The following is a 44580-nucleotide window of genomic DNA, read 5'->3' on the forward strand; positions in this document are numbered from 1 at the left end:
ACTCATCCAGGTGCTAGGCATCTGCGTGAAGCTGAAGGCCACCAAGGCCGATTTCGACGCCACGGTGGCGGTGCATCCGAGTGCGGCCGAGGAACTCGTGACGATGCGCACGCCGACCGCGCGCTACGTGCGCGAAGCCGCGGAATAGTTTGACCAGGCGTCGTCGTTGCGATCGTGGGATGGGTAGAGCGTCTTCGCGAAACCCATCGCTTTGACCGAAGAGATTGATGGGTTTCGCTGCGCTCTACAAATCCCACGATCTGCGTTATTTCTCCATCTGAATCCATTCGGCAGCGCCGCGCCACAATGTGTCGCGGTGTTCCGGCCGGAAGAATCCGAAATGCCCAATCTTCTTCGAGCCGGCCTCGATGGGGCGGATACTGTCGATCTCGGGCTTGATCGAGGTGAAGCCGGCACAGAGCATTTCCACGGCGGCGCGTGTTGCCCATGGATCGTCCGAGAAGCTCAATGCCCGCATCTCGCCGCGGTAACGCGGAAAATTCACCAGTGCCCTGAGCTTGCGGTCGTCAAAGAAGTAGTGATCGCTGGTCACCCAGCCCGCCCATTCCAGAAATACGTCTTTCGGCAGATCGTAGCCGAGGCCTATCCTGCCGGGCGCATAGCCGATGAAGCGCGCTAGAGGCGCGCCGACGAATCTCATCAGCGCATATATGCGATAGCCCTCGGGCGGCGTCATCAGCCGCCAGGTGCCTGCCTGCGCGGCGATGAGCAGGGCGCGCGAGACTTCCGAATTGTTCGGGATCAGGCCGAGCGCCTGACCGCCGAAAGAATGACCGACAAAGGCGAGCCGCATCGCCTTGTAGCGTTCGCGCATCCAGTTCACCGCGGCGGTGACGTCGCGCGCGGCCCAGTCGGTCATGGATGCCTTGAAGCCGACCAGCGCGTTCGACCGGCCGGACAGGGGACCGACCTTGGGCCGCGAATCTCCGGTGCCGCGATAGTCGTAGGTCAGCACCGTGCAGCCGCGGCTGGCGAGATAGCTGGCAAAGCCTCGGTAGATTTTCCGTGGGACGGCAGTGGCGGAATTGATCAGAACGGCGTGGGTGCGGGCGCCACGGGGCAGGTATAGCGTTGCGCCCAGCGAATAGCCGTCGGTCGCCTGGAACGTGATGTCATCGGCAAATGCGTCGTCCAGTGCAGCCTCCGGCACCGCAGTTTCTCCCATGGTGTCCCATATGTTCCTTACCCGAGCCTAGCAAATGCGAATTCGGCTTTGGCTGCAAGGGCTTGGGGCGCAATGTGGATTTCGAACTGGCGATCCCCATCTGTGCTGTGTATAACGCGGCCTCCGCAGCCATAAAGCGCGGTTTTCAGGAGTGATTTTCATGTCCGAGCGGTGGACGCCCGATAGCTGGCGCGGCAAGCCCGTGCTGCAAATGCCGGAATACCCGGATCAGAAGGCCCTTGGCGATGTCGAGGCGCAGCTTGCTACGTTTCCGCCGCTGGTTTTTGCAGGTGAAGCCCGCAATCTGAAGAAGCAGCTCGCCCGCGTGGCCGCTGGCGAAGCCTTCCTGTTGCAGGGCGGCGATTGCGCCGAGAGCTTTGCCGAGCACGGCGCCAACAATATTCGCGATTTCTTCCGCGCCTTCCTGCAGATGTCGGTGGTGCTGACCTATGCCGGCGCGCTGCCCGTGGTGAAGATCGGCCGTATCGCCGGTCAGTTCGCCAAGCCGCGTTCCTCGCCGATGGAGAAGCTCAACGGCGTCGAACTGCCGAGCTATCGCGGCGATATCATCAATGACATCGCCTTCACGGCGGAATCGCGCGTGCCTGATCCGCAGCGCCAGCTGATGGCCTATCGCCAGTCGGCGGCGACGCTGAACCTGCTGCGCGCTTTCGCGACCGGCGGCTTCGCCAATCTCGGCAGCGTGCATCAGTGGATGCTCGGCTTCCTGAAGGATTCGCAGCAGTCGCGCCGTTACAAGGAACTGGCAGATCGTATCTCGGACGCGCTGAACTTCATGCGCGCCTGCGGCCTCAATCTGGAAAGCCACCCGGAACTGCGCTCGACGGATTTCTACACCAGCCATGAGGCGCTGTTGCTCGGCTACGAGCAGGCCTTCACGCGCGTCGATTCCACGACCGGCGACTGGTACGCGACCTCAGGCCACATGATCTGGATCGGCGACCGCACGCGGCAGCTCGATCACGCCCATGTGGAATACTTCCGCGGCATCAAGAATCCGATCGGCCTGAAGTGCGGCCCGTCGCTGAAGCCGGACGAACTGATCAAGCTGATCGACGTGCTCAATCCCGACAACGAGCCCGGCCGGCTGACGCTGATCAACCGCTTCGGCGCCGACAAGGTCGGGGATCATCTGCCGGCGCTGATCCGCGCGGTGAAGAAGGAAGGGCGCTCGGTCGTGTGGTCGTGCGATCCCATGCACGGCAATACCATCACGTCGAACTCGGGCTACAAGACCCGTCCGTTCGACCGCATCCTGTCCGAGGTCAAGTCGTTCTTCCAGGTTCATGCCGCCGAAGGCACTCATGCCGGTGGCGTGCATCTGGAGATGACCGGCCAGAACGTGACGGAATGTACCGGTGGCGCGCGCGCCATTTCGGACGAGGACCTCAATGACCGTTACCACACGGTCTGTGATCCCCGCCTGAATGCCGAGCAGTCCATCGACATGGCGTTCCTGATCGCCGAACTGCTGAAGACGTCACGCGTCGACAGGGCGGAGCCGCTGCCGGTGGCATCGGGTCTCTAGGCTTGTCGCGCCTCTGGCGGGCCTGCATCAACACCTGGAATGGCCTGACCTTCGCGACGCGATCGGAGCAGGCCATTCGCGAGGAGCTGTTTGCACTGCTCCTCGCGGTGCCGCTGTCATTCCTCATCGGCACCACTGCCGCGCGCCGGCTCGAGCTGGTGGCGGTGGTTTTGCTGTTGCTCACCGTCGAACTCCTCAACACCGCGATCGAGAAGCTTGCCGACCGGCTCACCACCGACCACGATCCGCAGATCGGGCGTGTGAAGGACATGGGCTCGGCGGCCGTCGGCGTCGCACTGGTGATCGCTGGCATGACCTGGCTGTTCGCGCTCGGTGAGCGCATAGGGCTCCTTTAAACACGCAGTTGCGAAGGGTGGGCCGGTAGGCTTGGATGTTTCCATGACAGAATCTGCCCGCTTCACCATCACGCTCGCTCAGCTCAATCCCATCGTCGGCGACATCGCCGGCAATGCCGCAAAGGCGCGTGCCGCAAGGGCACAGGCCAAAGCCGACGGCGCGACGCTGATCGTGTTTCCTGAATTGTTCATCGCCGGTTATCCGCCGGAAGATCTGGTGCTGAAGCCGGCCTTCCAGGCGGCCTGCCGGGCGGCCATCGAAGAGCTTGCGCGCGAGACCGCGGATGGCGGTCCGGCTGTGTTGATCGGTTCGCCCTGGGTCGATGGCGACAAGCTCTACAATGCCTGTGCGCTGCTCGACGATGGCCGCATCAGTGCCATCCGCTTCAAGGTCAACCTGCCGAATTACGGCGTGTTCGACGAGAAGCGCGTCTTCGCGCGCGGTCCGGTGTCGGGCCCGATCACCATCCGCGGTCTGCGCGTCGGCGTGCCGATCTGCGAAGACACCTGGATGGAGGAATCCGCCGACTACGAGAACGTGGTCGAGTGTCTTGCGGAGACCGGCGCCGAAATCCTGATCGTGCCGAACGGCTCGCCTTACGCCCGCGACAAGAACGACCTGCGTTTGTCGGTGCAGGTGGCACGCGTGACCGAGAGCGGGTTGCCGCTGGTCTATCTCAATCAGGTCGGCGGTCAGGACGAACTCGTGTTCGACGGTTCGTCCTTCGTACTCAACGCCGACCATTCGCTCGGCGCGCAATTGCCGGCCTTTGCCGAGAGCATCACCACGCTGACCTTCGAAAAGAGCGACGGTCACTGGCGCTGCAATGGACCGATTGCGCCGGTGCCGGAAGGCGACGAGGGTGACTACGCGGCCTGCGTGCTCGGCCTGCGCGACTACGTCAACAAGAACGGTTTCCCCGGTGTGCTCATGGGCATCTCCGGTGGCATCGACTCGGCGCTGTGCGCGGCTATCGCCGTCGACGCGCTCGGCGCCGACCGCGTGCGCGGCGTGATGCTGCCGTTCCGCTACACCGCGCAGGTGTCGCTCGACGATGCTGACAAGCTCGCGAAGGCGCTCGGCTTCCGCTACGAGATCCTGCCCATTGCGGACGCCGTCAACGGCTTCGAGAAAATCCTTGCTGACACCTTCAAGGGCCTCGAGCGCGACATCGCCGAAGAGAATTTGCAGGCGCGCACCCGCGGCACGCTGTTGATGGCGATATCCAACAAGACCGGCGCCATGGTCGTGACCACCGGCAACAAGTCGGAAATGTCGGTCGGCTATGCCACGCTCTATGGCGACATGAATGGCGGCTTCAATCCGATCAAGGATCTCTACAAGACCCAGGTGTTCCGTATCTCGACCTTGCGCAATTCATGGAAGCCCGAAGGCGCGCTCGGTCCTGATGGCGAAGTGATCCCCAACAACATCATTATCCGTCCGCCCACGGCCGAACTGCGCGAAAACCAGACGGACCAGGACTCGCTGCCGCCCTACGATATTCTCGATGGTATTCTCGAACGCCTCGTCGAACGCGAAGAGCCGCTGTCGGAGATCGTCGCGGCCGGCTACGAGAAGGACGTCGTGACGCGGATCGATCGGTTGCTCAACATCGCCGAATACAAGCGTCGGCAGGCCGCGCCGGGCGTGAAAGTGACGCGCAAGAATTTTGGTCGGGATCGCCGCTATCCGATCACCAACAAGTTTCGCGACCTGGCCAATCCATTGCCGAAACCGGACGAAGATCTTGTGACGCGCGCCGGCAAGGGCTCCGCGGAAGCGTTCGACGGGTAGGACGTGCGCCGCCTAGCGCGGCGCGTTGTTCGGCAGGAATTGCGGGCCGACCGTGCGGATCTGGCCAGGAGTGGACGGCGTCGCAGGCTGCGCGGGTGCTGTTGTTGCGGCAGGGGCATCGGTCGTCGCGCCCTTCTTCAAGGCGGCGGGGGTGCCCTTGGTCTGCGGTTGCGACATCCGTTTGGCACGTTCCTCGGTGACGACGATGTCGCCATTCTCCGCGGCCGATTTGTCGTCGACATTCTTCAACGCGTCCGACCAGGTCTGGCCCTGCGCCTTGCAGGAGCACGACGGGTTGAACTCGGTGCGATACTTGAACGCATTCGGTGACGACGAGTAAGGCTGGCCCGAGATCGACACCGCAGAGTTCATGTCTTCGCCGGGATTGCGATAGGTGAACAGGTTGGCGTCGGAGGCCGGGCAGAGATTCTTGCAGGTCCGCTCGTCATCGCCGAAGCGCGCAGGGATCGTCGCGAACGAAATCGGGAAATAGAAGCCGTCGCAGGTGCGCACGCAGACGGTACGATAGGTGCCCGACGGCACGGGCGTCATATTTCCGTCCAGCGGCGGCGCGCCGGGGCTCGGCTCGTTATTGCCGAACAGATTGCTCAGGAAACCGCCGGGACCGGAATTCTGTGGCGCCGCGCGCTGCGCAGCAGCGGCGTATTGCGGGCCGCAATTGTTCTGGGCGAGGGCCAGCAGCACTGAGCGGCGCTGGGTATCGCGATCCGAACTGCCGGGCGTGCCGACGCGCAGGCGTTCGAGGCTCGTGGTGATCTGATCCAGATTGCCGCGCATCTGCTGGATCTGGGTGTTGACCGGGCCGCACTGTGCCGACTGCCCATTGAACAGCGAGAAGAAGCCGGAACTGTCGCAGCCCATCCGCTTGGCCTGCGCCGAGACGCGATCGAGCTCGCTTTGCTGCTTGGACGCGGCGTCCTCATAGCGGCGGAGCTGTTCGGCGCGCGCGGGATCGAGGCCGTTGCCGCGATCGATGGTCGAAAGCTGCGCTTCGAGGCGCCCGCACATCGGATTTGCAGAACCCTGCTGTTGCGCCTGACCCGGCGGATAGACCTGCTGCGCGGGATAGCTGGAGGGCCCATTCTGTGCCGATGCAGGAGTGCCCAGCGACAGCGCACCAATCAGTGCGGCACCAACGAAAACCCAGCGAGAGAGGGAAGCAGTCACAGTGTCAGACATATCCGGCCAATGCGCGAGTCAGAAGCGAGCGAGACAGAAACAAGCGAGGTGGATGCGCGCTTCGATGCCGCGGCCAGCCTCTCGCCGACGTTGCCAGACGCGCGCGATGAAAATGCGGCGGCGAACGCGGCTTTCCATAGCCGCTTCTCGCGGCAGGGTCACGTCGTTTCCGGGGCCTCACTGTGGCCGCAGGCGCGATGCAAGAAGGTCGCAAGCCGCGGCATGTCAGCGCTGGCAGGTAATCGCGACGAATTCGTCGCATTTGCCGTGATGGCAGGCGCTGCCTGATGTCGGGACCGAGCCGGTCACTTCATCGGGATCGACACGGCGATAGGCGACGGCCTGGTCGAAGGCGCGCGATTTGCAATAAGACGCTGCGGCATGCGCGCCGCACTTCTCGCCACGGGCGAGGCACTGATCGATGCCGTAACCGTCAGACTGGTTGGCGATGATGAAGACGCGGGAATCGGCAAACGCCGAGGAAGCAGCCAGAACGAAGACCGCCGTCAGAACGACTGAAATGGATTTCATAACTCACCGAATGAATGAGGAAATTCGCCCTCATTCGATATGCCCCAAAGATTAACAATCATTAACCATGGGCGGCGTAGCCGTGGATTAAGGCCGAAATCAGCCCATTACGGCATTGTTCCGCGCCCTTGACGGGCCACCGGGGGGTGCCCCATGGTGCCCCGATGAACGGTTCTCTCGCCATTTGTGGCATTTGCCGCGAGATTAAGAGCTAGCGATTCGCTGGCTGAGGCCGTCTTTTCTCACGTGAGATAATCGGACGCCCGGCCGCTAGGGACGGACATCCATGGAACTGCGCCTTTACGATACTCTGACCCGCGAAAAGCGCGTCTTCACGCCGATCGATGCCGACAACGTCCGGATGTATGTCTGCGGGCCGACGGTCTACGACTTCGCCCATATCGGCAATGCGCGTCCGGTCATTGTGTTCGACGTGCTGTTCCGGCTGCTGCGGCACGTCTACGGCGCCGACAAGGTCACCTATGTCCGCAACATCACCGACGTCGACGACAAGATCAACGACCGCGCGTTGCGCGACTTTCCGGGCCTGCCGCTGAACGAGGCCATTCGCCGCGTCACTGAGACCACGTTCAATCAGTTCGAGACTGACGTTCATGCGCTGGGCTGCCTGCCGCCGACCCATCAGCCGCGGGCGACGGACTTCGTGCTTCCGCGGTCCGACGGCAAGACCGACATGGTGACGCTGATCAAGGAATTGATCGCGCGCGGCCACGCCTATGAGGCTGCGGGCGAAGTGCTGTTCGACACCCAGTCGATGGCCGACTATGGCGCGCTCTCCGGCCGCAAGCTGGAAGATCAGCAGGCCGGTGCGCGCGTTGCCGTCGATGCGCACAAGAAGCATCCGACCGACTTCGTGTTGTGGAAGCAGTCATCCGCGGAAGAGCCCGGCTGGGAAAGCCCGTGGGGCCGGGGCCGTCCGGGCTGGCACATCGAGTGCTCGGCGATGGCGGAGGCCTATCTCGGCACGATCTTCGACATTCATGGCGGCGGCCTCGATCTGATCTTCCCGCATCATGAAAACGAGATCGCCCAGTCACGCTGCGCGCACGGTACGCATGCGATGGCGAATTACTGGATGCATAACGGCTTCCTGCAGGTCGAAGGCGAGAAGATGTCGAAGAGCCTCGGCAACTTCTTTACCATCCGGGAATTGCTGAACGACTGGCCGGGCGAAGTGCTGCGCCTGAACATGCTGAAGACACACTATCGCTCGCCGATCGACTGGACCGTGAAGGGTCTGGAAGAAAGCGCCAAGACGCTCGATGACTGGTATTGGGTCGCGGCGGATGCAGCAGGTGGCAACGTCTCCGACAAGGTGATGGAGCCGCTGTTCGACGATCTGAACACGTCGCTGGCGGTTGCGGCGTTGCACGGTCTTCGCAACAGTGCGGCAGCAGGCCATGACGGCGATCGCAGCCAATTTGCAGCGTCGTTGCGTGCGCTCGGTTTCCTGTCGGAAACGGCTGCTGCATGGAATGGACGCAAACAACAGGCCAGCGGGATCGACGCAGCAAAGGTCGATGGTTTGATTGCGGATCGTACGGCCGCGCGAGCCCGCAAGGACTTCAAGGAGTCCGATCGTATCCGCGACGAACTTGCCGCCATGGGCGTCGTCATCAAGGACTCGAAGGAAGGCACCACCTGGGAGATCGCGCGATGAGCCGACCCGACACACCGTTTCCAAAACACTGGAAATATTACATTGCCCTCAAGTGGGCATTGATCGTCGGCGCGATCGCGCTGGCACTGAAGCTGGTGGATTTCTGGTGAGCGCCATGGGTGAAGCAAAACCGGCATTGCGGCCGTTCCTGCCGGATGACACCGCGATTGCGGCGGCGATCTATGTGGCCAGCATCGAGGAATTGACGGGCGACGACTACAGCGAAGCGCAGCAGGAAGCCTGGGCTGCCACGGCCGACGATGAAGTGGCGTTCGGCAAGCGGCTGGCGTTGCAACTCACGCTGATCGCGACACTGGACGGCGTGCCGGTCGGCTTTGCATCGCTGAAAGGCGCCAACCACATCGATTTGCTTTACGTGCATCCCAATGCCACCCTGCAGGGTGTGGCATCGCTGCTGATCGATGCGATCGAGAGGCTGGCAGGTGCACGCGGCGCCAAGCTGCTGACCGTCGATGCCAGCGACACCGCCGAGCCGTTCTTCAGGAAACGCGGATATATCCCCACACAACGCAACAGCGTGCCGCTGAATGACGAGTGGCTTGCCAACACCACGATGCAGAAAACGCTGGGCGAAACTGGGGCGTCCTAACTCAAATGAGACGGCGGGGGAGGAAGACCGATGATCGATCACATCTCCATCGCGGTCAGCAATCTCGAACGTGCCGTGCCATTCTACGAGCGCAGTTTCGCGCCGCTTGGTATGTCCCGACTGGTCACACGTCCGGCAATGGTCGGGTTCGGCAAGACCTATCCGGAAATCTGGCTCAATCTGCGTGCAGGCATGGCGCTTCTGCCCCTTGATAGCGGTGTGCATCTTTGCCTGCGCGCGAGGACGATGGATGAAGTGGATGCGTTTTATGCGGCAGCCATGGCCGCTGGCGGCGTCTCGGAAAGTGCGCCCTCGCTGCGGCCGCATGATCGCGTGCGCTACTACGCAACTTTCATCGCCGATGCCGATGGCAATCGCATCGAGGTGGTGACATTCCCGAAGGACGATATTGCGCCGTAGTTTTGCTCCGCAAACCCGCTTTCGAGAAAAGCGAGTCCGGGAACCTCATCATGTTTTCCGCCTTGCACAGGACCGGCCAAAACATCGGCCAAAATCTACCCGGAAAACAAATTTATACTGTAAGATCAATTGATTAAGGTGTCGAAAGAGCGGTCGGTAATCCAACCTCAAGATCGGCCAAGAAATCGGCCAATATTAATGATAATTTCGTATTTTGTATGAAATATCAATATCTTGCGATATCGTATGATCGGCCAAAATGACAGAAGAAACCCCACAGCGCATTGAGCCTGCGAGGCTGGAAGAGACATCCGAGGCCATCGCGGACGTGATCGCCGATCTGTCTGTTGCCTCCACGAAACTCGGTGTCGGGTTGCATCCGCGCACGGCTGCTAACCTCGCCGACCTCGTGCGGCTGATGAACACCTACTACAGCAACCTGATTGAAGGCCATAACACGCGCCCGAGAGATATTGCCCGTGCGCTGGAAGGCAAGCTCGACCAGGACGAGGGCCGCAGGAACCTTCAGCTCGAGGCTGCCGCGCATGTGCGCTTGCAAGCCGAGATCGACCGTCTTGCCTCTGACGGCAAACTCGGCGAGCCGGCCTCAATCGAATTCATCAAATGGCTCCACCTCGAATTCTATCGCCACGCGCCGGAAGATATGTTGCGCATCAGCGGCAAGGATTCCGAATTCATCATGGTGCCGGGTGCGTGGCGCTCGAAGCCGGAGCACGACGTGGCAGTTGGACGGCATGTCCCGCCATCAAGCGCGCGCGTCGATGACTTCATGAAATATTTCGAGCAGCGTTATGCGTTCAAATCTTTGAAGACTGCGGGCCGCATCATGGCGATTGCCGCCGCCCATCATCGCTTCAACTACATCCATCCTTTTCCGGATGGTAACGGTCGCGTCAGCCGCCTGATGAGTCATGCTATGGCGCAGCTTTCCGGAATAGGATCGCATGGCCTTTGGTCAATCTCACGCGGTCTTGCCCGCGGTCTGAAGACGCCAAGCGAGTACAAGCGAATGATGGATTTGGCGGACACGCCGCGTCAGGGCGATCTCGACGGACGCGGCAATCTCTCGCTCAAAGCGCTCAGCGAATTTATCCTGTGGTTCCTGCAAGTCTGTCTCGATCAGGTGAAGTTCATGGACAGCCTGTTCGAGCTCGATAGTTTGGGCCAGCGTTTGCGTACCTATGTCGAGCGCAGCAGCACACTGAAGCCAGAGGCCATACGCCTTCTGGAGGAAGCGCTCATTCGTGGACAGTTTGAACGTGGTGATATTTCTCGTATCACGGGACTTCGGGATCGCACGGCGCGACGGGTATTGGCCGATGTCATCGCCGACGGCCTGCTCGCATCGGAGACGCCAAAAGGTGCGGTCTCGTTGCGCTTCCCGGTCGAGGCGCTCGACGTGCTGTTTCCGAGGTTATTTCCAGAGACGTAAAAGAGAGCAGGCGCCCGCGCAAGCCGAGGCAAGGTTTGCATTCCGTGTGGCGCGACAGAGCGTCCAACAAATTCGTTGCAACATTGCGTCCAACAAAAATGAATCTCTCATCGGTGCTGCCCAAACGAGCTTGGCAGCGACTCGTGGAGTTCACATTAGAAATCAGTCTGTCTGATTAGTTCGTATTGAAGCCGAGGCTCCGAAAGGTCATTCAAGCCTGGTGAGAGGGAGCCGGTGAGCGAAACGCTGGCTCCTCCTCATCTGAGGCGTTATTGGCGCTCGGCTTCGACCCCTTCCCCGCAAGCGGAGAGAGGTTAGTCAGAGCCGTGTCGCGACGTCCGGAGCCAGCTTCCTGGCTTCGTCGGAGGCCAGCGCCGCAGCGGTGCGGAGCCGGGGCAGGATGTCTTCCGCGCGGTCGGCCGTCAGCACGTTTAGCGGCAGTGTCGGCCGGATGAAGGCTGTCGAGCGCATGTGTTTGAGCAGTTCGAGCAGCGGCTCCCAGAAGTTATCGATATTGGCCATCAGGATCGGCTTGCTGTGGCGCCCGAGCTGCTGCCAGGTGAGCTGTTCGACCAGCTCTTCCAGCGTGCCGATGCCGCCGGGGAGGGCGACGAAGGCGTCGGAGCGCTCGAACATCAGCCGTTTGCGCTCATGCATGTCATGGGTGATGATCAGCTCCTGGGCGCCCGTCATCGCGTTTTCGCGCTTGGTCAGGAACTCCGGGATGATGCCGGTAACCCGGCCCCCATTGTCCAGTACGGACTTGGCTACCGCACCCATCAGTCCGATGGAGCCGCCGCCATAGACCAGACCGATGCCTTGCTCGGCCATGATCTTGCCGAGCGCAACTGCTGATTCGACGAAACTGGGATTGGTACCGGGGCCGGAGCCGCAATAGACGCAGATCGTTTTAATTGTGCTCATAGAATCCATGTGGCACTGCGGGATAACAGCGTCAAGACACGGAATGAACGCGATACGGGAAATTCCTGCCCGGGACACCTCTGCGCAGGAAAAGAATGCTCCGTGAGGGTGCGACGTTCCGACAAAGCGCCTATATGCATTCAAATGAAATCGACCTCCATTTTGAGCCGGCCCCGGGCCGCCGCTCCGTTCGTTCCAGGCGCCGTGCATGTCTGATTCCGATCCCGCGCTGAACGGCGAGACAACTCCTAACCCGGCCTATATCGAACGCGGCACGCTGTTCGGGACGCTCGCGCATTTGTGGCCCTATATCTGGCCGGGCGACCGCGACGACCTGAAGATGCGCGTCGTCTGGTCGATGCTGCTGCTGCTGGTCGCCAAGGCGGCCACACTGACGGTGCCGTTCACCTTCAAATGGGCGATCGATGCGCTGACCGGCGCTGATACGGCTCCCGTCCAGTCCTCGAACTGGACGCTGTGGCTGATCGCATCGCCGGTCGCCATGACCGTCAGCTACGGTGCCACCCGCGTACTGATGGCGATCTTTACGCAATGGCGCGACGGCATCTTCGCCAAGGTAGCGATGCATGCGGTGCGCAAGCTCGCCTATCTTACTTTCGTCCATATGCATGAACTGTCGCTGCGCTTTCATCTGGAGCGCAAGACCGGCGGTCTGACCCGCGTGCTCGAACGCGGCCGCGCAGGCATCGAAGTCATCGTGCGCATGGTCATCCTGCAACTGGTGCCGACCATCATCGAATTGTTGCTGGTGATGGGCGTGCTGCTCTGGCAGTTCGACTGGCGCTATGTGCTGGTGGTGGCGATCACCGTGGTCGTCTACATGTACTACACGTATCTGGCGACCGAGTGGCGCATCGCCATCCGCCGCAACATGAACGAGTCCGATACCGAGGCGAATACCAAGGCGATCGACTCGCTGCTGAACTATGAAACGGTCAAATATTTCAGCGCCGAAACGCGTGAGGCTGAACGTTACGACAAGACGGTCGAACGCTTCGAGCGCGCCAGCGTCAAGACCTATACCTCGCTGGCCGTCCTCAATACCGGGCAGGCGATCATCTTCACGCTCGGTCTGACATCGACGATGTTGATGTGCGCGGTTGGCGTCCGCAACGGCACCCACACGGTGGGCGATTTCGTCATGATCAACGCCATGATGATCCAGCTCTACCAGCCGCTGAATTTCATGGGCATGGTGTATCGCGAGATCAAGCAGGCGATCATCGACATCGAGAAAATGTTCGGTGTCCTGAACCGCAATCCGGAAGTGAAGGATATTCCAGGCGCTCCGCCGCTGCTCGTGACATCGGGTGCGGTGCGTTTCGACGACGTGCGCTTCGCCTACGATCCGGAGCGGCCGATCCTGAAGGGGCTCTCCTTTGAGGTGCCGGCCGGCAAGACGGTCGCCATCGTTGGTCCGTCGGGGGCCGGCAAGTCGACGATCTCGCGGCTGCTGTTCCGGCTGTACGATGTATCGGGCGGTACGATCTCCATCGATGGCCAGAACATTCGCAATGTCACGCAGGCCTCGTTGCGCCAGTCGATCGGCATGGTCCCGCAGGACACCGTGCTGTTCAACGACACCATCCGTTACAACATCCGCTATGGCCGCTGGGACGCAACTGACGCGGAGGTCGAGGAAGCTGCCCGCATGGCGCAGATCGACCCGTTCATCCGGATGTCGCCGAAGGGCTACGAGACCGAAGTGGGCGAGCGCGGCCTGAAACTTTCCGGCGGTGAAAAGCAGCGTGTGGCCATTGCGCGCACAGTGCTGAAGGGCCCGCCGATCCTGTTGTTGGACGAAGCGACGTCGGCGCTCGACAGCCACACCGAACAGGAGATCCAGGACGCGCTGGAAAAGGTCTCGCAGGGGCGCACCTCGCTGGTGATTGCGCATCGGCTGTCCACCATCGTCGGTGCCGACGAGATCATCGTGCTCGATCAGGGGCGCATCGCCGAGCGGGGCACCCATGGCCAGCTGCTGGCTGCGGGCGGTCTTTATGCCAGCATGTGGAACCGGCAGCGCGAGGCCCAGGAGGCCCGCGAACGGCTCGCCCAGATCGATGACGATGCCGCTGCCCCCAATCGCGCCCCGCCCGTTGTGGACGACGATCGCCTGATGACGCCTGACGCGGCGGAATAATCTCTGCTAAAGCAGGGCCAGATTCTGCCCAAACCCAGGTTTCAAGCACCCATGTCCATCGCAAATTCCATCCGTGGCCAGATCCCGCCGATCCACAAGGAAGGCTATCCGTTCATTGGCGCCTTTGCGCTGGCGAGCCTGGTGCTGTTCTGGATCTGGACGCCGCTGGGCTGGATCGGCACGGTCCTGACGGTCTGGTGCGCATTGTTCTTCCGCGATCCGGTGCGCGTGACCCCGACCCGCGAGGGCGTCGTGGTGTCGCCCGCCGACGGGAAGGTGTCGATGGTGCAGCCGGTCCTGCCGCCGGCCGAACTCGGCCTCGGCGACCAGCCGCTGCTGCGCATTTCGGTGTTCATGAGCGTCTTCAACGTCCATGTGAACCGCAGCCCGGTGGCTGGCCGGATCGAGCGCATCGCCTATCGGCCGGGCAAGTTCATCAATGCCGAGCTGGACAAGGCCAGCGAGGACAACGAGCGCAATTCGCTGGTCATTTCGACCCCGGGTGGCCGGATCGGCGTGGTACAGATCGCCGGCCTCGTGGCGCGCCGGATCGTGTCCTTCGTGCGCGAGGGCCAGACCCTGAGCGCCGGGGAGCGCTTCGGCCTGATCCGTTTCGGTTCCCGGCTGGATATCTACCTGCCGGAGGGCAGCAAGGCGCTGGTGGCCGTGGGACAGACCGCGATTGCCGGCGAAACCGTGCTGGCCGATTTCCGGATCGGTGACGGCGGCCGGACTTACCGCGTCGATTAAGCCGGGTTGGTAGACCCAGGGGTAATTAACCCCGTTGTCGTGCCGTTTTGGGCTGCAGGACGCCACAATGGCGGAGCAGGGTGGGGTTTGCTAAGGTCGACCCATGCATATGCCAGACGATAGCCCATCGCCAGAGACGCGCCGCCGCCGGTTCCGGACCATTCCGATCCGGATGCTGGTGCCGAACATGATCACGCTGCTGGCGATTTGCGCCGGCCTGACGGCGATCCGCCTGTCCACCGAAGGACGGATGGAACTCGCGGTTGCGGCCATCGTGTTCGCCGCCGTACTCGACGGCGTCGACGGTCGTGTTGCCCGCATGATCAAGGGGCAGTCGAAATTCGGCGCTGAACTCGACAGTCTGGCTGACTTCGTCAATTTCGGTGTGGCGCCGGGCCTTATCCTGTACTTCTGGCAGCTCCACGATCTCAGCAATGCCGGCTGGATCGCCGCGATGGTGTTCGCCATCGCCGGCAGCCTGCGGCTCGCGCGCTTCAATGCCACCATGGATGATCCAGACAAGCCGGCCTTCGCGGCCAACTTTTTCACGGGCATGCCGGCGCCGCTGGGCGCGCTGACCGTGATGCTGCCGATCTATCTGGGCTTCCTGGGCATGCCGATGCCGCCGGCCATCCTGACGACCCTCTACACGCTGCTGGTCGGCTTCCTCATGGTGTCGCGGTTGCCGGTGTTCTCCGGCAAGGCGGTCAATATGCGGGTGCCGCGCGAGATGGTGCTGCCGGTGTTCGTCGGCGTCGTGCTCTTCATTGCACTGTTGATTGGCTACCCCTGGCACATCCTGTCGGCACTCTCGATCATGTATCTGCTGAGTCTGCCGCTGGGCTGGAAGTCGTATCGCGATCAGGAACGCGCGCTTACCGCGCAGTCGGTGGTGCCGGTCGATGCGGCGGCGCCCGATGCATCGGCGCCCTATACGCCGGGTGCACCAGAGATCGCACCGGACGATCGGCCCGCCCGCCTGAACTGATTGTTCATCTCGCGAACAATTCGCGCGGTTGTTGTCCGGAAGGAGAGCAGCCGTATTTCGTTTTGGGCGTGCAGCGAACTCGGCTATATCCGGAGTCACTCAGCTACGACGACGTCCCGCGAAGACGGGATGCGATAATCACACACAGGAGAAACGCCGTGACGAATTCCGCGACCGGTCCGCTGCCCGCATCCGTTCTGGAAGCACTGGGCCGCTATGACACGCCGACCATCTGCAATGCGATGGAGATCGTAGCACCCGAGCGCCGGCTGATCGGCTACACCACGCGTCCGCTGGTTTGTCCGTTTCCCAATCTCCCGCCCATCGTCGGCTATGCGCGCACCGCGACCATTCGCGCAACCATGGCCTCCGGCCTTCCTGCCGCCGAACAGAAGGCGCGGCGGCTCGCTTACTACGAATATGTCGGTACGGGCATCGGTCCGCGCATCAGCGTGATCCAGGATATCGACGGGCCCAATGTGGGCTATGGTGCGTTCTGGGGCGAGGTGAACAGCGCCGTGCACAAGGCGCTTGGTTGCCTCGGTGTTGTCACCGACGGTTCGATCCGCGACATCCCGCAATGGGCGCCGGACTTCCAGGCCCTCGCCGGCACCATCGGCCCGTCGCATGCCTATGTGCATGTGAGCGAGTTCGGTCAGGAAATACGCGTGGCTGGCATGAGTGTCCGTTCGGACGATCTGATCCATGCCGATCAGCACGGAGCGGTCGTGATCCCGCTCGATGTCGCCGCGAAACTTCCGGAGGCAGCCGAGCTGTGCGGACGCCGCGAGACACCCATTCTCGATATCGCGCGCAGCCCGTCATTCACGCTCGAGAAGCTGAAAGAGGCGATGGCGCGCTCGTCGGAAATACACTGAAATGCAGGGCTATTAAGACTAATAATAAAGGTTAGATGCCGACCATACCGAACCAGCTCCGGTTGCTTGCGCGGCCGGAGGGCTTCGGGCTAATTGCCGGTTCCGCCGTTAAAACGGACATTGGAGACGGTATTGCCTCAGACCAAGGATATGAAGAAAGCTTGGAATGAGCGCGCAAATCGTGACCCGTTCTTTTACGTCGAGACCGAGCTGTGGGATCACGATCCCGAAAAATTCTTCGCACTCGGTCGCGACCGCGCGACGCTGCTGATTGATCCCGTTCTCGCAAAATATACCGTTGATCCCGCCGGCAAGACGGCGGTCGATATCGGCTGCGGCGTCGGGCGTTTCACGCAGGCGCTCGGGCGGCGTTTCACCAGGGCTGTCGGTATCGACGTGTCCGACGTCATGGTTGAGAAGGCGAAGGCGGCGGCCGCAGCGTTCACCAATCTCGACTTCGTCGCAGGCGATGGCGTCGTGTTTCCCCTGGTATCCGAGACCGCGGACTTCGTATGGTCATATGAGGTCTTTCAGCACATGCCATCGCATGATGTCGTGAAGGCCAATCTGGTCGAGGTTGCCCGCATCCTGCGTCCATCGGGGCTCGGACTCATTCACTTCCGAACGGCGCATGAGTATCCGACGATCCTCTGGCATATCGCCAAGTTCGTCCCGACGCCTGTCATCCAGAGGATCAAGGCGCTGCTCGGCAGGGATCCGTTGACGGCGGATACGTCGTGGCGCGGTGCAAAGCCCTTGCCGAAGAACACGATCGCAGACTTCTGCGTGGCCGCCGGCCTCAAGCCGATCGAGTTTCTCGATGACCCGACCCACGCGCCGGAATCACGTACCTTCGTGGTCGTCCGGCGCGCTGTCTGACGCCGCACAATCGTCCCAATCTGTCTACTGAACGAACTCGCCGTATCCGTCCCAGGGATGCGCGCGCCATTAATCTATCATTAACAGGCGGTGAAGCGGTAACGCGTCCTTAATCGCGATATCGCTAAGGTAGCTTTGCGCGGCCTGATTTCGAGGCGCGCCGCCGTCCAGGACGGGCGTTGCTCGATACGCGTAGCGTCGGAGTTGATATGGATATCACAACACTCGTCGGTCTCGTCGCTGGCATCATCGTGCTGTGTACCCTGGTCCTCATGGGCGGCGATTTCCGGATGTTCTACGACGTCCACGCCGTCATCATCATTTTCGGTGGCTCGTTCGCCGCGACATTGATCCGTTTCCCGCTCTCGGCCATCATTCATGGTCTGCCGCTCGGCGCCAAATATGCATTCACGCTGAGCCGTCTCACCGCGCGCGATCTTGTCGACGAACTCGCCCGCATCGCTGAAATCGCCAGAAAGCAGGGGCCGGTCGGACTTGAAAAGGTCGAGACCGACGAACCGTTTCTCGCCAAAGGCATCCGCTTCGTCGCTGACGGTTACGACATCGAATTCATCCGCGACAATCTCGAGCGCGACCGCGACAACTTCCTTATGCATCTCGATGAAGGCTCGAAGATTTACCGCGCGATCGGCGACTGTGCGCCGGCCTTCGGCATGATCGGTACACTCCTGGGCATGGTGCAGATGTTCTCGAATATGTCCGATCCGTCCAAGCTGGGTCCCTTCATGGCGGTCGCGCTGCTCGCCACGCTGTATGGCGCGCTGGTTGCAAACCTCATCTGTTTGCCAATCGCCGACAAGCTGCACGTCAAAGTGCTCGATGAGGAAACCAACCGCACGCTTATCATCGACGGCATTCTCATGATCCGTGACTCGAAGAGCCCGGCGCTGGTCCGTGAAATGCTGCTCGCCTATCTGCCCGAAAAGCATCGCCATGAAGAGGGGGAGCCGGTCCCCGCATAAGACGCAGGGGCGGGCCCGGAGCAACCACCGATGGCGAAGAAAAAACGCGGAGCAGCACACGGCGGCCATGGCTGGTTCGTGACCTTCGCCGATCTCATGGCGCTGCTGCTCAGTTACTTCGTCATGCTCGTGGCGTTCTCCAGCCCGGATGGCGCCAAGCTCAAGGTCGTCGCCGGCTCGGTCCGCGAAGCGTTCGGCGTGCAGTCGGACTCACGCTATTCCGGTGTGATCGAATCCGATGGCCTGCCGACGCGCGGTCTGACGAAGAACAAGGACCACGTATCTCCGGAAGATGCGTCGAACGTCACCAGTCCGAGTGAGAAGGGCGGTCGCCCGGCCGGCGCCAAGCTGAAGATGGATCGCGAATTCGCGCTCGCTTCAGCCTCGTTACGGCAGGCGTTGCAGGACATGCCGGAGATCAACGAGATCTCCAAGAACATCATGTTCGAGGAAACCAAGCAGGGCCTCAATCTGGAGATCATCGACCAGAACGGCCGCTCGATGTTTGCGGATGGATCCAAGGTTCCCTATGAGCGCACACGTCAGTTGCTGCAGAAGCTTGCCGGACCGCTGAAGGCGACGCCGCTGCGTGTGGCCATCGTCGGTCACACCGCGGCAGGCTTCGTGCCTGCGCGCAGTGAATATGATGCATTCGATCTGTCGGCCGATCGCGCCAATGTCGTTCGGCAGATTCTGGAAAGGGAGGGCTTGCCGCCGTCCCATATCTTCTCGGTATCGGGCAAGGCAGACAGCCAGCCATTGTTCCCCGATGATCCGACCATGGCCGCCAACCGGCGGGTGACCATTACGCTGATGCGGGAAGACCCGCCTCTGCCGCCAAACCTCAAGCCGTAGAACAGTCAATTCCTTTTTTTGCTGCTCCACCTCCATTTTGCCGCGTCCGGCATAAGCGACGGGCGGCAGGATAGGCTAGTGTCCCGGTTGACTGGCATTGCCCGGCACGCCATAGCCGGGTCTGGATTGTCCAGAGGCGTTACGAGCAGAATGGCCGTTACGGAAACAACAGGTGAGGGAACGATCGAAGTTCCGGTTCATACCGGCTTCTGGTCGCTCACGGTCGGCAGTATCGGCGTCGTGTTCGGCGACATCGGAACGTCGCCGCTCTACGCGTTCCGCGAGGCGGTACACGGCGCGACGCATGGCGCCCCGGTTACGCCCGTCATCGTGCTCGGCGTGCTCTCGCTGATCCTGTGGGCGCTGTTCATCGTCGTGACGGCCAAATACGTGCTGTTCCTGCTGCGCGCCGACAACAATGGCGAGGGTGGAACACTGTCGCTCATGGCGCTTGGCCAGCGCGCTTTGGGGCGGCGGAGCTTGCCGCTGATGGTGCTGGGCGTGATCGGCGCCTCGATGTTCATCGGCGATTCCATGATCACCCCGGCGATCTCGGTGCTCTCGGCGGTGGAAGGCCTCAAGCTCAAGGCACCTGCGCTCGAGCCTTATGTCGTGCCGGTCACTGTCGCGATTCTCGTCGTGCTGTTTTCGGTGCAGCGGATTGGCACTGCCAAGGTGGCCTCCGCCTTCGGTCCGGTGATGATCATCTGGTTCACGGCGCTCGCGCTGATGGGCGCCTCGCACATCTTCGATGATCCGACGGTGCTGAAGGCGATCAATCCGTACTATGCCGTGCAGTTCATGCTGACCCACGGTACCATTGGTCTCGTGACCTTGGGCGCGGTCTTTCTCGCCGTGACCGGTGGCGAGGCGCTCTATGCCGATCTCGGCCATTTCGGCCGCAGGCCAATTCAGTACGGCTGGTTCTTCTTCGTGCTGCCGGCACTGCTGATCAACTATTTCGGGCAGGGCGCACTTGTACTGTCGAACCCCGCTGCGATCGAAAATCCGTTCTATCGGATGGCACCGGAATCGATGCTGTTGCCGCTGATCGCGCTGGCGACGGCTGCCACCGTGATCGCGAGCCAGGCGGTGATCACCGGTGCCTATTCACTGGTGCGTCAGGCCGTGCAGCTCGGCCTGCTGCCGCGCTTTGAAGTGCGCTTCACGTCGGAGACCCATGCCGGCCAGATCTATCTGCCGCGCGTGAACCGGCTGCTGCTGATCGGCGTATTGCTGCTGGTGCTGCTGTTCAAATCGTCGAGCGGTCTTGCGTCTGCCTATGGCATCGCCGTCTCCACCACCATGGTTGCCGACGGCATCATGGGTTTTGTGGTGATCTGGAAGTTGTGGAACTGGAAGGCGGCGACTGCCGCTGCCGTTATCGCGCCGCTGGTGTTCGTCGATCTGGCCTTCCTCAGCGCCAATCTCCTGAAGCTGCTGGAAGGCGCCTGGGTGCCGCTGCTGTTCGGCGTGCTCATGGCCGGCATGATCTGGACCTGGCGCCGCGGCGCTGCGATCCTCATCACCAAGACGCGTCGCACCGAAGTGCCGCTGCGAGATCTCATCAAGAGTCTGGAAAAGCGCCCACCGCATGTGGTGAAGGGGACCGCGGTGTTTCTCACCAGCGATCCCGAATTCGTGCCGACCGCGCTGCTGCATAACCTGAAGCACAACAAGGTTCTGCACGAACACAACGTGATCCTGACCATCGAGACTGCGCAAACGCCGAAGGTCGATCTGGCAGAACGCGTTCGCATGGAGAATATCAGCGACAAGTTCTCGATGGTGAAGCTGCGCTTCGGCTTCATGGAATCGCCGAACGTCCCCAAAGCGCTCGTCGTCGCCCGCAAGCTCGGCTGGCAATTCGACATCATGGCGACGTCGTTCTTCGTGTCGCGGCGTTCGCTGAAGCCATCGGCGCAATCCGGGATGCCGCTGTGGCAGGACCATCTGTTCATTGCGCTCAGCCGCTCGGCGAACGACGCCACCGACTATTTCCAGATCCCCACAGGACGTGTGGTGGAAGTCGGTACTCAGGTGACGATCTAAGTCCAACCTTTTATCATGTCTGGTTCCCGGATTTGCGCTACAATGGGCGTGATCATCGGGGCCGGGAACGGCCTCGCTGCCCCGCTGTTCAGAGACCTTCCAATCAGAAGTTGTCGAGGCCGTTTCCATGACTAGCGATAGCGCTTCTCCCGCCGCGGCATCCCCGGCGGACCCCTCCCATGGGCACTCCACGGCCGGTTTCGGCTCGCTCGTGATGGGGAGCATAGGAGTCGTCTATGGCGACATCGGCACCAGCCCGCTTTACGCGCTCCGTGAGGCGCTGATCGCAGCCGGAGGCCACAAGGCGCCGGGCGTGGACAATGAAGCGATCCTTGGCGTTCTCTCGCTGATCCTGTGGGCCCTGATCATCGTGGTCACGCTTAAATATGTCGTGCTGCTGCTGCGCGCCGACAATAACGGCGAGGGTGGCCCGCTGGCCCTGATGGCGCTGGCCCAGCGCGCGATCGGGTCGAGCGGAACCGTGGTGGTGATGCTCGGTATCATCGCCGCGGCTTTGTTCTATGGCGACGCGGTGATCACGCCCGCACTGTCCGTGCTCTCGGCCATCGAGGGCGTCAAGCTCGCCACCACCGCCTTCGATCCCTATGTTGTACCGATCACCATCGTGATCTTGGTGGCGCTTTTCGCCGTGCAATCGCGCGGCACCGCGAAGGTCGCGACGTTCTTCGGACCGATCATGTGCCTATGGTTCATCGTGATCGCGGTAGCGGCCATTCCGCAGATCATGAAGCATCCTGAAGTACTCGCGGCACTCAATCCCGTGCATGCGATCTACTTCATGTTCCATCACGGCATCATCGCCTTCGTGACCCTGGGCGCAGTGTTTCTCGCCGTGACCGGCGCCGAGGCGCTCTATGCTGATCTCGGTCACTTCGGCAAAAAGCCGATCCAGCTGGCCTGGCTGTTTCTCGTGCTGCCATCGCTGGCCATCAACTATTTCGGCCAGGCCGCGCTGGTGATGCACGATCCCACTGCGCTGGAAAATCCGTTCTATCTGATGTTTCCCGACTGGGCCCTGATCCCGATGGTGATCCTCGCAGCGACCGCGACGGTCATCGCCAGCCAGGCTGTGATCACCGGTGCCTATTCGCTGACGCGGCAGGCGATCCAGCTCGGCCTGCTGCCGCGCTTCGAGATACGCCATACGTCCGAGAGTCATTCCGGCCAGATCTATATTCCGCGCGTCAACATGCTGCTGCTGATCGCGGTGATCGTGCTTGTTGTGCTGTTCAAGTCGTCGAGCTCGCTGGCCTCGGCCTATGGCATCTCGGTCACCGGCACCATGGTGGTCACTGCGATGATGGGCTTTGTGGTGATCTGGCGCGGCTGGAAGTGGTCGCCGATCGCGGCTGCAGCATTGATTGCGCCATTTCTGGTGATCGACGTCACGTTCCTGTCCGCGAACCTGCTGAAAGTTTTCGACGGCGGCTGGGTGCCGCTGGCGATGGGCGGCGTGATCATTCTCTTGATGTATACGTGGCGCCACGGCAGCCGGCTGTTGTTCGAGAAATCGCGCAAGCTGGAATTTCCGCTGGCCGATCTCGTTGCCATGCTGGAGAAGCGTCCGCCGCAACGCGTTGCCGGAACGGCGGTATTTCTCACCAGCGATCCCGACTGCGCACCGACGGCGCTGATGCATAGTCTGAAACACTACAAAGTGCTTCACGAGAAGAACGTTATTCTCACCATCGAGACGGCGCCGACGCCCCGTATTGACCCCAGCGACCGGATCCGCATGGAGGAGATCAGCGCGACCTTCTCCAAGGTGACCATGCGCTTCGGCTTCATGGAGACACCGAACGTACCGAAAACACTGGCGATCGCGCGCAAGACCGGCTGGCAGTTCGACATCATGTCGACGTCGTTCTTCCTGTCGCGGCGCGCCCTGAAACCGGCCGCGCATTCCGGCATGCCGCGCTGGCAGGATCATCTGTTCATCGCGCTCAGCCGTACCGCCAATGACGCCACGGACTATTTCCAGATCCCCACAGGGCGGGTGGTGGAGGTGGGGACGCAAGTGACCATTTAACCCCTCCTGACGCTTGATTTTCGCCGCGCGAGAGGCGACTTTGGCGCCCGAAAACAGGGGCCATTTTGGCCCCTTCGCGTTTGCTCCGGGATGCCGGGGCACCAGGAGGTTATGGTGGCAGGTGAAGCTCATACCGTTCACGATTTGACGCCGGAGGAAGTCTCCAAGGGTATCGCCGACGGCAAGTATTTGCTGGTCGACGTGCGCGAGCCCAACGAGGTTGCGGTCGAAGCCTATCCGGACGCCGTCGTCGTACCGCTCTCGGGCTTCGACAGCGCCGATCTGCCCGACCCGGCCGGCAAGCAGATCGTCTTCGCATGTCGCTCCGGCAAGCGCTCGGTGACGGCTTCGCTGGCCGCGCAGGCCGATGGCTTTGCCTATGACAAGCACCTTGCCGGCGGCATTTTGGGCTGGAAGGCTGCAGGCCTGCCGACCAAGGCTGGCTGATCCCTCGATGAACAAGATCTTCTCTGAGCTGCCCGTCACGGTGTTCGAGGCGATGTCGCAGCTTGCGCGCGACCATAACGCCATCAATCTCGGGCAGGGCTTTCCCGATCATCCCGGTCCGGACGATATCCGTCAGGCGGCCGCGGACGCGACGCTGCACGGCTATAACCAGTATCCGTCGATGATGGGTATCCCGGAGCTGCGTCAGGCGATCGCGACGCATTACCAGCACTGGCACAAGCTCACGCTCGATCCGATGACCGAGGTGATGGTGACCTCCGGTGGCACCGAGGCGCTGACCTCGTCGATCCTCGCAGTGGTCGAGCCCGGCGACGAGGTCGTGTGCTTCCAGCCGGTCTATGATTCCTATCTGCCGATCATCCGTCAGGCTGGCGGCATTCCGCGTCTGGTCAGTCTGAAGCCGCCGCACTGGCGTCTCACGGAAGAAGACCTGCGCGCGGTCTTCAACCACAAGACCAAGGCCGTGCTGTTCAACAGCCCGCTCAACCCGGCCGCGGTGGTGTCGCCGCGCGAGGATCTCGAACTGCTGGCGAAGTTCTGTCAGGAATTCGATACGATAGCGATCTGTGACGAGGTCTGGGAACACGTGACCTTCGATGGCCACGACCACATCCCGCTGATCACCATTCCCGGCATGCGCGACCGCACCATCAAGGTCGGCTCGGCCGGCAAGATCTTTTCGCTAACCGGCTGGAAGATCGGCTTTGTCTGCGCAGCACCCCATCTGCTGCGAGTCTGCGCCAAGGTGCATCAGTTCCTGACCTTCACGACCGCGCCGAACCTGCAGGTCGCGGTCGCCTATGGCCTCGGCAAGTCCGACGACTACTTCAAGACGATGCGGGCTGATCTCGCACGCAGCCGTGATCGACTGGCGGCTGGTCTGGAAAGCATCGGCTTTCCGGTCATCAAGTCGCAGGGCACGTATTTCCTCACCGTCGATCTGTCGCCGCTGGGGCTGAACGAGACCGACGAGGAGTTCTGCCGGCGTCTCGTCTACGACTACAAGGTCGCGGCGATTCCGGTATCGGCCTTCTACGAGCAGGACAAGGTGACGTCCGTGGTGCGGTTCTGCTTTGCGAAGAATGACGCGACGCTCGACACCGCGCTGGAGCGCCTGTCCAACGCCGTTCACCGCCGCTAGGGAAGTTGATAAACATGGGCAAGCACGGGATCGCGTGGGTCGTCGGCGCGGCGCTGCTGTGGTCCTTGCCTGCATATGCGCAAGAGCGTGTCGTCAACTTCTATAACTGGTCGAACTACATGGCGCCCAGCGTGCTGGAGGCGTTCACCAGGGAGACCGGCATCAAGGTCGTCTACGACACCTTCGACGCCAATGAAACGCTGGAAACGCGGCTGTTGGCCGGCAAATCCGGCTATGACGTCGTGGTGCCGACGGCGTATTTCCTGCAGCGCCAGATCACCGCAAAGGTGTTCCAGAAGCTCGACAAGGCGAAGCTGCCGAACCTCGCCAATGCGTGGCCGGAGGTCACAAAACGCCTCGCGATCTACGATCCCGGCAATCAGTTTGCGGCGAACTACATGTGGGGCACCACGGGTATCGGGTATAACGTCAAACAGGTCGCGAAAGTTCTTGGACCTGATGCGAAGATCGATAGCTGGGATATCATCTTCAAGCCGGAGAATTTGGCGAAGTTCAAGGATTGCGGCGTCCATATGCTGGATTCCGCCGATGACATTCTGCCGGCGGCGTTGAATGCGCTCGGCCTCGATCCCAATTCCACCAAGCAACCCGATCTCGAAAAGGCCGCCGATCTTGTCGGCAAGATCAGGGGCAATGTCCGCAAGTTTCACTCATCGGAGTATCTGAGCGCGCTGGCAACCGGCGAGATCTGCCTCGTGGTCGGCTGGTCCGGCGACATCATCCAGGCGCGGGCGCGGGCCGATGAAGCGAAGAACGGCGTCGAGATCGGCTATGCGGTGCCGAAGGAGGGCGCGCAGATGTTCTTCGACAACCTGGCTATCCCGGCCGACGCGAAGAACGTCAACGAAGCCTATGAGCTGATCAACTATCTCTACCGGCCGGATGTCGCGGCGAAGAATTCGAACTTCCTCGGCTATGCCAACGGCAATCTCGCCAGCCAGAAGCTGATCGATCCGAAAGTTCTGAACGACAAGACGATCTATCCGGACGACGCTATGCTGCAGAAACTGTTCGTCATCACCGCACGCGATCCCGGCACGCAGCGGGTGATCAACCGGCTGTGGACGAAGGTAAAGACGGGACGCTGAGCGCTACCGCCAGCGCCGATGCAGCCATAGCCACTGCTCGGGATACTCCCGGATCCAGTCTTCCAGCACGGACGTCACCGCCTGCATGGTGCCCTGAACGTCGACCTTGCCATTGGCGTCGCGCACCGGTTTCACCTCTTCGGAAACTTCGATGCGGAAACGGTGGTTGGGCAGACGGATGATGCGGACACCGTGGATCGGGCAATCGACCTGACGCAGCAGCCGCGCCAGCATCGGATTGGCATTGGTCTTGCGACCAAAGAAGTCCACCGGGACGCCATTGGTGAACCACTGATCCACCAGCATGGCGACGTGCTTGCCCTCGTTCAGTGCGTGCGCAAGCTTGAGCGGCGCATCATGGCTGGCCGGGATGAGATTGCCCATGTTGATTGCGCGCGTCTGATGGATGGCGCGGTCAGCGGCGGCACTGTTCGGCCGGCGATACAGCACGGCTGCGTCGAGGCCATGAGCAACGGCGGCAAGTGCTGGAATTTCCCAGTTGCCAAGATGGCTGGCGAAAATCAGCGCGGGCTTGCCGTCGTCACGGAGCTGATCGAAAATTTCTGCCGTCCGTGCCGAGAACTCGACATTGCTGGGCTTGGTCGGATTTGCCGGGTCGTAATCCCAGATCTGGTCGAGATGCGCGAATTCCGCGCCGACGCGGCCCATATTGTCCCAGACACCGGCGAGAATCTTCTCGATCTCTTCCGGTGATTTTTCGGGGAAGGCGGCTGTGAGATTGGCGCGACCGATCTTGTCTTCGCGAAACAGCGGCCCGATGCGCTGCGTGATCTTGCCGAACCGGTTGGCGGTCTTGACCGGATCGAAATAGCGCGTGGTGCGCAGGATGGCGATCGTCAGCGCACCGACAGCGGCGTCGCCTGCAGGCTTCAGGGCATCGCGAATGCGGGCCTTGGTGCGAAGCAGCAGGCGGAGCATCAGAAGTGAACGATGATCTTGCCGAACACCTGGCGGGTTTCCATCCGCCTCAGCGCGGTCTCAACGTCGGTGATCGGCACTTCGGTATCGATCACCGGCAGCATGCCGTCAGCCATCTTGTCGAGGCTCTCGGCAATGTTCTTCATGGTGGCGCCGAACGATCCGAAGATGCGGTACTGCTGCTGGAACAGCTGCATCAGGTTGATCGTGGTGGTCGGGCCAGAGGTCGAGCCGCAGGTGACCAGACGGCCGCCGCGCTTCATCACCAGCAGCGAACCATTGAAGGTGTCGGCGCCGACGTGTTCGAACACGACATCGACGCCCTTCTTCTTGGTGATCTTGCGGGTCTCGCCCTCGAAGCGATCCTTGCGATAGTTGATGACGTGGTCGGCGCCGAGCGCCTTCACGCCTTCGATCTTGCTGTCGTCGCCCACAGTGGTGATGACGGTGCAGCCGATCTTCTTCGCCATCATGATGGCGACCGTGCCGATGCCGGAGCCGCCGGCATGGACGAGAATCGTCTCGCCGGGCTGCAGCTTGGCATTGTCGAACAGCATGTGCTGGACTGTCGAGAAGGCGATCGGGGCGCAGGCGGCGTCGCGGAAGCTGACGCCGTCGGGAACGGGAATCACCAGACGTGCCGGCATATTCATCAGTTCGCGAGAGAAGCCGTCGATGTGGAAGCCATAGAGACCGCCGACATTCTCGCAGAAATTGTCGCGCCCTTCCTGGCAGGCCTTGCAGTGCCCGCAGGTCAACGCGCCATACATCACCACCTTCTGGCCCGGCTTCACATTGGTGACGCCTTCGCCAACCGCGGCGATTTCGCCGGAGGCTTCAGCGCCGATCGACAGCGGCAGCTTGCGCTTGGCGAAGGCCATGCCGCGGAAGCCCCAGACGTCGATATGGTTCAGGCCGACAGCCTTGACGCGGATCTGCACTTCGCCGGCAGCAGGCGGCGGGGGCGGGGGCACATCGACGACGACAAGCTCGCGATCGGCAACAAGATTGAGCGCACGCATGAACCGCGTCTCCGGCAAGAAAGGTTGATTTCGGATGGCCTGCGTATCGCCGGTTCACGTCATGACGTCAACCGGCGAGGGGGGCCAACGGGGCCGGGAGCCTTAAACGGGCTCGCCGGTGAGGATCAGCGAGGCATTCTGGCCACCGAAGCCGAAGGAATTCGACATCACGGCCGTTACGCGTGCATCGCGGGCGGTATTGGGAACCACATCGAACGGAATGGCCGGATCGGGAACATCGTAATTGATGGTCGGCGGGATCCGCTGGTGTTCGAGGGTCAGCAGCGAGAACACCGCCTCGACCGCACCGGCGGCGGAGAGGGTGTGGCCGACCATGGACTTGTTCGACGAGACAGGGATTTCCTTGGCGCGCTCACCGAACACGCTGGAAATGCCGAGATACTCCATCTTGTCGTTTTCCGGCGTGCCGGTGCCATGGGCGTTGATGTAGTCGATCTGGTCTGACGTCAGGCCGGCATCCACCAGCGCATTGTTCACGCAGCCGATGATCGGCTTGCCGTCCGGGCTGGAGCGAGTGCGGTGGAAGGAGTCAGCGAGTTCGCCGCAGCCCGCGACAATGCCGAGGATCCTGGCGCCACGCGCGGTAGCGGCTTCCAGGCTTTCCAGCACCAGTGCACCGGCGCCTTCGGCCATCACGAATCCATCGCGGTTTTTGGCGAAAGGACGGACAGCCTTTTCCGGCGGATCGTTATGGGTCGAGAGTGCCGACAGCAGCGAGAAGCGGATCAGCGCTTCCGGGTTGACCGAGCCGTCGGTGGCCACGCACAGCGCCGCGTCGGCTTCGCCGCGGCGGATCGCTTCGACGCCGAGCTGGATCGCAGTGGCGCCGGAGGCGCAAGCGGTCGACAGCGAGATCGGCGAACCCTTGGTACCGAACGTGTCCGCGAGATGGTCGGCAACCGAGCCGAACAGGAAGCGGCGGTGATACTGAACGAACTTGCCGCCGCCGGCGACGCGCAGCAGCGTGTCGTAATTGATATCGCTATTGGCGCCGGCGGCCTTTGCCAGCACCTGGCGCTGCGGCCACTCGACTTCGACGGGCGCAACCGCGAGGAACAGCGGGCCGGGGAAGTCGCCCTTGCGGCCGATATTGGCCTGCGCGATCGCTTCCTCGGTGACGAGTTCGCCGAGCTTCTCGGAGAGATCGGTGGAGGAGAACGGCTCGACCGGCACGAAATCGATCGTGCCAGCCATCGTCGTCTTCATGCCGTCGACAGGAAAGCGCGTGATAGTGCGAATGCCGGATTCGCCAGCGGTGAGCTTGGCCCAGTTGTCCTGCTTGCCGGCGCCGAGCGATGTCACGACACCCATGCCTGTGACAACAACGATCGGTCGGCCGAATTTATCGCGCGTTGCAGTCATGCTCTCTCCGTCGGTCGCATCGACCGCTTAACTTGAGCATGATCCCGAAAAGTGGATGCCGGTTTCGGATAAAATCTTGCTCAACCATAAGAAAAATCCAGAGCCAGTAGGACTCTAGATGGCTTCAACCAGTGCCATGCCTTCGCCGCGCCAATGGCCGGCGCCGATTACGACAATCTGGGTGGGCTTGCCGGACTTTTCAATCTCGAGGCCGGTTGAATCGTTCGGCGGAAACATCGCGCCCCGCGAGATCGCAAGGGCCGCAAGGCCGAGGCCGAGCGGGAATTGGGTTTCGAGCGTATGACCGAACAGGGTGCCGGTGCCGCGGATGGCGACATCGGCATGATCCTTCAGGAAGGCGCGCTCTTCGGATGTCACGGGCTCGGCACCGGTCGCACCGGTGATGATCGCTGCGTCATTCTTGGCGCCGAGCTGCGACCACAATTTCTGCAGCGACGTTGTGACTTCGCCGGGCGTTTTGCGACGGGCTTGATCTGCAACGACGCGCTTCAACCGTGCCAGTGGCTTGGCGCCGCGCGCTTCGGCATGCGCCCTGGATTCGATGACGAGGAACGCGCCGGCAGAGCCGAGCGCAAAGCCGGAATTCTTCTCGCGTGCCCACACGGTCTCGAACTTGTTCTTCAGGTTGAAGTCGTCGAATTCGTATAGCAGCAGCAGATCCTTGCGCTCGCCGTTATGTGCGGCGCCGATCAGTGCGATGTCGCTCTGACCTGAGGCGATGCGTGCCAGCGCAATGCGCGCAGCGTCGACGCCGGCCGCTTCCTCGCCCATGAAGGTGCGCGAGGAGCCGGTGACGCCGTGCACGATGGCGATGTTGCCGGCCAGCAGGTTCGAGAGCTGCGCCAGAAACAGGGTCGGACGAAGATCGTTCAGGAGCTTTTCGTTCAGCAGGCCCGGCGATGCCGCGCCGTAGCCTTCCGAATTCAGAATGCCGGAGTCCACGGCCAGATCGCGCTCACCGCCACCGGCGGCGACGATCATGTCCATCCTCGACAGGATGTCCTTATTGCCCTTCACGCCCGCCGAATCGAGTGCGAGGCCGGCTGCATAAGTGCCGATCCGCTGCCACGCTTCCATCTGCCGCTGATCGCCCTTCTTGGGGATCTGCGTGTCATAGGAGACCGGTGCGAGGGGGTGGACGATGTTCGGCGCGAAGCCGGTTTCATCGACATTGATGCGCTTGTTGTTCAACGCATCCCAATGGGCGTCAGGGCCTTCGCCCAATGAAGTTGCGAGGCCGATCCCGGTGATCCACGCTTCCACCGGCTCGGATGTCATCGGTCGGGTTTCAGCCATTGGTGATCGCCTGTAAGGGAAATCCGATGCGCTTGGCCACGATATCCATGTGCCCGCGCAAATCCGGATGGGGGAACGGGACGGTCTTGAAGGTGAGCTGTGCGTTGCAGGTCAGCTTGCCATCGACCTTGATCTTGACGGTGGTCATGTAGAAGCCGTCGCCTTCGTGCAGTACGCTGGCATTGATGTCCAGCTTCGTGCCTGGTGTGATGAAGGTACGCATCTTGGCTTCCTTCACCGCGGCCAGGAACGGCATACGCTCGAACTTCATCAGCGCGATCAGCAGCCAGCCCGACGTCTGAGCCATCGACTCGATCAGCAGCACGCCGGGCATCAAGGGGTAGCCCGGGAAGTGGCCCTCGAAGATGGTGCTCTTTTCAGGGACGTTCGCTTCAACCGCGATCGTCCGTTCACCGACATTGAGGTCGGTGATGCGGTCGATCAGGTGAAAATATTCGAGGTTCATGGCGGGGCGTTACGCGCCCTTGGCCGCGACCAATTCGTCGATGCGCGCGCTGAGGTTCTTCAGGACGAAATACTGCTCGGTGGTCGCCTTGCCGTCGTTGACCTCCTGGGTCCACTTTTCGAGCGGCAGCTTGATCCCGAATGCCTTGTCGATCGCAAAAGCGATATCCAGGAAGTCGAGGCTGTCGATCCCCAGATCGTCGATGGCGTGGCTTTCCGGCGTGATCGTGTCGCGGGGGATGTCGCAAGTCTCGGCGATGATTGTGGCGACCTGATCGAATGTGGAGGACATTACTAAGCCTTTGATATATTGAAGATAATGTTCGATCGGCGCGCGCAAGCACAGGGCTTCGCCCCGGATAGTCCCGGTCCGCCGTATAGAGTCGATTGCCCGTATATCGGAGCGGGGGCAGCAGTTCAATGCAGTTGAGCGCCCGCTCACCAGCCCCTGTGGGCTGTGGAAAGAGGGTTTGGCGCGCCTCAGCCGTGCGGTGCAACAATGTGGGCGCAGTCCCGGCGGCCCATCAGGACGCAATCCTGGGTTTTGCGGAGATCGGCAATGCTGATCGCGAGCCAGATCCCGACACCCACGAGGATCACCGTAAAGCCGAAGGCTGCGCTATTGGCCAGCATCCGGTGGCGGAAGTCATCGGGGTCGTCCTGGGTCTGTTGATAGCGGGACAGGTCGCTGGCGCCGGTGGTCTGGCGGCGGCGGGGGTGTTCGGCGGGAGTGGTGGGATGGTGTGGCAGCGTATCCGAGGTGCGCGGCACGAAACGAAGCACGCGGTGCTCTTCATCCTCTCTGACAATCGGCTGCTGGGTCTTCATTGTCGGTGGTCTGCGCATACAATGGCATGTTGTAACACGAGGCGGCTGCTTTGCGCAGCTAAAGTCCGCATGGCACGGATGCGGCAATCGTCAGAGATGACGTGGAACTGATCCGCATCGGCGCAGCGGTCGTGCCATAGTTCGTTCCGGACAGACGTCAGATATGGGAGGCCACATGCCGAACACACGCGAACCGTTGCTGCATCCGGTCCCGATCCTGTCGCTGCGGCCAACGCAGATGACGGTGGGCATGCGCGAGGTGAAGGAGAAGCGCAAACGATGGCGTGCGCATAAATCGAAGCGCAAACAGGCCGAGCTGCTCGGCCAGCACATGATCCCCGTGGTGCTGGGGCCGGATCAGCGCCATTACGTGGTCGATCACCATCATCTCGCACGTGCGCTGCATGACGAAGGCGTGAAGGATGTGCTCGTCACCGTGATCGCGGATCTCACGATGGTCGATATGAAAGCATTCTGGGGTGTGCTCGATCACCGCCGCTGGGCCTATCCCTATGACGCCAAGGGCGAGCGGCGGCACTTCAAGGACATTCCAAAATCGGTGACGGGCCTGAAGGACGATCCGTTCCGCAGCCTGGCCGGCGAAATTCGCCGCGCCGGCGGCTATGCCAAGGACACCACGCCGTTCAGCGAATTCCTGTGGGCGGACCTGTTTCGCCGCCGGCTCTCCACAAAGGAAATCGAGGCCGATTTCGCCAAGGCATTGGAGAAGGCGCTGGCGATCGCCAAGAGCAAGGATGCGATCTATTTGCCGGGCTGGTGCGGCCCGGCGTCCGACGACTGAGGCACATCCGTTGAAAGCGACGCTGGATCGCTCCTGCCGCCGAGCACGCGATGCAGGGCCCGTTCGAGCTTGCCGCCAAACAGCAGGACAAGGAAGGCGATTGCCACCGAGACTGTGACGATGCGCCAGTGGCCGGCGCCGCACATGATGCCGACACAGGCGGTCAGCCACACGCAGGCGGCGCTGGTCAGGCCGCGGATGCGGAAATGGTGCTCGGCGTGAAAGATCACGCCTGCACCGAGAAAGCCGACGCCTGTGAGCACACCCTGAATGACCCGGCTCCCGGCATCTGTGAAGCCGCCCTTGCCGAGCGGATCGGCCAGCACCACGATCATGGCGGTAGCCAGACTGACCAGCGCCAGCGTGCGCACGCCCACGGGCTTGCCGTGCAGGTCGCGGTTGAGGCCGATGGCGCCGCCGACGAGGGCGGCGACGCCGAGGCGCAGGATGATGTCCGACCAGTCGAGCAATGGAGTATCCCTATCGCGCCGTTATATCGGCAGCCGGCCCATCATATAGAACTCGTCGTTCGGCTTCATATTGGTGACATTGGCCATGCGGTTCGACAGTGCAAAGAAGGCCGAGATCGCAGTGATGTCCCAGATGTCGTCGTCGCTGAAGCCGTGGCTGCTGACTTCGGCAAAGTCCTGCTCGCCGATGGTCTCGGCGGACCGGCTCACCTTCATGGCGAAGTCCAGCATAGCACGCTGCTTCGGCGTGATGTCGGCCTTGCGATAGTTGACGGCGATTTGATCGGCGATGGTCGGGTTCTTGGCGCGAATGCGCAGGATCGCACCATGCGCGATGACGCAATAATGGCACTGATTGGCGGCAGACGTCGCGACCACGATCATCTCACGCTCGGCCTTGGTCAGCCCGCTGTCCTTGTCCATGAGGGCATCGTGATAGGCGAAGAACGCGCGGAATTCGTCAGGTCGATAGGCCAGCGACAGGAACACGTTGGGCACGAATCCGGACTTTTCCTGCACGCCCATGATGCGCGTGCGGATGTCCTCGGGCAGCTTGTCGAGGGCGGGTGTCGGAAAGCGTTTCGCAATCGGCTGGGTCATCTGGCGTTCCCGTGAATGTTTCTGTTTCACGGGATCATAGGCGATCGTGCCGCCACCGCAAAGCGGCTGCGGCGCGTGAGGCGATGCGATTAGCGCAGCGGCTTCTTGAGCAGCGAGAAGCGATCCGGATCGAGGCCGAGCGAGGGCTGCAGCATCGGGGCTTCGACGCTGCGGCTCGGCGTCGCCAGCGGGCGTTCGGTGAAGCCGGGATCGTTCGGCACATCGCGATGCGATGTGGCGCCGCGCCAGCGTTCCAGCACGGCGCTGACGAAATGCATGTCGTGACCGGCAGTCACTGACGGCACCGTGGCGATCGTGGCTTCGGAGCGCGGCAGCTGGTGCGGCGGCACTTCCTTGAAACGCAGACGGGTCGGCAGAGCGACGCCTTCACCGAAGGCGAGGACTTCGCGGGTGCCGAGTGACGGCACGAAGGACAGCAGATTGGCTGCGGCATCCGACACCGCGGAGCGTAGCAGCGCCTGGTCGCGCTCGTTGGCGAGGCGCATCGCAAACAGTGTGTTGCACTGGGAAATGATCGTGGCGTCGAGTTCGGCGGGCCGCTGTGTCACGAGACCGAGATACACGCCGTATTTGCGGCCTTCCTTGGCGATGCGCGAGACGGCCTTGCGGGTCGGACCGAAGCCGATATTGCGGTCGGCAGACGCATAGCGATGCGCTTCCTCGCAGACGAATAGCAGCGGCGAGGCGCCGTCGCTCCACAGGCCGAAATCGAATGCCATGCGGCACAGCACCGACACCACGGAGTCGACCACTTCCGCGGGGAAGCCGGCGAGCTGCATGATGGTCATCGGCTTGCCATTGGCGGGCAGGCGGAACAGATGGCTGATCACTTCCGCCATGGTGTCGCCGCCGACATTGGCGTTGTCGAACATGAAGGCGTAACGCGGATCGTTCTTCACCGCTTCGATACGCGAGATCAGCTTGTGATACTGGATGCGCGACGAGCGGTTCTCGAGCTTGCCCATGCGCTCGTCGATCAGCGAGATCAGATCGACCAGGCGATAGGGCACCGGCGTATCGACGGTGTAGCCGATGGTCTTCGGGTCGATGCGCTTGAGGCCAATGCGGTCGGCGTTCTGGTATTGCGTGTAGACGCCTTTGGCTATCGGGATGACTTCCGAGAGGATTTCGAGCTCTTCGGGCACGCCGGGGCGGCCGGCGAACAGCACGTCGACGATTTCCTCGAAATTGAATAGCCAGAACGGCAGTTTCAGATTGCGCGGGTTCAGCACCAGCGCCTTGTCGCCGAAGCAGCGGCCATATTCGTTATGCACGTCGAGCAGGAAGATGCGCAGATGCGGGCGCGACTTCAGGATTTCATTGAGCAGCAACGACACGCCGGTGGATTTACCGACACCGGTGGAGCCGAGCACCGCGAAGTGCTTGCTCAGCATTTCCTCGACGTCGACATATGCGGCGACCGACTTGTCCTGTTGCAGCGTGCCCACGTTGATCTGCTCGGAGCCGGACGGTGCATAGACCGTGCGCAGATCGTGATTGCTGATCAGGTCGACGATGTCGTCGATCGTGGGATAGTTGGTGACGCCGCGCTGGAATTTGGCCTTGTCTCCGTGTCCCATGATCTCGCCGAGCAGATCGACCGAGGCGCTCGCGATATACATGTCCGATGCATGCATGTTCTCGGCGGACACTTCCGTGATCATGGCAATGATGGTCGAGGAGGCGCAACGGATACTGACGAAGCGGCCGACGGTGCCGCGCATCTCCGAAGGCGTCATCGGGCTCACGGCGAGCAATCCGACGCGGGCCAGCGAGCCCCGTACCGAGATAATGCGCCCGAACGACGCCGCTGCGTTTAAACTTGTCATTGATGAATTCGCGTCTCGCACCCGGTTTGGGTCGAATATGCAGGTCAGGGACTGCACAAATTGTTAAGGCGTGTCCGCGGGCTATCGGTAGGCTCTGCTCGTCAAACTTGCATTGCGGAATTAGCTCCGCATTGGACTGCGAAAACGCCCGCACCGGATACCTCGCCGTTCACGGCTGCGAATTCGGCTTTACGCGGTTTTAACCAGCCCGCCAGATCAGGATGCGCCAACGTCCTGACCTTGCATGGGGCGCTGCCGCCGCGTTATCTCAACGCGGTGGCCTTCGGTCGTGTTCGGACCTCTTATGCGCATTGATTTTCCCGGCCTGCAGGCGTTTCTGAGCATCGCGGAGCGGGGTAGCTTTTCGCGGGCCGCCGCGCACCTCAATCTGTCACAGACGGCGCTGAGCCACCGGATCAAGAAACTGGAAGAGGATCTCGGCTTTCAGCTGCTGGCCCGCACCACGCGGCAAGTGGCACTAACTCCGGCCGGACTGGAACTGCTGCCTACCGCGCGGCGGATGATCGGGGAACTCTCCGACTCCATCGACTTGCTCCGGGCGCGGGGCCGAAAGCGACAGGAACACATCTCGCTCGGCTGCCTGCCGACCATCGCCGCCTATCATCTGCCGCGGGTGCTGAAGCAATTCACCGCGCTCCATCCCGGGATCTCGATCAAGATCCATGACAACTCGGCGGGCGAGATTGCCACTCTGGTGCAGTCCGGGCAGGCAGAGTTCGGCATCACGATCACGGCGACCAATATATGGGATCTGGCAGTCACCCCGCTGATCAAGGAACGCTTCGTCTTGCTGTGCACGAAGGATCATGCCTTTGCGCAACGCAAATTCGTGGCCTGGTCGCATCTTGAGGACATGCCGCTGATCCGTATTAGCCCGCAGGCCGGCAACCGGGCGCTGATCGACGATGCGCTCGGCCACCGGCGCGATGCGCTGAACTGGCGTTATGAGGTGCAGCACCTGCAGACCGCCGTGGGCATGGTGTTAGAAAAGCTTGGCATCGCCGTGGTGCCCCGCATCGCGGTGGCGACGCAAGGGACTGCCGGACTGGTCGCTGTGCCGCTTCGCAATCCGAGCGTCAGTCGAACCGTAGGGATCATCGTCAAGCGCGGACAGCCGGTGAGCAAGCCGGCGCAGGTGCTGATCGATCTGACCCGCAAATACTTCCAGTCAGCGGGATAGTCCGCCCTTGAGGGATATATGCAGGAAACTGCACAATTATCCCATATTTCTCATTTGTTTCATATATCGGAATTGGATACTGCCGTAAGCAGAACGGTCCATGGCATGGTCGCGATGACGTGACGGCCATTGGCGCCGACATAAATACGGCGAGGGTGGACGCGTCAGGCGTCTTCGATCCATCATGACGCTCTGCTTTCCGACCAAACTCAAGCATTTGCTGACTGCCGCGAAATGGGCGTTCGGCGTGATATTTCTCACAGGCGCGGTGTCTTTGGCGCAGGCGCAGTCCGGCTATCCGACCAGGCCCATTCGCGTGATCGTGCCGTTTGCGGCCGGTGGTGTTGCTGACATCACCATCCGCATCGTAGCCGACAAACTCGGCGACAATCTCGGCCAGCGCCTCGTGATCGAAAACATGCCGGGTGCTGGCGGCGTCGCCGCAGCGCGCGCAGTGCTATCGTCGCAGCCGGATGGCTATACGCTGGCGCTGCTCAGCAACGGCACTGCCGTCAGCGTGCCGCTGTTCAAGAGTCTGCCATTCGATCCCGTGAAGAACTTCGCGCCGATCTCCAGCATCGGCTTCTTCGATTTCATCGTCGGCACCCATGCGAATTCGCAACACAAGACGTTGGCCGACCTCATCAAGTTTGCGCGCGACAATCCGGGCAAATTGAATGTCGGCACCATCAGCGTCGGCAGCACCCAGAACCTGTCGGCCGAACTGCTCAAATCCACCGCCGGGATCAACTTCCAGATTGTGCCCTATCGCGGAACGCCTGAGGTCATTGTCGGGCTCCTGCGCGAAGACATCGATCTCATGATCGACAATTATGTCGGGATGAAATCGGCGCTGCAGGATGGCAAGATGCGTCCCGTTGGCACCACCGGTGAAGCCCGCTCGGTAATCCTCAAGGACGTGCCGACAATGATCGAAGGCGGCGTGAAGGGATACGACGTGGTCTCCTGGAATGCGCTGTTCGCGCCATCAGGCACCCCGCCCGAAGCTGTAGCGCGATTGAATGCGGGTCTGCGGGAGGTATTGGCACTGCCCGATGTGAAGCAGAAGCTGCTCGATCTAGGGATCGAGGCGAAAGCCAGCTCGCCCGAGGAATTGAAGGCCCGGCTGGTCGACGACATCGCGAAGTGGACCGCCGTGATCGACAAGGCAGGAATTCCGAAACAATGACGAAACCAACCGTTCCTGGTCCCGATCCGCACACCAAAACGCCGAAGTTCAAGCTGCCGCCGCTGGCCTGCGACGCGCATACGCATATCTTCGGGCCCGGCACCAAATATCCCTATGTGGGGTCCTACATTCCGCCCGACGCGCCGCTGGAAGATTTTCAGGCATTGCACGAGAAGCTCGGCATCGGCCGTGCCGTTATCGTCAATGCCAGCGTGCACGGCACTGATAACCGCGTAGCGCTGGACGCCATCGCGGTGAGCGGCGGGCGCTACCGTGCGGTGGCCAATATCGATGGCACGATCACGGAGCAGGGGCTCCGCGAACTGCACGAAGGTGGTTTCCGCGGCTGTCGCTTCAATTTCGTGCGGCATCTCGGCGGCACGCCGGACATGAAGGTGTTTCATCGTATCATCGAAATGATCGCGCCGATGAACTGGCATGTCGATCTGCATTTCGATGCGGTCGATCTGCCCGACTATGCCGACCTGCTGGCGAAGCTGCCGGTGATCTACACCATCGATCATATGGGCCGCGTCAAGGCCGCCGATGGCCTGGAGCAGCAGCCGTTCCGCACCTTGATCGACCTGATGAAGCGCGACGAGAAATGCTGGGTGAAGGTCTCCGGCTGCGAGCGCGTGACCTCCATGGGTCCGCCCTTTACCGATGCCGTGCCGTTCGCGAAGACAATCTGCGAGACCGCGCCGGATCGCGTGATCTGGGGGACCGACTGGCCGCATCCCAACGTCAAGGCGATGCCGAACGACGGCGATCTCGTCGATCTCATCCCGCTCTTCGCACCGGACCCGGTGATCCAGCAAAAGATCCTCGTCGACAATCCCGCGCGTCTGTTTGAATTCGATACCTGAGCGGCAGAAAGAACCAAGGAAAGATTCGATGTCCAAAGCCAAGACAGGTCTTGTGGTCTCCGCACATCCCGGCGATTTCGTCTGGCGCGCCGGCGGCGCGATCGCGCTGCATGCGAAGAAAGGCTACCGCGTCAAGATCGTGTGCCTCGCTTACGGCGAACGCGGCGAGTCGCAATTCGCCTGGAAGCAGGCGGGCATGACGCTGGACAAGGTCAAGGCCGGACGGAAAGACGAAGCCGAGCGTGCGGCGGCATCGCTGGGCGCCGAGATCGAATTCTTCGACGCCGGGGACTATCCGCTGCATCTGACGGAAGCACACAAGGAGCGGCTGATCGATATCTATCGCGAACTCAATCCGAGCTTCGTACTGACGCATTCCCTCGAAGATCCGTACAATGTCGATCATCCCGCGGCGACCGCCGCTGCGCAGGAGGCCCGCATCATCGCGCAGGCGATGGGGCACAAGCCTGAAGCGGAATACAGCTACTCCGCGCCCCCGGTGTTCCTGTTCGAGCCGCATCAGCCGGAGATATGCAATTTCAAGCCGCAGGTGATCCTCAACATCGATGAGGTCTGGGACATCAAGCGCAAGACGTTCGAAATTCTCGCTGCGCAAAAGCACCTCTGGGCCTATTACGAGCGGGTGGCCTTGCAGCGTGGCATGCAGGGCGGCCGCAACACCGGCGCGGCCATGACCTATGGCGAGGCCTATCAGCGACTGTTCCCGATGACCGTGGAGACACTGGCATGAAACCCGTCGTTGTCAGAAACATTCAGCGTGCCGATGCAGATGTTGTGCAGCGCCTAGGCGCGCTCGGCGTCTCCACGGTGCACGAGGCCTATGGCCGCTTTGGCCTGATGAAGACCTATATGCGCCCGGTGTGGTCCGGCGCGGAGGCCGCCGGCACGGCGGTCACGGTGCTGGCACAGCCCGGCGACAACTGGATGCTGCATGTGGCGATCGAGCAGTGCAAACCCGGTGACATGCTGGTGGTGGCCTGCACGACTGACAACACCGACGGCATGTTCGGCGATCTCCTCGCGACCTCGCTGAAGGCACGCAGCGGTGTCGGCCTGATCATCGATGCCGGATGCCGTGATATCAAGACGCTGCGCGAGATGGGCTTTCCGGTGTGGTCGCGCGCGATCTCGGCGAAGGGGACGGTGAAGGCAACGCTCGGTGCGGTGAACGTGCCGGTGGTCTGCGCCGGCGCGCAAGTGATGCCGGGGGACGTCATCGTCGCCGACGAAGACGGGGTTGTGGTGATCCCGCGCAAACTTGCTGCGGAGGTTGCGGTGAAAGGCGAGAAGCGTTTTGCCGAGGAAGACGCCAAGCGTCAGAAGCTGGCTTCCGGCATTCTCGGCCTCGACATGTACAATATGCGCGAGCCGCTGGCCAAAGCGGGTCTTGTTTACGTCGACGATCCCGATCAGGCGTGAGCGGGGAGGAGGCGGCAATGCGGCTTCGCATATTGCTCGGCGATCATCCGCATACGGCGGCGCTGAAATCCGGCGCGATCACATCCGATCTCGTTCAGCTGGATTTTGCCGTGTACACGCCCACCAACAAGGGCTTCAAACCCATGGTGCGTGATGGGGCCTTCGACGTCGCCGAAATGGCCATCGTCACCTATCTGATGGCGAAGAGCTACAACAAGCCGATGGTGCTGCTGCCTGATGTAATGATGGCGCGGCATCAGTTTGGCTTCGCGGTCACGAACCCAGCAGCACGCATCACCGGGCCGAAGGATCTTGAAGGTAAGCGTGTCGGCATTCGTTCGTTTACGACGACGACGGGCGCGTGGCTGCGCGGCATTCTCGCCAGTGACTACGGCGTCAATCTCGATGCGATCGAATGGATCACCTTCGAGGATCCGCATGTCGCCGAATATGTCGACAGCACCACTAAGGCGCCGGCTGGCAAGCAGATCATGCAGATGCTGTTCGACGGCGAGTTGGACGCCGTGCTCGGCGAGAAGAGCGACGATCCACGGGTGGCGCAACTATTCTCAGACGTGGCGGCTGAAGAGAAAGCATGGCTGGCCAGGCATGGCGTGGTGCCGATCAACCACATGGTGGTCGTCAGCCAGCAATTGTCCGATACGCGCCCCGATGTGGTGCGCGAAGTCCACCATATGCTGGAGGCGAGCAGGGCGGCGGCAGCCGGCAAGAGCCTGTCTTTCGATGCGGATACCATGAATCGTTCGCTGGCTCTTATTACAGACTATTCTGCGCAGCAGGGGCTGATCCCGCCCAGGTTCAGCGTTGATGAGCTGTTCGACGACGTGACGCGCGCATTGCGATAGCGCGCCGTCGCCCTCATCCTGAGGAGCGGTGTCTTCGACCGCGTCTCGAAGGATGAGCGCCCGATTCCTCATGGTTCGAGACGCGCGAAGACGCGCTCCTCACCATGAGGGGATCGGGTGAGCTCGACTAGAATACTGGAGGAAACGACCAATGACTCCCGAACCGATCTTCGATCTCGCCCATCTCGGTCATCTCGAATTGCTGACGCCGAAGCCGGACGAGAGCCTGAAATTCTTCGTCGACGTGATGGGCATGACCGTCTCGGGCCGGCAGGGCGAGTCCGTGTATCTGCGTGGCTGGGACGACTATGAGCGCTATTCGCTGAAGCTGACGGCGTCGAACACGTCGGGCATGGAGCATATGGCACTGCGGGCGCGCAGCCCGCAGGCACTGGAGCGCCGCGTGGCGGCACTGAAGGGCTCCGGCTATGATATTGGCTGGACCGACGGGGACCTCGGGCACGGGCCGGCATTTCGCTGCCGCGATCCCGACGGACATATCGTTGAACTCTATTACGAGACCGAATGGTACGAGGCGCCGCCGGAACTCAAGCCGGCGTTTAAAAACAGGCGCAGCGCTATCCGGCGCGCGGCATCAATGTGCGGCGGCTCGATCACCTGAACTGCCTTGCGGTCGACATCAAGGCCAACCGCGAGTTTTTCGAGCACTATATGGGGCTCCGCCTGACCGAGCAGATCGTGCTCAATGACGGCACGGAAGCGGCGATGTGGATGACCATGTCGAACAAGAGCTACGACTTCGCCTATTCGCGCGATCACTCCGGCACCAAAGGGCGCTTCCATCACGTGACCTATGCGCTGGACAGCCGTGAGGACATTCTGCGCGCGGCTGATATCTTTCTGGAAAACGGCGTCTTCATCGAGACCGGCCCGCACAAACATGCGATCCAGCAGACCTTCTTCCTCTATGTCTATGAGCCCGGCGGCAACCGTGTCGAAGTCGCCAATGCCGGCGCACGGCTGATCCTGGCGCCGGATTGGAAGCCCATCGTCTGGACCGAGGAGGAGCGCAAGAAGGGCCAGGCCTGGGGCCTCAAGACCATCGAGTCGTTCCATACCCACGGCACGCCTCCGGTGCCCCACAAGTAGCAAGCCGCTCTGCCGGGATTGGTACGCGTCTTGCTTTGTTGACCTCAGGTTGTCTTTGACGTGGGGGCGAGCATGACTAACTCTGAGTTGCGGGCCGACATTCACAGTATCGAACCGATCCCCGATGCCGACAGGGATTCCACCGGGCCACAGCAGATGTGGATCTGGGCGGGCGCCAATATCGCACCGGTGAACTGGGCGCTCGGCGCGCTTGGTATCATTCTCAAGCTCGGTCTGTGGGAAACCATCGCGGTCATCGTCATTGGCAATGCGGCGGGCTCCGCGATCTTCGCCGCCTTCACGGTCATGGGCCACAAGACCGGCGTCAATCAGATGGTGCTCAGCCGCTCGGCCTTCGGGCGCCGCGGTGCCTATCTGCCAAGCCTGTTGATGTTCCTGATGACGCTCGGCTGGATCGGCGTGAACACCTATTTCCCGGTGAAGATCTCGATGGCCATTCTCGGCCAGTTCGGGATCACCGATAGCTGGTTCGCCAATCTCGTGGTCATCACCATCGTGATGGTGACGCAGGTGCTGATCGGCACCTATGGTTTCTATGCGATCCGCACCTTCGAGAAATACACCGTACCGGTCACGGTGGTGATCATGGTGCTGATGAGCGTGCTGGCCTGGAGCCAGCCTGGCGTCGTGAACTGGAATCTCACGACCTCGCTGCCGCCGGGTCCGCATCTGGCGATGTTGTCGCTGCTGATGACCGCCGTTGGCGTTGGCTGGGGCATTTCGTGGGTGACCTGGGCGTCGGACTATTCGCGCTTCGTGCCGCGCTCGACCTCGTCGAAAGCCGTGTTCTGGTACAGCTATGTCGGCATGTTCGTGCCGTCGGTGTGGCTCGCTGTTCTCGGTGCCACGATCGCCTCGGTCACGCTCGACACCGATCCCGCCAAGATGGTCTCGGCGGTGTTCGGCGGCGTCGCCAGCATCCTCGTGCTGCTGCTGGTGCTGCACGGGCCGATCGCGACCAATATCCTCAACGTCTACTCATCGGCGCTCGCGGCGCTGAGCATGGGCGTCCGCTTTTCGCGAACGATGCTGGCGCTGATCGTCGGCGTCGCCGGCTATGCGGTGACGGTGTATTTCATCTTCGCACCGTCTTTCGCGAAGGCGTTCGATAACTGGCTGATCAGCCTGCTGATGTGGATGAGCCCCTATGCCGGCGTGGTGATGGCCGACTTCTTCGTCAGGCGGAAAAGCCAGATCGATATCGCCGAGCTCTACAAGTCGCCGGAGACCAGCATCTATGGCGATATCAACTGGAGCGGCATGATCGCGTTCTTCGCCGGCCTGATCGCCACCTGGCTCTTCCAGGATGGTCTGGTGCCCGCGCTGCAGGGACCGATCTCGATCAACCTTCTTGGTGGCGCGGATCTGAGCTGGCTGGCGGGCATCGTTGTGTCAGGCGGTGTCTATCTGGCGCTGGGCAAGTATCTGGCGCCCGAGCCGATGGCCATTCCGGTCGGTGGGCCGGGGGAATAAGGGCGAGGCGACCGGGCAGGCCGCTCTCTGCGTGGCCTGTTCGTTGTCAGTGGTGTCAATGAGCCGTCATTTCCGCTCAGAGGCCTTGCGCTTTGTCCGGCGGACGGGCTAGAACCCGCCCGAACGAGATGACATCTCTGTTCCAGTCGATTCCAGACGGGTTTTTCCCTAAGTCTCTGAATCGTTTGGGGAATGGTGTAACGGTAGCACAACAGACTCTGACTCTGTTTGTCTAGGTTCGAATCCTAGTTCCCCAGCCATTTTGAATTTATACAATAAATTCAACAGCCTACCTAAAGTCAGCCTCTCAAATTCTAACAACCCGTAACACCTTCCCGTAACAGTTTTTGTTGCGCTGCCTTTTCATCGATTGCGAGTTTTCTTATTCTCTGATCGGCGTTTGTCGGGTCGGAGCGCTGGAGTTGGATGTATTCGTCCAACCTGGCGTGGGTTTGCTCTGATGGGGCGGCTAAGCGGCCAGCAATTTGGGGATTCGGATCAGGTTATAGGCGATCAGATTGAGCAGGAAGTCGGCGGCGACGCGAGCGATGCCGCGATGTTTGGTCTTGCGCATGGTGCCGTGCTGCTTGCCCCATCCGAAGATGCACTCGACCATCGCCCGGCGCGATTGCGACCTGCCATATCCCGGATGCCGCGTGGTTCGTTCGTCGATGGCGCTGTTGCGGGTCTTGCCGGTTTTGGTGACGGCCTGG

At 61.6% G+C, this 44580-nt stretch carries 43 protein-coding genes, 1 tRNA gene and 1 pseudogene (1 of these 45 cut by a window edge); 30 read left to right on the forward strand and 15 right to left on the reverse strand.

Annotated elements, in window-relative coordinates:
* On the forward strand, positions 1 to 148 hold the final stretch of the coding sequence (gor, locus tag AC1RLZ_RS20175) for a glutathione-disulfide reductase (RefSeq protein ID WP_493190081.1). The gene continues 1238 nt to the left of window position 1, outside the view; the window shows 148 of its 1386 coding nt (coding positions 1239-1386); its start codon lies off the left edge, out of view; the stop codon is at positions 146 to 148.
* Between the two features lie 117 nt (positions 149 to 265).
* On the opposite strand, the gene AC1RLZ_RS20180 is transcribed toward gor, so the two are convergent.
* Positions 266 to 1186, reverse strand: coding sequence for an alpha/beta hydrolase family protein (locus tag AC1RLZ_RS20180; protein WP_493190082.1), 921 nt, complete (start codon positions 1184 to 1186; stop codon positions 266 to 268).
* A gap of 160 nt (positions 1187 to 1346) precedes the next feature.
* Between AC1RLZ_RS20180 and AC1RLZ_RS20185 the strand changes: the two genes are divergently transcribed.
* The 3 genes from AC1RLZ_RS20185 to AC1RLZ_RS20195 are packed head-to-tail and all read left to right on the forward strand — an operon-like array spanning position 1347 to position 4889.
* Positions 1347 to 2735, forward strand: coding sequence for a class II 3-deoxy-7-phosphoheptulonate synthase (locus tag AC1RLZ_RS20185; RefSeq protein ID WP_371425435.1), 1389 nt, complete (start codon positions 1347 to 1349; stop codon positions 2733 to 2735).
* A gap of 2 nt (positions 2736 to 2737) precedes the next feature.
* On the forward strand, positions 2738 to 3091 hold the full coding sequence (locus tag AC1RLZ_RS20190; RefSeq protein WP_493190083.1) for a diacylglycerol kinase: 354 nt from the start codon (positions 2738 to 2740) through the stop codon (positions 3089 to 3091).
* 43 nt (positions 3092 to 3134) lie between these two features.
* On the forward strand, positions 3135 to 4889 hold the full coding sequence (locus AC1RLZ_RS20195) for an NAD+ synthase (RefSeq protein WP_493190084.1): 1755 nt from the start codon (positions 3135 to 3137) through the stop codon (positions 4887 to 4889).
* Positions 4890 to 4901: 12 nt separating this feature from the next.
* Here AC1RLZ_RS20195 and AC1RLZ_RS20200 read toward each other — a convergent pair whose 3' ends face one another.
* Positions 4902 to 6089 carry a DUF2865 domain-containing protein gene (locus AC1RLZ_RS20200; protein WP_493190085.1) on the reverse strand — a complete coding sequence of 396 codons (1188 nt, stop codon included), beginning with the start codon at positions 6087 to 6089 and terminating at the stop codon, positions 4902 to 4904.
* 225 nt (positions 6090 to 6314) lie between these two features.
* Positions 6315 to 6620 carry a hypothetical protein gene (locus AC1RLZ_RS20205; RefSeq protein WP_371425427.1) on the reverse strand — a complete coding sequence of 102 codons (306 nt, stop codon included), beginning with the start codon at positions 6618 to 6620 and terminating at the stop codon, positions 6315 to 6317.
* A 286-nt stretch (positions 6621 to 6906) separates the two neighbouring features.
* Between AC1RLZ_RS20205 and cysS the strand changes: the two genes are divergently transcribed.
* From cysS to AC1RLZ_RS20225, 4 genes are all read left to right on the forward strand, one after another.
* The gene (gene cysS / locus AC1RLZ_RS20210) at positions 6907 to 8301 is read left to right on the forward strand and encodes a cysteine--tRNA ligase (RefSeq protein WP_493190086.1); all 1395 of its coding nucleotides are present in this window, start codon (positions 6907 to 6909) and stop codon (positions 8299 to 8301) included.
* 115 nt (positions 8302 to 8416) lie between these two features.
* Entirely contained in the window at positions 8417 to 8911 is a 495-nt protein-coding gene (locus AC1RLZ_RS20215; protein WP_493190087.1) for a GNAT family N-acetyltransferase, read from the forward strand.
* Between the two features lie 30 nt (positions 8912 to 8941).
* Positions 8942 to 9331 carry a VOC family protein gene (locus AC1RLZ_RS20220; protein ID WP_493190088.1) on the forward strand — a complete coding sequence of 130 codons (390 nt, stop codon included), beginning with the start codon at positions 8942 to 8944 and terminating at the stop codon, positions 9329 to 9331.
* Between the two features lie 328 nt (positions 9332 to 9659).
* Positions 9660 to 10784: a Fic family protein gene (locus tag AC1RLZ_RS20225; RefSeq protein WP_493190089.1), complete on the forward strand. Its 1125-nt coding sequence runs from the start codon at positions 9660 to 9662 to the stop codon at positions 10782 to 10784.
* 318 nt (positions 10785 to 11102) lie between these two features.
* On the opposite strand, the gene AC1RLZ_RS20230 is transcribed toward AC1RLZ_RS20225, so the two are convergent.
* A complete protein-coding gene (locus AC1RLZ_RS20230; protein WP_371425416.1) occupies positions 11103 to 11708 on the reverse strand; it encodes an LOG family protein in 606 nt (201 codons plus the stop codon).
* Between the two features lie 208 nt (positions 11709 to 11916).
* On the opposite strand from AC1RLZ_RS20230, the gene AC1RLZ_RS20235 reads away from it, so the two are divergent.
* From AC1RLZ_RS20235 to AC1RLZ_RS20290, 12 genes are all read left to right on the forward strand, one after another.
* A complete protein-coding gene (locus tag AC1RLZ_RS20235; RefSeq protein ID WP_493190090.1) occupies positions 11917 to 13872 on the forward strand; it encodes an ABCB family ABC transporter ATP-binding protein/permease in 1956 nt (651 codons plus the stop codon).
* A 51-nt stretch (positions 13873 to 13923) separates the two neighbouring features.
* A complete protein-coding gene (locus AC1RLZ_RS20240) occupies positions 13924 to 14622 on the forward strand; it encodes a phosphatidylserine decarboxylase (RefSeq protein WP_068730577.1) in 699 nt (232 codons plus the stop codon).
* A 109-nt stretch (positions 14623 to 14731) separates the two neighbouring features.
* Entirely contained in the window at positions 14732 to 15610 is an 879-nt protein-coding gene (gene pssA / locus AC1RLZ_RS20245; RefSeq protein WP_493190120.1) for a CDP-diacylglycerol--serine O-phosphatidyltransferase, read from the forward strand.
* A 158-nt stretch (positions 15611 to 15768) separates the two neighbouring features.
* A complete protein-coding gene (locus AC1RLZ_RS20250) occupies positions 15769 to 16488 on the forward strand; it encodes an RraA family protein (protein WP_371425412.1) in 720 nt (239 codons plus the stop codon).
* A gap of 132 nt (positions 16489 to 16620) precedes the next feature.
* The gene (locus AC1RLZ_RS20255) at positions 16621 to 17367 is read left to right on the forward strand and encodes a class I SAM-dependent methyltransferase (RefSeq protein WP_493190091.1); all 747 of its coding nucleotides are present in this window, start codon (positions 16621 to 16623) and stop codon (positions 17365 to 17367) included.
* A gap of 209 nt (positions 17368 to 17576) precedes the next feature.
* Positions 17577 to 18350 (forward strand): motility protein A, encoded by a 774-nt coding sequence (locus AC1RLZ_RS20260; RefSeq protein ID WP_493190092.1) that lies wholly within the window; start codon positions 17577 to 17579, stop codon positions 18348 to 18350.
* 30 nt (positions 18351 to 18380) lie between these two features.
* The gene (locus AC1RLZ_RS20265) at positions 18381 to 19205 is read left to right on the forward strand and encodes an OmpA/MotB family protein (protein ID WP_371425406.1); all 825 of its coding nucleotides are present in this window, start codon (positions 18381 to 18383) and stop codon (positions 19203 to 19205) included.
* 150 nt (positions 19206 to 19355) lie between these two features.
* Positions 19356 to 21257 (forward strand): potassium transporter Kup, encoded by a 1902-nt coding sequence (locus tag AC1RLZ_RS20270; RefSeq protein WP_371425404.1) that lies wholly within the window; start codon positions 19356 to 19358, stop codon positions 21255 to 21257.
* 127 nt (positions 21258 to 21384) lie between these two features.
* Positions 21385 to 23307: a potassium transporter Kup gene (locus AC1RLZ_RS20275; RefSeq protein WP_493190093.1), complete on the forward strand. Its 1923-nt coding sequence runs from the start codon at positions 21385 to 21387 to the stop codon at positions 23305 to 23307.
* Between the two features lie 111 nt (positions 23308 to 23418).
* Positions 23419 to 23754, forward strand: a complete 336-nt coding sequence (locus AC1RLZ_RS20280) for a rhodanese-like domain-containing protein (RefSeq protein WP_493190094.1) — start codon at positions 23419 to 23421, stop codon at positions 23752 to 23754.
* Between the two features lie 7 nt (positions 23755 to 23761).
* Positions 23762 to 24916, forward strand: coding sequence for an aminotransferase (locus AC1RLZ_RS20285; RefSeq protein ID WP_371425398.1), 1155 nt, complete (start codon positions 23762 to 23764; stop codon positions 24914 to 24916).
* 14 nt (positions 24917 to 24930) lie between these two features.
* Positions 24931 to 26025, forward strand: coding sequence for a polyamine ABC transporter substrate-binding protein (locus AC1RLZ_RS20290; RefSeq protein WP_493190095.1), 1095 nt, complete (start codon positions 24931 to 24933; stop codon positions 26023 to 26025).
* A gap of 3 nt (positions 26026 to 26028) precedes the next feature.
* Here the strand turns inward: AC1RLZ_RS20290 and AC1RLZ_RS20295 are convergent, their stop codons facing one another.
* The 7 genes from AC1RLZ_RS20295 to AC1RLZ_RS20325 all read right to left on the reverse strand — a co-directional run bounded on the left by AC1RLZ_RS20295 (position 26029) and on the right by AC1RLZ_RS20325 (position 31979).
* Positions 26029 to 26964, reverse strand: a complete 936-nt coding sequence (locus AC1RLZ_RS20295; protein WP_493190096.1) for a lipid A biosynthesis lauroyl acyltransferase — start codon at positions 26962 to 26964, stop codon at positions 26029 to 26031.
* Entirely contained in the window at positions 26964 to 27986 is a 1023-nt protein-coding gene (locus AC1RLZ_RS20300) for a zinc-binding dehydrogenase (RefSeq protein ID WP_493190097.1), read from the reverse strand. Before AC1RLZ_RS20300 ends, AC1RLZ_RS20295 begins: the two co-directional genes overlap by 1 nt.
* 102 nt (positions 27987 to 28088) lie before the next feature.
* Entirely contained in the window at positions 28089 to 29369 is a 1281-nt protein-coding gene (locus AC1RLZ_RS20305; RefSeq protein ID WP_493190098.1) for a beta-ketoacyl-ACP synthase, read from the reverse strand.
* Between the two features lie 114 nt (positions 29370 to 29483).
* On the reverse strand, positions 29484 to 30686 hold the full coding sequence (locus tag AC1RLZ_RS20310) for a beta-ketoacyl-ACP synthase (RefSeq protein ID WP_493190099.1): 1203 nt from the start codon (positions 30684 to 30686) through the stop codon (positions 29484 to 29486).
* A complete protein-coding gene (locus tag AC1RLZ_RS20315) occupies positions 30679 to 31152 on the reverse strand; it encodes a 3-hydroxyacyl-ACP dehydratase FabZ family protein (RefSeq protein WP_371425386.1) in 474 nt (157 codons plus the stop codon). Before AC1RLZ_RS20315 ends, AC1RLZ_RS20310 begins: the two co-directional genes overlap by 8 nt.
* A 9-nt stretch (positions 31153 to 31161) precedes the next feature.
* Positions 31162 to 31443 carry an acyl carrier protein gene (locus tag AC1RLZ_RS20320; protein WP_002711294.1) on the reverse strand — a complete coding sequence of 94 codons (282 nt, stop codon included), beginning with the start codon at positions 31441 to 31443 and terminating at the stop codon, positions 31162 to 31164.
* A 188-nt stretch (positions 31444 to 31631) separates the two neighbouring features.
* Positions 31632 to 31979 (reverse strand): hypothetical protein, encoded by a 348-nt coding sequence (locus tag AC1RLZ_RS20325; RefSeq protein ID WP_493190100.1) that lies wholly within the window; start codon positions 31977 to 31979, stop codon positions 31632 to 31634.
* 175 nt (positions 31980 to 32154) lie between these two features.
* Between AC1RLZ_RS20325 and AC1RLZ_RS20330 the strand changes: the two genes are divergently transcribed.
* The gene (locus tag AC1RLZ_RS20330; protein ID WP_493190101.1) at positions 32155 to 32781 is read left to right on the forward strand and encodes a ParB-like protein; all 627 of its coding nucleotides are present in this window, start codon (positions 32155 to 32157) and stop codon (positions 32779 to 32781) included.
* Here the strand turns inward: AC1RLZ_RS20330 and AC1RLZ_RS20335 are convergent.
* The 3 genes from AC1RLZ_RS20335 to AC1RLZ_RS20345 form a co-directional block, all read right to left on the reverse strand.
* Positions 32742 to 33251: an MgtC/SapB family protein gene (locus tag AC1RLZ_RS20335; RefSeq protein WP_493190102.1), complete on the reverse strand. Its 510-nt coding sequence runs from the start codon at positions 33249 to 33251 to the stop codon at positions 32742 to 32744. The two genes, AC1RLZ_RS20330 and AC1RLZ_RS20335, sit on opposite strands and share 40 nt — an antisense overlap.
* Positions 33252 to 33272: 21 nt before the next feature.
* Entirely contained in the window at positions 33273 to 33851 is a 579-nt protein-coding gene (locus tag AC1RLZ_RS20340; RefSeq protein WP_493190103.1) for a peroxidase-related enzyme, read from the reverse strand.
* An 89-nt stretch (positions 33852 to 33940) separates the two neighbouring features.
* The gene (locus AC1RLZ_RS20345) at positions 33941 to 35701 is read right to left on the reverse strand and encodes an ATP-binding protein (RefSeq protein ID WP_493190104.1); all 1761 of its coding nucleotides are present in this window, start codon (positions 35699 to 35701) and stop codon (positions 33941 to 33943) included.
* A 304-nt stretch (positions 35702 to 36005) separates the two neighbouring features.
* Here AC1RLZ_RS20345 and AC1RLZ_RS20350 point away from each other — a divergent pair, with 304 nt between their 5' ends.
* The 9 genes and pseudogenes from AC1RLZ_RS20350 to AC1RLZ_RS20390 all read left to right on the forward strand — a co-directional run bounded on the left by AC1RLZ_RS20350 (position 36006) and on the right by AC1RLZ_RS20390 (position 44127).
* Positions 36006 to 36902 (forward strand): LysR family transcriptional regulator, encoded by an 897-nt coding sequence (locus AC1RLZ_RS20350; protein WP_493190105.1) that lies wholly within the window; start codon positions 36006 to 36008, stop codon positions 36900 to 36902.
* A 184-nt stretch (positions 36903 to 37086) separates the two neighbouring features.
* Positions 37087 to 38091 (forward strand): Bug family tripartite tricarboxylate transporter substrate binding protein, encoded by a 1005-nt coding sequence (locus tag AC1RLZ_RS20355; protein WP_493190106.1) that lies wholly within the window; start codon positions 37087 to 37089, stop codon positions 38089 to 38091.
* Entirely contained in the window at positions 38088 to 38957 is an 870-nt protein-coding gene (locus AC1RLZ_RS20360) for an amidohydrolase family protein (RefSeq protein ID WP_493190107.1), read from the forward strand. The genes AC1RLZ_RS20355 and AC1RLZ_RS20360 overlap by 4 nt, the downstream gene beginning before the upstream one ends.
* 28 nt (positions 38958 to 38985) lie before the next feature.
* On the forward strand, positions 38986 to 39708 hold the full coding sequence (locus AC1RLZ_RS20365) for a PIG-L deacetylase family protein (protein WP_493190108.1): 723 nt from the start codon (positions 38986 to 38988) through the stop codon (positions 39706 to 39708).
* A complete protein-coding gene (locus AC1RLZ_RS20370; RefSeq protein ID WP_493190109.1) occupies positions 39705 to 40397 on the forward strand; it encodes a 4-carboxy-4-hydroxy-2-oxoadipate aldolase/oxaloacetate decarboxylase in 693 nt (230 codons plus the stop codon). The genes AC1RLZ_RS20365 and AC1RLZ_RS20370 overlap by 4 nt, the downstream gene beginning before the upstream one ends.
* Before the next feature lie 17 nt (positions 40398 to 40414).
* Complete coding sequence (locus AC1RLZ_RS20375) at positions 40415 to 41263, forward strand: ABC transporter substrate-binding protein (RefSeq protein ID WP_493190110.1); 849 nt, start codon at positions 40415 to 40417, stop codon at positions 41261 to 41263.
* Positions 41264 to 41414: 151 nt separating this feature from the next.
* Positions 41415 to 42373 (forward strand): annotated as a pseudogene (locus AC1RLZ_RS20380) (catechol 2,3-dioxygenase).
* A 72-nt stretch (positions 42374 to 42445) separates the two neighbouring features.
* Complete coding sequence (locus tag AC1RLZ_RS20385; protein ID WP_493190111.1) at positions 42446 to 43867, forward strand: purine-cytosine permease family protein; 1422 nt, start codon at positions 42446 to 42448, stop codon at positions 43865 to 43867.
* A 186-nt stretch (positions 43868 to 44053) separates the two neighbouring features.
* Positions 44054 to 44127 (forward strand) — tRNA-Gln (locus tag AC1RLZ_RS20390).
* A gap of 209 nt (positions 44128 to 44336) precedes the next feature.
* On the opposite strand, the gene AC1RLZ_RS20395 is transcribed toward AC1RLZ_RS20390, so the two are convergent.
* On the reverse strand, positions 44337 to 44580 hold a 244-nt coding region (locus AC1RLZ_RS20395), incomplete at its 5' end, for a transposase (protein WP_493190112.1).

It is taken from the genome of Tardiphaga sp. GW822-FHT04G09 (assembly GCF_058800725.1).

What these genes read in the sequence shown, in the direction of transcription:
- AC1RLZ_RS20180 (WP_493190082.1), bottom strand. Translation starts at nt 1,186, where the DNA reads ATGGGAGAAACTGCGGTGCCGGAGGCTGCACTGGACGACGCATTTGCC.
- AC1RLZ_RS20185 (WP_371425435.1), top strand. Translation starts at nt 1,347, where the DNA reads ATGTCCGAGCGGTGGACGCCCGATAGCTGGCGCGGCAAGCCCGTGCTG.
- AC1RLZ_RS20195 (WP_493190084.1), top strand. Translation starts at nt 3,135, where the DNA reads ATGACAGAATCTGCCCGCTTCACCATCACGCTCGCTCAGCTCAATCCC.
- AC1RLZ_RS20200 (WP_493190085.1), bottom strand. Translation starts at nt 6,089, where the DNA reads ATGTCTGACACTGTGACTGCTTCCCTCTCTCGCTGGGTTTTCGTTGGT.
- AC1RLZ_RS20205 (WP_371425427.1), bottom strand. Translation starts at nt 6,620, where the DNA reads ATGAAATCCATTTCAGTCGTTCTGACGGCGGTCTTCGTTCTGGCTGCT.
- cysS (WP_493190086.1), top strand. Translation starts at nt 6,907, where the DNA reads ATGGAACTGCGCCTTTACGATACTCTGACCCGCGAAAAGCGCGTCTTC.
- AC1RLZ_RS20215 (WP_493190087.1), top strand. Translation starts at nt 8,417, where the DNA reads ATGGGTGAAGCAAAACCGGCATTGCGGCCGTTCCTGCCGGATGACACC.
- AC1RLZ_RS20220 (WP_493190088.1), top strand. Translation starts at nt 8,942, where the DNA reads ATGATCGATCACATCTCCATCGCGGTCAGCAATCTCGAACGTGCCGTG.
- AC1RLZ_RS20230 (WP_371425416.1), bottom strand. Translation starts at nt 11,708, where the DNA reads ATGAGCACAATTAAAACGATCTGCGTCTATTGCGGCTCCGGCCCCGGT.
- AC1RLZ_RS20235 (WP_493190090.1), top strand. Translation starts at nt 11,917, where the DNA reads ATGTCTGATTCCGATCCCGCGCTGAACGGCGAGACAACTCCTAACCCG.
- AC1RLZ_RS20240 (WP_068730577.1), top strand. Translation starts at nt 13,924, where the DNA reads ATGTCCATCGCAAATTCCATCCGTGGCCAGATCCCGCCGATCCACAAG.
- pssA (WP_493190120.1), top strand. Translation starts at nt 14,732, where the DNA reads ATGCCAGACGATAGCCCATCGCCAGAGACGCGCCGCCGCCGGTTCCGG.
- AC1RLZ_RS20260 (WP_493190092.1), top strand. Translation starts at nt 17,577, where the DNA reads ATGGATATCACAACACTCGTCGGTCTCGTCGCTGGCATCATCGTGCTG.
- AC1RLZ_RS20265 (WP_371425406.1), top strand. Translation starts at nt 18,381, where the DNA reads ATGGCGAAGAAAAAACGCGGAGCAGCACACGGCGGCCATGGCTGGTTC.
- AC1RLZ_RS20270 (WP_371425404.1), top strand. Translation starts at nt 19,356, where the DNA reads ATGGCCGTTACGGAAACAACAGGTGAGGGAACGATCGAAGTTCCGGTT.
- AC1RLZ_RS20275 (WP_493190093.1), top strand. Translation starts at nt 21,385, where the DNA reads ATGACTAGCGATAGCGCTTCTCCCGCCGCGGCATCCCCGGCGGACCCC.
- AC1RLZ_RS20280 (WP_493190094.1), top strand. Translation starts at nt 23,419, where the DNA reads ATGGTGGCAGGTGAAGCTCATACCGTTCACGATTTGACGCCGGAGGAA.
- AC1RLZ_RS20285 (WP_371425398.1), top strand. Translation starts at nt 23,762, where the DNA reads ATGAACAAGATCTTCTCTGAGCTGCCCGTCACGGTGTTCGAGGCGATG.
- AC1RLZ_RS20290 (WP_493190095.1), top strand. Translation starts at nt 24,931, where the DNA reads ATGGGCAAGCACGGGATCGCGTGGGTCGTCGGCGCGGCGCTGCTGTGG.
- AC1RLZ_RS20295 (WP_493190096.1), bottom strand. Translation starts at nt 26,964, where the DNA reads ATGCTCCGCCTGCTGCTTCGCACCAAGGCCCGCATTCGCGATGCCCTG.
- AC1RLZ_RS20300 (WP_493190097.1), bottom strand. Translation starts at nt 27,986, where the DNA reads ATGCGTGCGCTCAATCTTGTTGCCGATCGCGAGCTTGTCGTCGTCGAT.
- AC1RLZ_RS20305 (WP_493190098.1), bottom strand. Translation starts at nt 29,369, where the DNA reads ATGACTGCAACGCGCGATAAATTCGGCCGACCGATCGTTGTTGTCACA.
- AC1RLZ_RS20310 (WP_493190099.1), bottom strand. Translation starts at nt 30,686, where the DNA reads ATGGCTGAAACCCGACCGATGACATCCGAGCCGGTGGAAGCGTGGATC.
- AC1RLZ_RS20315 (WP_371425386.1), bottom strand. Translation starts at nt 31,152, where the DNA reads ATGAACCTCGAATATTTTCACCTGATCGACCGCATCACCGACCTCAAT.
- AC1RLZ_RS20320 (WP_002711294.1), bottom strand. Translation starts at nt 31,443, where the DNA reads ATGTCCTCCACATTCGATCAGGTCGCCACAATCATCGCCGAGACTTGC.
- AC1RLZ_RS20325 (WP_493190100.1), bottom strand. Translation starts at nt 31,979, where the DNA reads ATGAAGACCCAGCAGCCGATTGTCAGAGAGGATGAAGAGCACCGCGTG.
- AC1RLZ_RS20330 (WP_493190101.1), top strand. Translation starts at nt 32,155, where the DNA reads ATGCCGAACACACGCGAACCGTTGCTGCATCCGGTCCCGATCCTGTCG.
- AC1RLZ_RS20340 (WP_493190103.1), bottom strand. Translation starts at nt 33,851, where the DNA reads ATGACCCAGCCGATTGCGAAACGCTTTCCGACACCCGCCCTCGACAAG.
- AC1RLZ_RS20345 (WP_493190104.1), bottom strand. Translation starts at nt 35,701, where the DNA reads ATGACAAGTTTAAACGCAGCGGCGTCGTTCGGGCGCATTATCTCGGTA.
- AC1RLZ_RS20350 (WP_493190105.1), top strand. Translation starts at nt 36,006, where the DNA reads ATGCGCATTGATTTTCCCGGCCTGCAGGCGTTTCTGAGCATCGCGGAG.
- AC1RLZ_RS20355 (WP_493190106.1), top strand. Translation starts at nt 37,087, where the DNA reads ATGACGCTCTGCTTTCCGACCAAACTCAAGCATTTGCTGACTGCCGCG.
- AC1RLZ_RS20360 (WP_493190107.1), top strand. Translation starts at nt 38,088, where the DNA reads ATGACGAAACCAACCGTTCCTGGTCCCGATCCGCACACCAAAACGCCG.
- AC1RLZ_RS20365 (WP_493190108.1), top strand. Translation starts at nt 38,986, where the DNA reads ATGTCCAAAGCCAAGACAGGTCTTGTGGTCTCCGCACATCCCGGCGAT.
- AC1RLZ_RS20370 (WP_493190109.1), top strand. Translation starts at nt 39,705, where the DNA reads ATGAAACCCGTCGTTGTCAGAAACATTCAGCGTGCCGATGCAGATGTT.
- AC1RLZ_RS20375 (WP_493190110.1), top strand. Translation starts at nt 40,415, where the DNA reads ATGCGGCTTCGCATATTGCTCGGCGATCATCCGCATACGGCGGCGCTG.
- AC1RLZ_RS20385 (WP_493190111.1), top strand. Translation starts at nt 42,446, where the DNA reads ATGACTAACTCTGAGTTGCGGGCCGACATTCACAGTATCGAACCGATC.